Origin of the sequence: Bacillus salacetis (assembly GCF_003581585.1) — a bacterium.
In the GTDB taxonomy this organism is placed as follows: domain Bacteria; phylum Bacillota; class Bacilli; order Bacillales; family Bacillaceae_B; genus Rossellomorea; species Rossellomorea salacetis.
In genome coordinates this window covers 57,672-103,403 of record NZ_QXIR01000018.1, presented here as the reverse complement: position 1 = coordinate 103,403, position 45,732 = coordinate 57,672, and the positions used below count along the sequence as shown (strand labels likewise).

Below are 45,732 nucleotides of genomic sequence, written 5' to 3'. Positions count from 1 at the left end.
TAAGTGTTAGCAACTTTTAAGAACCAAAGTTCTTACTAGAATTAACGTTGACGTTTTGTCTTGTTTTGTTCAGTTTTCAAGGTTCAATCGTTCGCCGCTCATTTTTGGCGACTTTATTATCTTAACACCTCTTTGTTATCCAGTCAATAACTTTTTGAAAGTTTTTTGAAAGATTTTTCAGGGTGTTATTTGTGAAACTCAGTCGCTGCCAACCAAAAAATATTATTTCGTTCAGCAGCGACGTTTATTAATATAACAAGGATCCAAACCGAAGTCAACAGATTTATGATATTTTAATATAACTTTTTTGGAACTCTGTAATATCTATGGTAAAGCCCATGTCCTTTGGTTTCCACATTGACTGTTTCCAATATGTTTTTTTCAGACAGATACTCGATAAGAACACTTAAATCTACTGAATAAGGTATGACTTCTTCCTGTTCCTGAAGCTCATTAAAACTCCATTGATCTTTTTCAGCCATTATACTGATCAAGTGCTCCGAACCTATCTTCAGTCTGGAATGGATCAGGAATTCACTTGCCAGGAATAAAAGTTCCAGCCTTTTTTCAAGATTTTCCTCACTGTTGATCAGTTCCTCATAGAGTTTAAAAATTTCAGGTTCAATTTGTTTAACCTGATTCCATACGGTTACCTCAGGGTGGAAGCCATTCTCGATCACCGCCAGACGGGCAAGGTGATGAAGGGAATGGACTACATGGTTATATGCATCAAGGTAATGCCTGTTTTCAAAAAACGCCTTTCCATCCAGATACCTTCTTATGAGCTTGGAGAATTCAAGCCCGATTTTGATCTTCCTTCCATAGAATGGGAAGTCCCTCAATTCCGTTTTTAAATTACTGATGTATTCGTTCCTGTCAAAAATAATCTTTCCATTGAACAGCCATTCAACGATTTTTCTATTAGTGCCGAGCAGCATCCATTCTTTCAGCTTTTCCTCACTTACAATATGCAAGGCGGCCTTTTGCTGTTCATATGAATAATGCTTGATGTAAACAGGCGTTTCCGATTCCTTCACTATAATGAGTAAAACTATATCAAACGTGTCTGTCAGCGGGCTTGCTTTTTGGCGCTGATCAATCATCAGAACTCCCAATGTATTTGGCTGGCTGGCCCTTTCTTGATATATGGGTCGTAAAATATCTTCCATTTATGATTCCTCCACTTACTTTCATTAGGATTACTATTTCGACGGCAAGAAAAAATATCCTCCCTCTAATGCAGTCAAATTTCGACAATCTTAAATAGACGCAACTCATTCCCAAATAAATATGGTATAGTATTTTTGTAGGAGGGACAATAATGGCGAAAAAATATTCCAGTAAAATCAATAAAATCCGCACATTTGCATTAAGTCTAATTTTTATTGGCTTTATCATTATGTATGGCGGAATTTTCTTTAGAGAACATCCTATTGTTATGACCATCTTTATGCTTCTCGGGTTGCTGGCCATCATTGGAAGTACTGTAGTATACTTCTGGATCGGAATGCTGTCCACAAAAGCCGTCCAGGTGGTTTGCCCCAATTGCGGAAAACCGACCAAAGTTCTCGGTCGTGTCGATATGTGCATGTATTGCAACGAACCGTTAACATTGGACAAGGGCCTTGAAGGTAAAGATTTCAACGAAGATTATAATAAGAAGGGTGACGCCCGTTCTAAATAAACAAAAAAGAATTGCCGGACCGGCAATTCTTTTTTTTAATGTTCTTTATTCATACTGCAATTATCGCAGGTTCCGTATATCTCCATTCGGTGATTGCGAACTTTGAAACCAGTGACATGTGAAGCCAGCTGTTCGACTTCGTCCAGTCCCGGATAGTGGAAATCAACTATTTTTCCGCATTCATCGCAAATTACGTGATAGTGGTCTGTGGTCACATAATCGAAGCGGCTGGATGCGTCTCCATAGGTCAATTCTTTCACAAGCCCCACTTCCCTGAAAACCCTCAGGTTATTATAGACTGTCGCTACACTCATATTCGGGAACTTACCTTCTAATGCTTTATAGATATCATCAGCAGTTGGGTGCGCCATAGAATGTATCAAGTATTCCAAAATCGCATGACGTTGGGGAGTAATACGGACTCCGGTTTCCTTCAGCGTGTCGATCGCTTCCTTCAATTGGACATCTGACATCGTCATGCACCTCTATTCCATAAAGATTCTTACTTTATAATGTTTATAATTAGTGTACTAACGAACTGCCTGTTTTGTCAATTAATCACTTTATTTGCCTTCGTGAAGATTCAACTCTTTTTCACCAAGCTGGTTATTAATATACCTTGCTGCCACAAACAAAAAATCAGAAAGGCGGTTCAAGTAAGACAGGACAAGCGGATTGATTTCCTCATCGATGCTTACAGCTTCCCTCTCCGCCCTTCGGACCACTGTTCTTGCAGTATGCAGCGCTGCTCCGGCAGGATGGCCACCCGGCAGGATGAAATTGGATAGTGGTGTCAATGCGGAATCCCACTTATCGATGGTTGCTTCAAGCTCATCCACATCTTCTTTAGTCACTTTCCATTTGACCTCCTTTCCTGCGGGGGTTGCCAGTTCTGCCCCTACATGAAACAAAGTCGTCTGGATCTTATGAAAGACTGTTTCGAATTCATCCCGTCCCTCAAAATATTCATTCTTAATATAGCTTAACCCAAGCCCGATTAGAGAATTCGCTTCATCACACGTGCCATAGGCTTCCACTCTCCTGTCCGCCTTTGAAACACGCTGTCCGTACACCAGGGATGTGGTACCTTTATCCCCTGTTTTTGTATAGATCTTCATCACTTAATACCCTCTTTCCAAGTCAATTTCGTTAATATAATTTACTCCATTATTCATATAGCTTTTTAAGTTCTCTTCAAAAATTGCCGCAGAACGCGGTAGGTATTCCTTTGTTCTGCTTGAGAGGTGAGGAGTTATCGTGACTTTCTCCATGTTCCAATAAGGATGGACACTTTCAAGGGGTTCAGTTTCAAAGACATCAAGAAATGCGTGAGCAATTTCGTTATTTTCAAGGGCTTCTACCAGGACCGTGCTCTTGAACAAGTCCCCTCTGCCTATATTTATGAAGACTGCTGAGGTTTTCATACATTGAAAATGCTCTTTTCCCAGCAACCCCCTTGTATAGTCCGTACTGGGGAGAACAGAGATGACGTAATCAGCTTCTCCCAGTGCACCTTCAAGGTTATCCATCTGGTACATGCTATCAAAGTTCTCTGCTTTCCTGCCACTCGTATTGATTCCCAAGACATTCATCCTGAAGGCTTTGCCCAGTCTGGCTATTTCACTTCCGATTGCACCTGCGCCAAGTATAAGCAAAGCTTGTCCAGCCAGTTCCAGCCCGGGTATTTCCCTGTGCCAGATCCCCTGGTCAATATCTTTCATTATTCTTGGGAACTGTTTGGCATACTGAAGCATCAGCCCTAACACGAACTCAGCCATCGGGATAGCATGAATTCCTTTTACATTTGTAATTAAAATCTCTTTTTCCTTTAACATCTTAAGGGGCATCAATTCCAAACCTGCTGACATGACCATGACCCAGCGCAGCTGCTCTGCCTTTAAGATATGTTCTTCATTCAGGTCTTCCCCGTATGTCACAATTACTTCTGCCTCAGCCAATGATTTCCCTGCTGACTGAATCCCCTCATAGAATTGAAAGTCACAGGCCGGAAAGGCCGCAGCCCATTTCATTTTCATTTCTTCAGGCGGCTGGAATGTAAATAATATCTTCATCACTTCACCTCTGCTTCAAGGGTGCTTCTGTAAGAACATTTTATCATTTACATTTTTGATTTCCTATTGTAATGATTCTTAAAGAAAGATCCAGGATGTCCTGGATCTTCCTGTTTCAGTCAAACCCTTTTGTACCTTCCCTTTTTTCTTTGTCTTCAGATGTGCTCTCATTGCAACTTGAGAGTTTTTTATCCTCCCCGCCTGCTTTTTCGCCTTCTTCCCATAGCTGCCCCAGGAATTCACTTACATATCTGCTTCCTGGATTGCCATCCGTGTGCAAATGTCCCGCTAATTCAGACTCTGCTTTTTCTATAAGGCCAAAAAGACTGACCCCCTCCTCATTGTCATCTTCTGAATTAAGCGGCAGCAACCCCTGCAGGACTACAGCGAAGTCATCAAGGATTCCAATGGGATGATCAGTTCCTTTATGTGAACTTAGACGCTCCTGAAGAAGCTGGTTAGCCAATTTAAGTTCTTCCAGCTCGGCTTTTAAGATTTCATTCTCTTGTTTAAGATTTTCAATTTCACAAACGAACTCCTTTGTCTCTGCCGCATTCTCGGCATGAACTGTTGTATTTATTTTCATCTGGGCACCTCCTATTTTGCGATATATTATGCCGGACCGGCGATTTAGTGAATTCATCGAAATACAAAAAGAACGGCTGCACGCTGCAGCCGTTAAAGTTCCGAGACTTATTTGAGGAGGTATGCCCTACTTTAATCTATGTAAATGAAAGGAAAGTGAATGGACAAAAGCCTCCTCTTTGTAAAAATAGGCATTACTTCAGATTCTCTTTTATATACTCCAAAGCTTCCTCCACATGGCCTTTCACCTTTACTTTCCTCCACTCCTTTGCAATGTTCCCTTCTTTGTCAATGATGAATGTGGACCTTTCAATCCCCATATATTCCTTCCCGAAATTCTTCTTCAGCTTCCAGACTCCGTATTCCCCGGCGATTTTATGATCTTCATCCACAAGAAGGAGGAATGGGAGCCCATGCTTTTCAACAAACTTTTCATGCCTGTCCTTTGGGTCTGGACTCACTCCAAGTATCACTGCATCCACTTCGGCAAATTGTTGATGCTGATCCCGGAAATCGCACGCTTCTGTAGTGCATCCCGGGGTCATATCTTTCGGATAAAAATATAGCACTACATATTTCCCTTTGTAATCTGAAAGTTTCACGGTCTCCCCATTGCTTGCTTCAAGTTCAAATTGCGGTGCCTTCTTGCCTGCTTCAACTGTCATTACTTCTCCTCCTAACATTTGATTACTTTTAGCTTACCCAAAATGCCGGGAAGCCTCAACCGTTTGACTTCCATGGAGGTCTATCTCTATGGCCATCCACAAAAAATGTTTTGATGACAAAGGCGGCAGGGATTGTATATCCCAGCCATGATTCCACAAGCGCAATCCCCCTCCCGATTCCTATAGGCGTTACATCTCCGTATCCCACAGAAAAAAGCGTGACACCGCTGAAATATAAGCAGGTGAATAGATGGTCGAGGAAATCTCCTTGAATGACTTCCCCCTCTTCCACCAGCAAGTCAACCCCTTCCACCTCCAGAAGAACGTAAACAAGGCCAAAACCAATCATCAACACGAGGTAGGAGATCCCCAGCAGCAGAAAGTTTTTAATCGAAAGATGCTTTTCCCTCCATTTAGAGGGAAAGAATAATGTCCTCAAACTCATGATCATGCATATCGCAATCGCGGTTATCAAAGTATATGCCACTGTCATCATCCTTCTTCCAGAGCTTGTCTATTCATTCTTACGTAGAATTGAAGAAAAAAATGTTTAATTACCTGCAGCAAACACATTAAAGAATGAATAAACCTCCCGAAAATCAAGTGGAAAGGTCTTGATTTTCGGGAGGTTTTGTTTTGGAGATGATTCAAGTATCTATTTTACTTTTGCTCAAGCTGTTTAGATATTTTCGGGAAATGCCTGGCGTATTAATACCTTTTCAACTTATCCAGGACAGTCTTGCAGAAACTCTGCGGTTGATGTCCTTCAAATTTCTTTTCAAGACACTTTCGCCGGCGTTTCTCTTTGGTGATGTACTTGAATGCCCTTTTAAAGACACTATTGAAAGATTTTCAAAGAACCCTTAAGAATATACAAATTGAAACTCCTGTCAGAAATTCACGAATAACCTATAGTCATTTCTCTTCTGGTTTCTAGTTACCTGCCCCCCGGTATCTTTTCACACCTTCATTCCACATAATAAAGGAAAGCGTGAAAAATACTGCACCTATCAAGGGGGTTATATAAGAAAATATATACCACTCTTCCTTGCCAAGGAAATAGGCAGCCGGATATACACCTACAAAGGCAAATGGCAGTATCCAGGTTAGGACGAAACGGATGACATTATTATAAATATCGACAGGATATCTGCCGTAATTTCCGATATTGTACATCATCGGCATGATTGACGTTTTTGCATCCGACCAGAAACCGATACTTGCAAGGGCAATGAAGATGCCGGCATAGACAAGGGCTCCGCCGATCACAAACAATACAAACAGGATGGGATCCAGCCAGCTGATGGATAAGCCGAGGTTATTTCCTGCATAAAACATTATTAAAATTCCTGTAATCACACCAAAAAGGGATTCAAGTTCCATCCTCTCTAATATCACTTGAAAAAGGCTATGGATCGGCCGGGTCAAAATCCTGTCCATTTCCCCCTTCACAATGTACCGCTCATTAAAATCCCAAATATTGAAAAACGTTGAAAAGAGCGCAAAGGGAATAAGGAAAAAGCCATAAATGAAAATGATTTCATCCCGGTTCCACCCGCTCAAAAATTGAGTGTGACCGAAAACGACAAGGATGAAAACAAGGTTGACAGCCTGGAACAGAAGATCTGAAAGGATTTCAACCACAAGGTCGGCCCGGTATTGCAGTCTTGTTTTCATATATTGTGAAACATACCTGAAGAACATTGATACGTAGAACACCTCTTACCCTCCTTGGATGATCATTTGTTTTTTGGCAAGCTGCCATAAAGCACTGATCGGGATAAATAAGATCAGTACCCACACAATTTGCAGTCCGAGGGCTTCATATACTTCGGAACCTGTATACCCTTCTGTGAAAATCATGCTTGGTACATAACTGATACTCTGAAATGGCAGAAACTTCATTACGCCCTGTGCCCAGACAGGAAAGAAGCTGATAGGAAGCAGAAGGCCTGAGAACAGGTCAATCACCACACGTTTGGCGCGGATCAATCCATCATTGTTAAACAGGAAGAAGGTGGTGATGCCTGTCAGCAAGTTGATCTGTGTATTTATCATAAAACTGAATATTATAGACATTGAAAAGAAAAGCCAGGTTGAAAGGTCAGCTGACACCTCAATCGGAAACACAAGAGCAACAATAAACATCCCGGGAACGGAGAAAAATAATAATCTGAAAATCCCTTCCCCAAGACCCTGCATTGTTTTCATGCCAAGGTAGCTGTACGGCCTGATCAACTCGACAGCCACTTTCCCCTCTTTGATTTCCGCTGCTATCTCTCTATCTATATTATTAAAATAAAAGGCCCGCGCCATCCAGGCAACAGCGATATAGGTTGTCATCTGTATGACGGACAGACCCTCGATGTCCTCTTTCCCGCCGTAGATCGCCTGCCATAGAAAATAGTAAGCACCGATATTAATACTGTAAATCAGGATGCCGCTGTAATAATTCGTCCTGTATGCAAGCATCATCAAAAACCGTATCCGGATCATTTCGATATATTTAGACAATGCCGATCCCCCCCTATACCTTCACTGTTTCTCTTTCAGCTGGTTTAATATCGACTATTCCCTGCTCGTAAATATTCCGGATGATTTCTTCCGTTGTCGTTTCTTTGATTTTCATATCCCTTACTTTATAAGCTGACACTACAAGGCCGATCAGATCAGAAATCTTGTTATCGTCCGCTTCAATCATGGCTGAATACCTCATTTCCTTCTCGTCCAGCTGCCACTCTGCCCCAAGATCTGATGTAAGGTTGTTCAATCCTTTAACGGAAACTTGTTCTATAAATTGGAACTGAATTTCTTTGTGCTCTCCCCATTCAGTTTTCAAGTTTTGAAGAGCACCATCATAAATGATCCTGCCTTCATCAAGCATGACAACCCGCTCGCAAAGGGCCTCAATATCTGAAAGGTCGTGTGTTGTAAGCAGTATGGTTGTATTGTATTTTTGATTGATTTCTTTTAAGAACTGACGGATTTTCAGCTTAACGAGGACATCAAGTCCGATTGTCGGCTCATCCAGGAATAGGAGAGGCGGATTATGTACCAGCGCTGCAGCCAGCTCGCATCTCATTCTTTGCCCAAGGGAAAGTTTCCTTACAGGCTTGTCCAGGAGCGGTTCAATTTCTAGTGTTTCAATTACATGGCCCATATGCTCTTTATATTGTTCATCAGGGACCTTATATACCTTTTTTAAGAGCTGGAAGGACTCCTGGACAGCGATATCCCACCACAGCTGGGAACGCTGGCCGAACACGACTCCTATACTCTTCACAAACTTTTCTCTTTCTTTATGGGGATTCATGCCATTGACCGTCACTTCGCCCGATGTAGGCGTCAAGATGCCGGTGAGCATTTTGATACTGGTGGATTTACCCGCACCATTTTCCCCGATATAGCCGACCATTTCTCCTTGCTTTACTGTAAAACTGATATCATTAACCGCAGAAACGATTTTATAATTACGGGTGAACAAATCACGAAAAGCACCCTTCAAACCAGAACGGCTGGAGTAGGCTTTAAAGTCTTTCCGCAAATTGTGTACTTCTATAGCATTGCGCATTTATACTCCTCCTTCAATTCAAACCATGTCATAGTGTAACACAGCGCCCTGCAAACAAGTGCAGATGATGCCTGCCCTGCATGAACCCTTTATTTGCGCATTCCCCTGCATAGTACTAAAATGAGTGAGAGATTTAGTAAAGGAGGAACTATATCAAAATGAATTTCACCAACTCTGAACGTTTACATACAAAGGCATTGGATAGCATCGTTGGAGGCGTCAATAGTCCTTCACGCTCTTATAAGGCTGTCGGTGGCGGTTCACCAGTTGCCATGGAACGAGCAAAAGGTGCCTACTTCTGGGATGTGGATGGCAATCAATACATTGATTACCTTGCAGCATACGGCCCTATCATCACCGGGCATGCACATCCGCATATTACCCAAGCGATTACAAGGGCTGCCGAAAATGGCGTACTCTATGGTACACCTACTCCATACGAAGTGAAGTTTGCTGAAATGCTGAAAGAAGCGATGCCGAACATGGATAAAGTCCGCTTCGTGAATTCGGGGACTGAAGCGGTCATGACGACGATCAGGGTTGCAAGGGCTTATACAGGCCGGGATAAAATCATCAAATTTGCAGGCTGCTACCACGGCCACTCCGACCTTGTGCTTGTTGCAGCTGGTTCAGGTCCTTCCACACTCGGTACACCTGACTCAGCCGGTGTCCCAAAAAGCATTGCCAATGAGGTCATCACCGTTCCATTCAATGACATTGAGCCTTTCAAAGAAGCCATGGAAAAATGGGGAGACGAAATTGCAGGGGTGCTCGTTGAACCAATTGTCGGTAACTTCGGTATCGTGGAACCAAAGGAAGGCTTCCTTCAACAGGTGAATGATATTTCCCATGCGGCCGGATCCCTTGTCATTTACGATGAAGTTATCACAGCCTTCCGTTTCATGTATGGCGGAGCACAGGATATGCTTGGTGTGAAACCCGATTTGACAGCCTTGGGGAAAATCATCGGCGGGGGCCTTCCGATTGGGGCTTACGGCGGAAAGGCTGAAATCATGGAGAAAGTCGCACCTCTTGGACCTGCATACCAGGCAGGGACAATGGCAGGAAACCCTGCATCGATACTTTCAGGAATCGCCTGTCTCGAAGTCCTTAAAGAGGAAGGTGTGTATGACCGCCTGGATCAACTTGGGGCGAAACTGGAAGATGGCATCCTAAAAGCTGCTGAAAGGTACAATACACCTATCTCCATTAATCGGTTGAAAGGGGCCCTTACTCTTTACTTCGCTACTGAGAAGGTAGAGAATTACGAGCAGGCTGAAGCTACTGACGGGGAGATGTTTGCAAATTTCTTCAACCTCATGCTGCGTCAGGGCATCAATCTTGCACCATCAAAGTATGAAGCCTGGTTTATGACCACCGCTCATACGGAAGAAGATATCGAGAAAACCATCAAAGCGGTAAATCTTGCTTTCGAACAATTACAAAACGCATAAAAATGCAATTATATACAAGGAGGATCCCCTCCTTGTATTTCTTTTACCCTATAATGAAAGCGTTTACAGAATATCACCATCACTTTCAGCGCCTATAACCATCCATCATTTTGAATAAAAAATTGAATTCTGACAATTCATATGATAAAATGGAATTATTATTCAGAATATTTCGTTATATATTCTGTATTCTTTGCGGAGGTGTTTTTATTGAAAGAAAAGAGAATTCAATGGAGTCCAGAACTCTTTAAAGAATTTCATAACGGTGCGCATGACGCTTGTGGGATTGTAGCATCAATCGAGAAAAATAAAGTCCCGACTAAAGATAATATTGATCGCTGTATAGAAGCCCTGGTAACCATGGATCACCGTGCTGGATTCATTAACGGAGAAGGCGACGGAGCCGGGATACATATCGACATCCCCAGAGCCGTCTGGTCCGAGAAACTTGAAACCGCTTCTATCGATCCCTCTTCAGCATTATCGCCCCGATTCACCGTCGGCCACTTTTTCATAAAAGGAATCCCAGCAGTCCAAGGTGAACAAGAAATTATCGGTAAGCTCGAAGCATCTGGTTTTCACGTGCTGCTGACTGACCTCGATTCAACCAGACCTGATTCATTGGGGCCGATTGCCGCTCAGGAAAATCCCCACTTTTTGCAAGTGGCCATGCTTTCTCCAGAAAATCAGGAGAAAACCGAAACATACAGGCAATTATTTGAACTGCTCGCCGCTATTGAAGAAAACAGCGGTATACATGCCGCATCATTGAGCCCTGACCATGCTGTATATAAAGTGATGGGAGCAGGAGCCTCACTGCAGAGCTACTACAAAGACCTGACTCACCCAAAAGCTGCCTCCACCATGACATTGGGCCATAACCGCTATTCAACCAATACACTATCAAACTTTTTCAGAGTCCAGCCATTCAGTGTAATAGGCCATAATGGTGAAATCAATACCATCAGCAAACTAAGGGCAGAAGCAAAAAAGATAGATGTACCGCTTGTGGAAAATGGAAGTGATTCTCAAGATCTGAATAGAACCATTGAAACCTTGATCGGAAGGGACGGCTACTCCCTTTTTGAAGCCATGGAACTCGTGTTTCCTCCTATCATCAATGAAATCAAACAGTATCCGGGACATCTTCAGGACCTCTACACCTATTTAAGGGAGACATGGGGGCATTTCGCCCAAGGACCTGCAGGCATCGTCTCAAGATTTGGTGACGAGGCTGTCTTCAGTGTTGACTCGCTGGGGCTCCGTCCGCTGTGGATGCTTGAGATTGAAAGCGCCTATGTATTTGCTTCTGAACCGGGAATCATCCAGTCATCTGAATTCACCGCAGATCCAAAGCCTCTCTCCCCCGGCGAAAAAGTTGGATTCTCCTGGGAGAATGATAGAATCAAAAAATTTGAGTATCCTGACTTCCAAAGCGAAGTTTACCATCGCTTTGAAGACCGGATCAATTTTAAAGGCTATAAATACAGGCTTGAAACGCTAAATCTGCCGAAACATATCCTGATGAATTACCCAACAAGCATTGAAAACGGACAATATAACGCTTTCGGCTGGGAAAGGGAACAGGTTCAACTGGTAGAACAAATGGCTGAAAAAGGTGCCGAACCAATCCGTTCACTTGGACACGATTCACCTCTTGCAGCCATCAATCCCAACCGTAAAAATGTCACGGATTTCATTAAAGAAAGCGTTGCGGTTGTTACGAATCCCGCGATTGACAGAGACCGGGAAACGGAGCACTTCTCTACCAGAACGATCATAGGAAAAAGGCCGCACTACAACTTGAAAACAGAACGGCAGCTTGCTGTCGAGCTGCTCACTCCTCTTGTAATAGAAGGAAAAGCCGGCTGGCAGGTATCAGAGACATTACAGCAGCCAAGCTATGACGCACTTGTAAATCTTTTTCAGGAAGAAAATCTCTGTCACTTTATATCTATCACCTTCACAGAAGAAGAAACGATTCAGGAGGCTTTAGATAGATTGGCAGACGAAGCCCAGGCAGCTGCAGCCTCGGGTAAAAGCCTGATTGTATTGGATGACGGGAACTCCCATCATAACGGCAGGCTTTGGCTCGATCCACATCTTGCCCTTGCAGCCGTTGATCAAAGGCTTACAGATGTATCCTTAAGAAGGGATTGTTCATTGCTTCTCCGGTCAGCGGCTATCCGCTCCCTCCATGACGTGATAGTGGCATACGGTTTTGGCGCTGATGTCATCAGCCCATACTATATGTTCTTGACGGTCCTCGAAGAAGAGACCAGTGAGCCAGTCCTTAATTTATATGCTTCCCTGCAGAAAGGCCTGGAAAAAGTCATATCGACTATAGGGATCCATGAACTCAGGGGATATGGAAGGCTCTTCTCTGCCATCGGCTTGAGCAGCGAGGTTGCAGAGAGATTGAACATTGTTAATTTCTTCGGTTCCAAGAGCCTTGCATTCAATTATGATGAAATGAAAAAAGATGCAATCCAAAGAGCCGCTGATTATTTCGATGAAAAACAAAGAATCGCAAAAAGCTTCCACCTGTTTCCACGCATTTGGAAAGCAATCGGGGATGTAGCCCGGACAGGTGATTACTCCGGCTATAGAGAAAAAATCACCGAACAGGAAGAAACAAAGCCTGTCACAATCAGGCATCTGACTTCGCTTAAGAAATCAGACAAACCTGTTGATCCAGCTAAAGTGGATATAAGCGTCGGGGACCACAGTCTTCCTTTTGCAATCGCATCGATGTCTTTCGGATCTCAGAACGAAATTGCCTTCAGGGCCTATGCAGAAGCGGCAGACCGCCTGAACATGGTCAGCTTGAATGGAGAAGGCGGAGAAATTAAAGATATGATTGGTAAATACCCTAAAACACGCGGCCAGCAAATTGCATCCGGCCGATTCGGGGTCAATGCAGAGCTACTGAATTCTTCCAATCTGCTTGAAATTAAGATTGGCCAAGGAGCAAAGCCAGGTGAAGGCGGACACCTTCCCGGATCCAAGGTAACAGCAAAAATTGCGCAGGCTCGTAATGCCACCATTGGATCGGATTTGATTTCGCCATCGAATAACCATGACATTTATTCAATTGAAGATTTAGCACAGATGATCCATGAATTAAAGACGGCAAATGATCAAGCAAAAGTCGCGGTAAAAGTGCCGGTTGTGCCAAATATCGGAACTATTGCGGTCGGGATTGCCAAGGCGGGCGCTGACATTGTTACACTGAGCGGTTTCGACGGCGGTACCGGGGCAGCAAGGATTCATGCCCTCCAGCATGTGGGGCTCCCCGTCGAAATAGGAGTGAAGGCGGCCCATAACGCCCTGCTTGAAGCAGGTTTAAGGGATACAGTGGAGATATGGGCGGACGGAGGGATCAAAAGCATGCAGGATGTCATGAAGGTCATGCTTCTTGGTGCCAATAGAATCGGATTTGGTACACTCTCCATGATTGCGATTGGCTGCACGACATGCAGAGGCTGCCACCTCGACACCTGCCATGTAGGTATCGCCACTCAGATCGAATCTGAAGCCCAGGCCAAGGACCACGGCCTCCGCCGCTTTGTACCAAGACAATTGGACCTTGCTGTATCCGGCCTGACAAACCTCTTCACTGCTTTTGGAGAAGAATTGAAAGCCTTGGCTGCTTCCCTGGGAATCCAGCGACTTCAAGATGCAGTCGGGCGTTCGGATTTACTGGAACAGGCCAGCGGCAAGGAATTTATGAACTTGGCCACCCTTTTGCAGCCGCTGGAAATCGGACAATTCCAAAAAGAAGCCGCCGCCTCGCTTGAGCAGCCGAAAGTATTGCAGGCTGTAGCAGGAGAATATCTTGACAGCAGCGTTGAGGAACTGCACCTTTCACGGGAATTCTCGGGAGTGATTTCCAATCAGCGTGTGCTGGGAAGCCGTGCTTCCGGATACCGGGTTCGTTCTAAATTGCAAGACCTCCAGTCTGAATTGAAACCTGTCCAGCTTGCTTATAAAGATTGCTCCATTCCAGGTAACGGCCTTGGGGCATATAACGTTGAAGGCATCAATATTTCCGTAAGCGGAGGCGCTCAGGACGGCCTTGGCAAATCCAGTTACGGAGGAAGCATCATCGTTACAAAAGGGAAGACGAAAGACAATCTCTTTTTTAATGGTTCTGCCGGTAAAGGTTTTGGCTATGGTGCTCAGCATGGCCTCTTGATGGTACAAGGAAATGCTGATGCACGGGCCGGAATCAGGCTGTCAGGTGCTGATATGATCATCGGCGGTCTTGTCACAAAACCTATCCCGTCAAAGGAATATGGCAATATCGGGGCAAATGCCAATATCAAGGGATTCGCCTTTGAGTATATGACAAATGGCCGCGGAATTGTTCTCGGTGACCCCGGCCCATGGATTTGTGCTGGAATGACCGGCGGTGTCGTCTACCTTCGCCATCAGCCTGAAATGGGACTGACCCAAGAGGCATTGAAAAGAAGGATCGCCAAGGGAGCCAAAGTACAGCTGCAGCCATTGAATGAACAAGGGCGACAAGATGTAACTGAGCTTTTGGCAAACTACATCCAGGTGCTTGAGAATGAGCAGCCTCAAGAAGCAGAAAACTTGAGAAACCTCCTGGAATCTCCTGATGAGCATTTCCTTCAGGTCATTCCATCGAAAGAGCAGGCAGACCCATCGGTTTCAACCGAGTAATCAGAGAATCGCATGCACAGAAACAGCAGCATAAGTAACCCGCACACTCCTTTTTCATTGATGGGACTGCGCTTGCTGCAGGTCATCATGCTTTCTGATGCCGCTTAATTATTGCTATGAGAAAAGGCTGATGTTGGATTGTAATCCGGATCAGCCTTTTTTGTTTAGGCTCTTTTCGTAAACTTTGTTGCTATTTAATTTATTTTTCAAATAATATTCTGGTAATTTACCGAAAAAACCCCTGTAAACAAGAAGGAAAAGAGCTACTCTCCCTTTTTCGAGTGAAAGACCTTGGAATACAGGGGAGAAATCCGGCTCTTGGGATTTTCCCAAAAGCAACAATGAGTGCGAAAACAGCCTTTGTTTATGACAGAGGAAATTCCCTATTCCCTTTTTCCAACCTAATCAGTAAAATAAGGTCTATGCAAAAGGAAATTGTTTAACCTTTTTCCTTTGTGTTAAATCTACAATATAGTCTATTTGTATTTTAACCACCATGAATGATACAAAATAAGTACTATGGAAAGGATATTTATAAAATGAAGTTAGGTGCCCGTATTTTCAAGACCGGGATCGCAATTGTACTCGCCCTGCTTGCAGCAGACATGCTTAACTTTCCAAATCCGGTTTTCGCCGGGATTGCGGCAGTATTTGCCGTCCAGCCAACCATTTACCGCTCTTATCTTACTATCATTGAGCAAATCCAAGGCAATCTGGTTGGAGCCATTCTTGCTGTTGTACTTGTTTTATTATTTGGCCATAACATATTGGTCGTCGGGCTGGCAGCAATCATTGCTTTGATCATTATCTTAAAACTCAAGATCGAGAATACCATCGGACTTGCTCTTGTGACGCTCATTGCCATAATGGAAGCGCCGCAGGAAGATTTTATACAGTTTTCATTGATCAGGTTCTCCACAATCATGACTGGGGTATTTGCTTCTTTTGTAGTCAACTTGATCTTTATCCCTCCGAAATATGAGACAAAGCTGTATCACAAGATTGAAGATGTTACCGAGGAAATTTTGAAGTGGATCCGCCTGAGCAACAGGCATTCGTCTGATTTTCATCTGTTAAAGAAAGATTTTGAGAAAATCAGGGAAAGATTGACCAAAAGTGAGCAGCTCTATTTATTATACAAAGAAGAGCGCAATTACTTAAAAACAAGCGACATTGCAAAAAGCAGGAAACTGGTCATATACAGGCAAATGATCTCCTCTGCCAGAAGAAGTTTCGAAATCCTCAAGCGCCTTAACCGGTATGAAAATGAAATTAATCAGCTTCCGGAAAACTTAAGAAGCTCCATTACAGAGCAGTTGGACTGCCTTTTGACTTTTCATGAACAGCAGCTTCTTCGCTTTATCGGCAAAATGCATACAGTAACGGAGAAGGAGTATACCAATACCGTTTGTTTAAACAGAAAAGAAATGATGAATCTGTTTATGGATGAAATCAATAAATCGTATAATGAAAATGATATCAACACCTTTCATATCCTTCATATTTTCTCTGCGATTTTTGAATATGATGAACAGCTAGAGCACCTTGATACATTGATTACCAGCTTCCAATCCTATCATAAGGAAGAAAATGAAATAACGGTCAAAGATACGGAAGATTGACAGAAAAAAGATGCCTCGGCGGGCATCTTTTTTTAATTCTTCATTTTTGGATCAAGTGCATCCCTTAGACCATCACCCATGAGATTGAATCCCAACACGGTCAGCATGATGGCCAGACCTGGGAATATCATGGTCCATGGAGCATCGAGCATGTATCTGCGGGCGTCTGAAAGCATTTTTCCCCACTCGGGATCAGGCGGCTGAGCTCCAAGTCCCAAGAACCCAAGTGCTGCCGCTTCCAGGATTGCTGTCGCAATGGCCAGCGTCCCCTGAACGATGATTGGCGCCATACTGTTGGGCAGTACATGACTGAAAAGAATCCTTTTGTCACTCATCCCGATCGCCTTTGCAGCCATAACATACTCTTCCTGTTTAACACTTAATACCCGTGACCTGATTAACCGTCCAAAATTCGGTATATTGATAATCGCAATGGCAATCAAGGCATTTCGCAGCGAGGGACCCAATGCTGCAACTACTGCAATCGCGAGCAGGATGCTTGGAAAAGCCAGCAGGATATCAAAGAACCTGGAAATGATGGTATCCACCCATCTTCCATAATAGCCGGCGACGATCCCTAACAAGCTTCCTACGATTGCTGAACCGATAACCGCAAAGAATCCTACCGTTAGTGAAATCCTTGCACCATGGATAATCCTGGATAGAATGTCCCTCCCAAAGTCATCCGTCCCAAGCCAATAATCTGCAGAAGGCGCTTGGAGCCGGGCATCCAGATTCTGTTCATTGATGCCCTGTGGAGCTATAAGAGGACCCGCAACAGCAAGGATGATAAAGAATAGCACGATCCCCGAGCCAACCAATGCAGTCTTGTTGCGACGAAAACTTTTCCATGCTTCTTTCCATGGAGAGATGGTTTCTTCTGAAGCTTTTTGTTTTATTTCACCTGTGTTTGGTGCCAGTTCTGCCATGATGGACACCTCTCTTTAATTGTATTTGATTCGAGGATCGACTGCTGCGTACAGAAGATCGACAATAAGGTTGATTGTTACAAAAATAGCTGCCACTACCAGGATCCCGGATTGGATTACAGGGTAATCACGGTACCCTATGGCATCAAATATATATCTTCCGATTCCCGGCCAACCGAAAATGGTTTCCGTCAGAATGGCTCCTCCGAGCAAAAGGCCCATTTGCAGTCCGATGACCGTCAGTACTGGTATTACTGCATTTTTTAATGAATGCTTATAAACAACAAGGAACATCTTCAGCCCTTTTGCCCTTGCTGTCCTGATATAATCTGATTTCATAACTTCGAGCATGCTTGAACGTGTCATCCTTGCAATGATGGCCATAGGAATGGTTGCAAGTGCAAGTCCCGGAAGGATCAAATGCCTGAGGACAGCTCCGAACTTCTGGAAATCACCTTGAATCAGAGTATCGAGTAAATAGAGATTCGTTATCGCATCCACTGGATTTCTTATGTTCTCCCTTCCAGTAGTCGGAAGGATTTCAAGTTGGATTCCAAACACCCATTGCCCCATCAATCCAAGCCAGAAGATTGGAACAGACACTCCGACCAATGCAAGGATCATAGCCGTATAATCAAACCAGGAATTTTGAAACCAAGCGCTTATGATTCCTGCATTGACACCTATGACCACCGCGATGATCATGGCCACTAAAGCCAATTCAAAGGTAGCTGCAAGATAAGGCCAAATCTCACTTGAAACAGCTGATTTCGTTCTGATGGATTCCCCAAGGTCACCTTGGAAAAGCCCTGCTAAATAGTGAAAATACTGAACATACCATGGATTGTCCAATCCAAGCTGATCTCTTAGCGCCGCCACGGCCTCTTTTGTTGCCTGCTGACCGAGAATGGTTTGAGCCGGGTCACCAGGAATTGCCCTGATTATCATAAAAACGATAAAAGTCATTCCGAATAAGACCGGGATAAGCTGCAGTAATCTGCGAATCGTATATTGAAACATTATTGGTCACCTCTTTTAGTAAGGCATAAAATCTTGCTGCCGCATTCTTGAATCGGAGGTAAGCCTTGGTTTTGATTGCCCTGGCTCCCCCGTAAACTCATAAAATATGTACAAAAGGGAGAAATCCGAGAAATCCCCCCTTTGTTCTTTCTTTATTCGATTTCTACGCCGCTCAACAAGTCAGAGCCAGTTGGATGCGGTTTGAAATTCTTGATCTTAGAGCTTCCTGCCAATAGCGGTGTTGAGTGAGCCAAAGGCACCCAAGGAGCATCTTCATGAATGATTTCCTGAGCCTGCTTATAAAGCTCGGAACGCTTATCTTCATCGACTTCCGACTGAGCTTCGATCAGAACTTCATGAAGCTCATCGCTGCTGTAATAAGAGTAGTTGTTGCTTCCGATATTATCCTTATCAAGTAGAGTGTAAAGGAAGTTATCCGCATCTCCGTTATCACCTGTCCAGCCTAGAAGGAATGCATCAGCTTCACCTTTGCTGGCTTTGTCCAGGTATGTTGCCCACTCAAATGATACGATTTCCGCTTTTACCCCGATTTTAGCAAAGTCTGCCTGTATTGCCTCAGCTACTTTTTGGCCATCCGGCATATATGGGCGTGGAACCGGCATTGCCCAAAGCTCCATTTCAAATCCATCAGGGTAGCCTGCTTCTGCAAGCAATTCTTTTGCTTTATCAAGATCGAATTCGTATGGTTCAATATCATCGTTATATCCATTGATTACTGAAGGCATCGGGTTCTTAGCCGGTTCTGCTTTCCCTTCGAAGAACGCATCGATGATTGCCTGTTTGTTTACTGCGTGATTAAGGGCCTGGCGCACTTTAGGATTGTTAAATGGTTCTCTTGTAGACGTCAATCCCAGATAGCCAACGTTTAACGATGGGCGTTCGAATAATTGCAGGTTCTCATCCGAAGTGATTTTTTCTGCATCACTAGGATTGATCCCGTCTGCCAAGTCGATTTCACCTGAAATCAGGGCATTCAAACGCGCTGAGTTCTCAGGGATGGACTTGAAGATGACCTGGTCAAGTTTCGGCAGGTCTTCTTGCCAGTAGTCTTCATTTTTTTCAAGGACGATTTTGTCATTTTCTTTCCATTCAACGAATTTAAATGGTCCGGTACCGGCATCCGTAGGCTGTTTTGCAAACTTATCGCCAAGGGATTCAACCGCTTCCGGACTTGCCATGGAGAACGGGCTCATTGCAAGGTTCTTCAAGAAAGGTGCTTGAGGACGCTTCAATGTGATTTCTACTGTTCCTTCATCGACGGCCTTCACTTCCTTGATTACATGGCCTTCGTCAGCTTTAAATCCGCCAAACATGGATCCATAGTAAGGAAATTCATCTGCAGAACCATTCATCCAGCGTTCAAAGTTGAATACCACAGCATCTGCGTTGAAGTCTGTTCCGTCCTGGAACTTGACTCCGTCCTGCAGTGTGAATGTATATGTCAATCCATCTTCAGAAACATCCCATTCTTTAGCAAGGCCAGCTTGAACTTCTGTATCCTGCTCTCCGAACTTAACAAGTGTTTCAAATATGTTCTTTGTGACTTTGAAAGACTCACCATCTGTTACAGTGATTGGATCGAGCCCTACCGAGTCACCTCCGCGTCCAAAAATCAATGTTTTTGAAGCAGAGTCGTCACCTCCTGACCCCTCGTCAGAACCACAGCCATAAAGCGCGGTGGAAACTGCCATCAGAAGCACTAAAAGTACTGCCCAGCTCCTTCTCTTCAAATAAATCCCCTCCAATAATTTTTATATATGCTTACGTCACTTGCTGTCTTCATAGAGATGGCAAGCAACATAATGCCCTGGTAAATGTTCCTTGAATTCAGGCGTCTTGCTTCTGCACACGTCCATTGCATGTGGACATCTCGTGTGGAAAGCACAGCCTGACGGCGGATTCGAAGGACTCGGGATATCACCCTGCAGAAGGATTGTATCCCTTTCGAAAGCCGGATCCGGAATCGGAACCGCTGATAATAAAGCCTGGGTATATGGGTGGAGCGGTTCAACATACAGATTTTCACTTTCACTCAGCTCTACCATCTTCCCCAGATACATGACGCCCACCCTATCACTTATATGCCTAACGACACCTAAGTCATGAGCGATAAATATATAGGTCAGATCAAACTCTTCCTGAAGCTCTTTCATCAAGTTAAGGACCTGTGCTTGAATAGACACATCCAGCGCAGAGACGGGTTCATCGGCTATGATCAGCTTAGGCTGGGTCATCAGCGCCCTGGCTATGCCGATCCTCTGTCTCTGCCCGCCGCTGAACTGGTGGGGATAGCGTTTTGCATGATAGCTGCTCAAACCCACAATCTCCAAAAGCTCATGGACCTTCTTCTTTCTTTCCTTCGCGGATCCCATCCCATGCACAATCAAAGGTTCTTCCAGAATTCTTTCAACTGTATGCCTGGGATTAAGCGAAGCATATGGATCCTGGAAGACCATCTGGATATCCCTGCGGATTTTCCTCATGTCTGCCTTTGAAAGACTCGTAAGCTCTTTATCTTCAAAAGTGACCTTTCCTTCAGAAGGGTCTATTAATCTCATCAGCATTCTGCCGGTGGTTGACTTCCCGCAGCCGCTTTCTCCGACAATTCCAAGGGTTTCCCCTTTTCTCACCTGAAATGACACGCCGTCAACAGCCTTAACATGATTGACCGGCCGCCCCATAATCCCTCCTGTGATCGGAAAGTGCTTCTTGAGCCCTTCAACCTTTAACAGCGGTTCTGTCATTCGCCATCTCCTCCTTGCTGTCATATAAAAAGCAGCGGCTTGTATGGCCGGGTGCTGTTTCATAGAGTTCAGGTGTTTCGCTTATACAGCGGTCAAAAGCGAACTCACATCTGGCTGCAAACCGGCATCCGTGCTTGATCGATCCTGGTTTCGGAACACTTCCCGGAATGGAATATAGCTTCTGCTTCTTATACCGCATGTCAGGGACGGATTGTATAAGCCCCTTTGTATAAGGATGCTTAGGGTCATTGAAAATGTCCTCCACCGTTCCTTCTTCAACCACTTTTCCTGAATACATCACGATCAGCCTCTCACAAGTCTCCGCAACGACGCCAAGATCGTGAGTGATCAGGATTACGGCTGTATTCATTTCTTTATTGAGCTGTTTCATCAATTTAAGGATCTGGGCCTGGATCGTCACATCCAGAGCCGTTGTAGGTTCGTCGGCAATCAATACTTTCGGGTCGCAGGCCATCGCCATGGCAATCATGACCCTTTGCCTCATCCCGCCTGAAAGCTGATGAGGATATTCATTCAGCAGTTCGTCTGCTCTTGGCAGCCCGACCAGCTGCATGATCCTGACTGCATCTTTCCTTGCTTCTGCTTTACTGTTTTTTTTATGTATTCTGATGGCTTCCGTGAGCTGGTTGCCAATCGTAAAGACCGGGTTCAGGGAAGTCATCGGCTCCTGAAAAATCATAGCTATATCATTTCCGCGTATTTCTCTCATTCGTTTTTCAGTTGCCTTTGTCAGATCTTCATCTTTGAACAGGATTTTACCGCCTGTTATTTTTCCAGGAGGACTTGGCACCAGTCCCATAATTGATAAAGACGTAACGCTTTTTCCACAGCCGGACTCACCGACAATCCCCAAAATTTCTCCTTCATTCACATGAAAGTTAACCTGGTCCACTGCAGGTACTTCTCCGTCATCTGTAAAAAAAGTGGTCTGGAGCTCTTCCACTTTTAAAATAGGAGTATTTGCTGTCATCTCTATAACCCCCCTAAGAAAGACTATTTAAAATTTTATAACATTTCTGAAATGTCTTGTAATTTATTATACATTGCCTCTCGAAAGAATCAATAGCCTTTGAACAATTAGTAGATAGAAAGCCGCTCTATAGTCATTTACTCCTACGTAGAATCTTTTGTTTCAGGAGCTTTCAGGAGTGAAAAGTTCTCCTGTTGATGGAATAGGATATTAAATATAAGATTTCCGACAAAAAAAGCGTTATTTCGCTCTTTATTTCATAGAAAAAGAGCTGGATCGATTTTGATCCAGCTCCGTAATTTCTAATTATACTTCATTAAAATAATATATCTGTATTTCTTTGGTATTTCTAACATGATCAAAATTTAGTGCAAATGTATGATGACCGTTCCCGGATCATTGGTCAAGCTGTTGTACTTGAAACAGCTTATAATAATGGCCCTGTTTTTCCATCAGCTCGGAATGGCTTCCAATTTCAGCTATTTCGCCATATTCAATGTGAATGATGCGGTCCGCGTGGGTGATGGTGGACAACCTGTGCGCTACAATGAAAGTAGTCCGATCCTTGGCCAATTTCTCCATCGCTTCCTGAATGAGGTGCTCACTTTCAAGATCGAGGGCGGATGTCGCTTCATCCAGAATTAAGATCGGCGGATTTTTCAAAAATACCCTCGCAATTGCAACCCTTTGCTTCTGGCCTCCGGAGAGCTTCACACCCCGCTCGCCGACTTTGGTATCGTACCCTTGCGGCAGACTCATGATAAAGTCGTGCGCATTGGCTGCCTTGGCAGCAGAAACGACCTCTTCATCAGAAGCATCCGGCTTACCAAACAGGATATTTTCCTTGACCGACTCACTGAACAGAATATTATCCTGGAGAACCATACCAATATTGTTCCTCAAGCTTCTGACCTGATATTCCTTGATGTTTCTGCCATCCAGTGTGATTTTTCCACGGGTGACATCATAGAACCGGGGAATCAGGCTGACAAGCGAGGATTTTCCTCCGCCGCTCATACCGACAAGCGCTACGGTCTCTCCTGCCGGGATCTTTAAGTTGATGTCACGGAGAACTTCTTCATCTTCGGCATTATACTGAAAGTGCACTCCATCAAAGACAAGTTCACCTTTAACATTTCTGCATTCTACAGCCCCCGGCTCATCATCGATATCATATTTCTCATCCATGAATTCGAAGACCCTGTCCATGGAAGCAATGGACTGAGTAAGCGTTGTGGAAGAGTTGACAAGCCTTCTCAGAGGATTATAGAGTCTGTCTACATAAGCTATGAACGCTGCCATTACCCCTATGGTCAGGTTATCATTGATTACTTGCAGCCCTGCATAGCCGATGACTATCAGCGGAGCGATATCCGTTATCGTATTAACGACGGCAAACGCCTTTGCATTCCAGCTGGTCTGTACTAGTGCCTTATCCAGGAAGTGGCTGTTGTGCCCCCTGAATTGCTTTTGTTCATGGCCTTCCATAGCGAAGCTTTTGATTACGGACATCCCTTGCACTCTTTCATGAAGGTAACTTTGGACTTCTGCAAGTGCCTGGGAGCGGTCCCTGGTCAGTTTTCGCAGGTTGCCGAAAAAATACTTCACAGAAATCGCATAAAACGGGAAGGCGATCAACGATACAAGCGTAAGACCCACATCATATGTAAACATAATCGCAAGAGCAATAATGATGGTCGCCACGTCCAGCCAGAGATTCATCAACCCCGTAATGACAAAGTTCTTTGTCTGTTCCACATCGTTGATTACTCTTGAAATGACTTCTCCCGCCCTGGTGTTTGAATAATATTTGAAGCTCAGCTTCTGTGTATGGCTGAATAATTTATCCCTTAAATCATATAAAATCTTACTGCCTGTCCATTGAGCGAAATACTGTCTGTAATATTCCACGGGCGGGCGGACAATAACGAAAATAAAAATCATGACACCCATTATCCATAGGAGCTTTTCCGTCTTTTCCCCGCCGGAAAGTGTGTTGCTTCCCACAATATCATCTATAACATACTGAATCAGTATAGGGATCAGCAAAGGGATTGCAAATTTTATGATACCAATTAAAAGTGTACCGATTATCTGCAGTTTATAAGGTTTAACAAACTGCATAAAACGTTTAATACTGTCCATCCATTCATCCTCCTCTCGGTATTTTTCCCTGTGAAAACAATAAAAAACCTGTTGATTACAACAGGTTTACTGAAGCATTCACATTTACTCGGAACATATACTCCTGTTTACTTCCTGTGATAAAGATATCTTTCATACCATACATCAATAAAATCTGGAGCAAAAGGCCCTTTCCGCTGCCTGATCCAGCGAACAAGCTTGTCTACATTTCTCTTTAATATATGATCAATGACATCCGGATACCCCATTTGTTTTCTATGCTGTTCGTATTCGTCCTCATCAAGAAGAGTATAGGTCATATCCGGAAACACTTTGATATCGAGGTCATAATCTATATACTTAAGTGCTTCATGGTCATAAACAAAAGGTGAACTTAAATTGCAATAATAATAAATCCCATCTTCACGAATCATGCAAATGATATTAAACCAAAGTTCCGCATGAAAATAACAGATGGCCGGCTCACGGGTAATCCATGTCCTTCCATCAGATTCCGTCACCATCGTACGGTCGTTTCCCCCGATCACAAGATTTCTGGTTCCTTTTAAAACTGTCAATTCATTCCAAACACGATGGATGTTGCCATCATGCTTATAACTATGTATTTGTATTGGTTGCCCTTCGCTGGGAACCGCCATCAGTCTCCCCTGCCTTCCTGCAGAATATTCCGCTAATCTGTTAGGTCTATTCTATTATTATAACGTTTTGAGAAAAATTTTAAAACAAAAGAGCCATTGTTTTTGGCAATGGCTCTTTTATTGAAGATAAAATGCAAGGTGTTTTCTGCTGTTGGCGCACGGCATTCCCTGCGTGGGCGGTGTATGAAAAAAGCGAGGCAAATGCCCGGCAGTGGTTAATCAGGGTCCGTATGAAAAGATGGGTATCACCAAGAGCAGGAGCGTTGTGGTGAAGAACTGCATCAAAACGGCTTAACCGTCCCTGTTCATTAAGGGCCGGTCCATCACTGACTATAGAATCTTAAAATGGCCGCCCTGGCATGATGGCTTACCGCCGGAAGGGAGGGGAGGATTACTCCTGATGGTGCCGCCCAAGCAGGCGGCCGTATAAATCATACTTATGATCAAAACACCTGTCCAGACTGAAAAGCAGGGAACGAAATCATAATTGATTCCGTCCCCTTGTAAATATTTGTTGATTCTCTCATTGAATTGTGAGTTCAATTAATTTTCCCTAAACCAGCACTTTCTCTTCAGAATACATCTGTATGACCTCAGTGGTCTGTTCCTGAAAGACTTTCTGGATCTCCTTCAACTCTTCTTTCATTATGGTGATTTCCCTGGTGATTGATTCGAGCTTCGACTGCTGCTGCAGTTCAGTCAGTTCCTTCTCAATCTCCTGGCAGCGCTCTATTTCAGCTTGAAGAAAAAGAAGTTTATCCATCGTTACTAACTGATCGGTAATAAGCTTGTTAAATTGAGACATACCAAAACACCAGCTTTCCTTTTTAATGGCTGTTAATATATTGATACTCTGATTTGAAAGAACGAAAAAGGGCTGCTCTCTTTTCAAGGGGCAATCCAGTATTAGGGGTTTCCCAGAAAGCAACAGTTCTTACGAAACAGTCTTTCTAATAAGTTCCCTGCAAGTATGTAATTTCCCTTTGACTAGTTATGTCGCTTGAAGGGTTTGTTTGTCGGTGAATTTTCATAAACCTTCTTGTGGAGATTCCCCTATGTACTCATATTCAAAACCGGTGCTGTATGCCTTGTCGATTCCAGTGTAATCTTGTCTGGCCATAGAACCGCTTTAAACGTTTTTTCCTCCAAACTCAAGAATAGAAAAAGGCACCCTGTTACCAGCAGGGTGCCTTTTCATTAAAGATCAAAATTAGCGTTGGTTTTGACCTTTTTGAGCTTGAGATTGAGCGTTTTGTTTTCTTACTTCTTGAGCGTTTGTCTCAGAAGCAAATTCAGCTCCATATTGACCAGCTTGGCCGTTTTGAGATTGAGCGTTTTGTTGTTTAACTTCTTGTGCGTTAGTACCAGATTGAGTTCGTTTTGCCATTGTAATCACCTCCACGAATGTTAATTTAACCAACGTGGAGAATTACTATTCCAAAAAAATTATAAAAAATTTTTGGTCTGAAGAATTTTCATCCTTCTTATTCTCTATATTTTATACTAATAAAGAGCGGCCGCCATCTACGATGATGGTCTGTCCGCGAATCATTGAAGCGTCTTCTGAAACAAGGAACATAGCCGCATTCACCAGATCCTCGATTTCCACCATCCTGCCTGCAGGCGTTTTGGTACGAGCGTCCTCCAGCAGCTCCTCCCTGTTAGGGAAATGAGTCAATGCATCTGTGTCAATGGCTCCTCCTGAAACAGCATTGACTACGATATTTTCTTTTGAAAGTTCCACTGCCAGATACCTAGTCAGCGCCTCCACTGCCGCTTTGGAGACACCGACAGTAGTGTAGTTATCCAAATAACGGATGGAACCCAAAGAACTGATGCTGACGATCTTTCCACCTGACTCCTTGTCCATCAATTTTGCGGCTTCCTGTGCACAGAAAAGAAGCGCTTTACTGTTGATGTTCATCGTCCAATCCCAGTGGGATTCCTCCAGCTCCATCGCAGGCCTCAGCACACCTGATGCAGCATTGTTGATGAAAACATCCAGCCTTCCGAATTCTTCTTTGATTGTATGGAACATTCCTTTGATTTTTTCTACATCCCCGACGTTCGCCCTTACAATCAACGCCTTCCTTCCCAGCTTTTCAATCTCTTCAGCAGTTTCAAGTGCAGCCTTTTTACTCCTTGCATAGTTTACAACAATGTCATAGCCTGCCTGAGCCAGCCTTAAAGCCAAAGCTTTTCCGACACCCCTGCTGCTTCCTGTCACTAATGCTACCTTATTTGTCATTTCAAATTGCCCCTTTCCTAATCATTTTCATTTTAGCTTTTAAAAGCATATTCAACAACGTTTACAGAGAAACTAAAAGCAATCATGTTAAGGAGGAAGATTAATTATGTACGTTGGAAGAGACATGACCGAACTCTCCATGATGCCTAAAACAGAGTGGAACAAAAGCGAACTTGCTTTTTTCCATCATTCCCTGCAGCAGATGGTTCCTTACTTGAATTCCGAGGGGCAGACAATCCACCGGGAAATCATAGAAGAAATCGAAAATCGAGGCGGGTTGAAACGAAGCGAAGCGGATGCTTCACACGGCACGAAGGTTACTTATGATTGATTAAACGAAGCTGCCTTGGAATCAATCCTTCAGGCAGCTTTCTTTGTAGCTTTTCCATATTTTCTGGTGGGACACAGGAAATGCAAATTGAACAAGCTCTTCCTCTTCAACAGCCCTCAATTCTTCTGAAATCATGCTGATGTCCTTAACACTGCCGGTGAACACATCAATATTCCAGACGAGGTGGGAAAATACATGCTCTATCTTCGTCAATAATCCGTTATCGATTTTTGCCTCTACATTATATTCCAAACGCAGAAACTCTTCCAGCTGCTTTCTGTGGGAACCGAATGAATCAAGTTCAACATTGGGAAATTCCCAAAGATTCGCGAGAAGTCCTTTTGACGGCCGTTTATGAATTAAATAATTTCCATTATCAGTCTTTAGGACCACAGCTCCCATTTGCAGCCTTTTAACACTCTTTTTCTTTGTCTTAACCGGAAGGGTGTCCTGTTCCCCTTGATGGAATGCCGCACAGTGCTCCCTTACCGGGCACAGCAGGCATTTCGGCGAGGTGGGAGTACATATCAATGCTCCCAGTTCCATCAACGCCTGGTTGAAATAGGAAGGATTATCATGCGAGATAAGTTCCCGGACCGCCGCTTCAAATATTTTTCTGGAAGAAGGCTTGGCTATATCATCCCAAATCAGCAGGATCCTTGACAGTACCCTCATAACATTTCCATCCACAGCAGGTTCTGGTCTTCCGTAGGCAATACTCAAAATTGCCCCTGCAGTATAGGGACCTACCCCCTTAAGCTTTGCTATATCAACGGGTTCTGACGGGACTATGCCGCCATATGTGTCCCGGACCTCCTTGACTGCCGATTGCAGATTGCGGGCACGCGAATAATATCCCAGCCCCTCCCACGCTTTCAAGACTTCTTCCTCATCTGCTGAGGCAAGCGCTTCAATTGTGGGAAATTTATTGATAAAATGAAGGAAATACGGGATGACTGTATCCACTCTTGTCTGCTGAAGCATGATTTCCGATACCCAGACCTTATATGGATCACTATCTTCCCTCCAGGGGAGCTGCCTCTGTTCAGCAGTGAACCAATCAAGCAGATCCTTCCTGAAGGCTTCTATGTCAATTTTTCCTATATGTGCTAAAGAATTACTTTCCACTTTTGTACCTCCATGATGTTAAACCTTCACTTATTGAGGGAATATACTATTAATGAAGTCTGCCTTTATGTTATCAGCACTGCTTTAATCCAAAACAATCCATTTTATCAAGCCCCCCTGAAATGCAGGCATCCAGCGTACCAAATACGAGATGCTTCCGGGACTTTCTCAGTTTCTTAAGCGCATGGTAATGAGATTCCGTCGGCAGGGTGATGACCTCCAAAAAGACAGTGGTGCTGCCCGGAGGGGACATCCATTGGACATCCATCGCCTCATAAGACTTCAGGCTTTGAAGGATGTCCTTCATCAGCTGTTGATACTGCTCAATGAAAGGTTCTTTGATTTCGTACTGAATATACATTTGAAATGAATGGTTCATTGAAATTATCTCCTTTTATACAATATCACTTACGGCTGTGAAAACAAGACCTATATGATTGGAATCAACTCTTCCAACACTTTTGCCTAACACCCTATAAAGGAGGATTAACCTTGGATACTGGGACTCATATCGTTATGGGGTTCGCCATCGGCGGCCTGGCTACACTTGATCCAGTGGTGGCTGAAAGCGCCGCGACCTCACAAAGCGTTTTGATAGGTGCTATTATCGGTTCACAGATACCCGATATCGACACTGTACTGAAATTAAGAAACAATGCTGTCTATATCCGTAATCACCGCGGAATCACTCACTCCATACCCGCGGTTTTGATATGGCCGCTTCTCATATTGGCCGTCCTTTATCCATTCTATCCAGAGGCTAACCTGCTGCACTTATGGATTTGGACATTTCTCGCCGTTTTCCTCCATGTATTTGTCGACATTTTCAACGCCTATGGCACTCAGGCAATAAGGCCTTTCTCGTCGAAATGGGTCGCTTTGGGGGTCATTAACACCTTCGATCCGATTATTTTCGGCATTCATATTATCGGGCTGATTCTCTGGGGATTCGGCTTTGAACCCGGTCCAACCTTCCTATTCATGTATTTGATCATCACTTTGTATTACTTCCTGCGGTTTTTCGTGCAAAATGCTGTTAAATCTGCGGTAAGGAAAAAGATTCCCGATGCAGAAAAAATCATTGTCTCTTCCACTTTGCGCTTCTACCAATGGAGGCTGGCAATCGTAACAAAGGAATTCTTTTATGTTGCACGGGCTTACGGAAGTTCCATTACTTTCTTTGAAAAATATAAAAGGATTCCCGTACCGGATAACCCTGTCATCAATGCGGCCAAGAAAGACAAAAACCTGTCTGCCTTCTTATCATTTTCACCTGTATATAGATGGGAAATAGAAGAATTCGAAGAGGATGGGTATGAAGTAAGGTTCATTGATTTAAGATACCGCAGCAACGGGCATTACCCCTTTGTCGCGGTCGTTAAGCTTGACAATGATTTAGAAATAGAAAGTTCTTATACCGGCTGGATTTACAGTGAAGAAAAGCTGAGGAAGAAACTTGAGATCATTCCCGATTAAAGAATAATGATTTTAATAAAAAGGTGCCGAATAGCCGGCACCTTTTTCAATGACTGAGGTCATTTTCATCTTCAAGCATATGACTGTATTTCTGATTCCTTGCCGCAAACTCATGGAGCCTTCCTCCATAACTATCTATCCATTGTTTCACCAGGCGGCCGGTCATTTCTTTTCCAAGATATTCACCCCTGGCTTTTGCATATGTTGTTTCAAAATCCTCCCATAGCAGCTCAACCCATGTTCTTGCCCTTGCATACGAAAGATTTCCATTCTTTTCCAAAAGTTCTTTTGTTAAATCTTCATGAAATGTATCCATCTGATAACCCTCCATTCCCAATATTTTAAATGATAACAGTTAAGATTAAACTCCATACTATAGGTACGCAGTCAGCAGATCCAACAGCAGGTTTGCTGATTGCGGGGTGACCATCATTTTTTCCAGGGAGGAATACGATGCGCAATAAAGAAAGAGGATTCCCTAACCAGAATAATAACAAATTTGAAGGTGAACCGCGGGCAAAGCCTGAGTATGCTTCCAAAAGGGCTGATGGAACCATCAACACTCACCCACAGGAACGCATGGCCGCATCGAACCAGCGTGAAAGTGATTCTGTTTAAGTTCTCGAGCTAAGCCATTTATTAAGGAGGCGGTTGTTTTGGGTATGGGAAAAAAGAACAACTCTAATCATTTTGATAAAAACTATGTGAGTCCTTTCAACCAGGCATTCTATAATGCCAAACATGCACACTCACAGGCTAACGGGCATACCATTCAGACTCAGGACTTGATCATACTGGAACGACAGACCCGGAAAAGATCGTAATATAAGAAATGGAAACAAGGTGACCTCGTTCTCCTTGTTTCCATTTTTGTCATTTCTTCTGATTCAGCATCGAAATCGGCAGCGCTTCCTCCTTGCCCGTTCCGCCAAGACGGTAACCCCAGGCAAAGACGCCATTCAAGTAATCGATTTTGAAGTATACACCGGGATCGCCTTCAATCCCATAAATTTCACCCGGCTTGAACTCTTTAGGATTCAAAAGATAGGCTTGTGCCATTATGGCTTTTCTTTCTAAAACAGCAAACTCATTTACCATACCAAGCTGTTCTGCCTTTCTGGCCTTCTCCCTCAATTGGGCAATCTCTTGTTTCAATTCATATTCATTTAATTCACTATATCTTGTTTCTTTCTCCACACTGCTCACTCCATTCACCCTTATTATAGAAAAAATGATAGGATAAATAAAGTTTGGTTTATTCCGGCTCACAGAGGAAAAAATAAGAAAAGCACTTACTTGATGAAGGCATTCTTAAATGGATGGGATTTTTCCCAGGCTATTTTTGCAAACTTTGCCGTTAATGCGAAATTCCTGTTACAGGAATTTTTTAAAGCAGCAATTTAGGCGAAGAGAAACCACAGGAGTGGTTATTCGGAAATCATGAAAACAACATAGCAGCAAAAGCTGCGATAGAGGAGGATTACATATGAAAACAGCTGTAATTTCAGGAGGGGGCTCCGGCCTTGGCAGGGAGCTTGCAAAAGTGTACAGCAATGAAGGATATCATATCCTTCTCCTTGGCAGGACAAAAGAGAAACTTCAGTCAGTAAAAGAGGAGATTGCAGTGGATGGCAGTACAGCTTCCTGCATTACTTTGGACATCGCTTGCCCGGAAGACGTACAGAAAATTAGTAAGGAGATAAACGATAAGCATGATGTTCAGCTTCTCATAAATAATGCAGGAGTAGGAATCTTTGGTCCGTTTTTGGACATGCCCTTTGAAGAGATGGATAAAATGCTTTCAGTCAATTTTTCAGGAACTGTGTATTTAACGAAGGCTTTACTGCCAGCCATGGTGGAGAAGGATTCCGGCTCGATCCTCAATATCATCTCCACAGCGGGACTCCGCGGAAAGAAACATGAATCCTATTATGCTGCCAGCAAATTCGCCTTGAGAGGATTCGCAGAAAGCCTGCAGAAGGAGTTTGAGGAAACCGGCATCCAGATCATCAATGCATACATGGGCGGCATGAATACACCCTTCTGGGACGAATCAGAACATGTACAAGATCCCAGCAGGCTGCGTTCCCCGCGCGAAGTGGCTGAGATAATATATGAAGAAAGCAAAATATCAGCCGAGATTATTATCGAGTCAAAATAGTACATTAAAGCGCTAAAAGGGACAGTCCCTCTTAGCGCTTTAACATCGGATTTCAGGGCTCTCGCATGAGATATAGGAATCACGAAGAGCGCAGCGATTCGATGATGACTAATCGAAATCTGCTAGGTCAACGAATAGAGATGGTGACAGCTATTCTTCCGTTTTCAGCCTGTCTATGGCTTCTTCAATTTCTTCCATAGAAAAACCTTTGCGGAATAAGTTCTGCTTCATCTTCATTTGATAATCATAACCAGTATATTTTGACTTTAACCGGTTATGCGCCTTTCTTGCATGAAGAAGGACCGCTTCGAGCTTTTCATCTTCTGATTTTTCATTGTCAGTCTCTTGCCATGCCAGATTAATGACAGAAAAGGGATATCCCTTCCGCGCAAGATTCTGTTCAACTTTCTGCTTTGCCACAATGAGTGAATCCTTTTTATACTTCTTAAACAGTTTATTGGTTAAACCCATCGCCTTTTCCAATTGAATTTCCTGAGTGAATGGCGTAAGTGCAGATTCAATCAACTGCTTGTCCACCCCTTTTTCAATCAGCTCCCTTTCAACAGCTCCAGGCCCTTTATCAGATGTATTGATCTGCGTATTCACATATGCTTTGGCAAACTCATGATCATTCAAGTAGTTGTACTCCTTCAGTTTATGGATTGCCTCCCCTGCCACAGCATCACCAAGTTCTTTTTTCTTCAGGTAATCGGACACTTCCTTTTCTGTCCTCATTCGGTAGGACAGATAATGAATGGCAAGGTTGAAAGCTCTTCGGACATCGTCTTCATAGCCTATTTCCGCAATTGCCATTTCGTCGATTTCTTTGCCCTTGCCAAGCTGAAACCTGGCCAGGATCTCTTCATCGATGCTGAAGGAGTATTCGCCGTCAATAAAGATATTATATCTTTCTTCATTCTTCACTTGTTTGGTTATCTTTGTGATGATTCCCATGTTTAACACCTCCTCATTAATGTAACACATCGAAAATGTTTTTTATTATCAAGAGGGGTAAAATATATAGAAAAGGATGTAAGCTCCCTGTACAGCAGCACAAGGGATCAGCAGGCAGGCTCTTATAAAATAGGGAAAACATGAATAACTCAAAGGCCGGTGATGACGCATCTGAAGGAGAGAACCGAAAACCAGCCGGCCGCTAAGGTGCCGGAGCTGGACAATTGCAATTCAAATTTCATTTTTTCACTGTAGTATAGAAAAGGAGGTATCAGGATGAAAGCAGTCATATCAGGCGGAACAGGATTTGTAGGGAGTGCATTGACTGAAGAACTCCTTGGCAATGGGTATGAAGTATCCATCTTAACAAGAAACCCCGACAAACATGAAAGCAGACAGAACGTTTCTTATGTCAAGTGGCTATCCGATGGAGCCCTTCCTGAAAGAGAGGTGGAAGGCAGCGACATCTTTATCAACCTTGCCGGAGAATCGATCAACAGCGGCCGCTGGACGGATGATAGAAAGCAGAGAATTCTGAAGAGCCGTATTGATGCAACCCAGGAAATGATCAGGATTCTAAAAAACGTAGAAAAGAAACCTTCTGTTTTCATCAATGCCAGCGCTATCGGAATTTATGAAGCCTCAGAAACAATCACACATACTGAAAATTCGCTGGATTCAAGTAAAGATTTTCTCGCTGAAACCGTGAAAAGGTGGGAGTCCGAGGCAGGCAAAGCAAAAGATTTTGGTGTTCGGACAGCTTATACCCGTTTTGGGATCATCCTGGGGAAAGATGAGGGCGCACTCCCAAAAATGGCCCTTCCTTATAAACTTTTCGTGGGGGGCACCGTAGGGTCCGGCAGACAGTGGATGTCCTGGGTGCACCTCCATGATGTAGCAAAAGCAATCCGCTTTGTCATCGAAAACAAGCAAATAGATGGACCTGTCAATGTAACAGCCCCATCCCCAGTCACGATGAAGGAACTGGGGAAAACGCTGGCAGATGTATTGAACCGCCCTCACTGGATGCCGGCACCTGCCTTCGCCATCAAAGCAGCTCTTGGGGATATGAGCACATTGATACTGGAAGGGCAGAAGGTGGTACCTTCTGTGTTATCGGAAAATGGATATTCCTTCAAATATCCTGAATTGAAAGAAGCACTTACTGAGATTTACCGGGGATAAGTATGATTTCTCCCGTTATAGGAAAAAATGGGATTATACTCATTTGAGAAAGGATGATCCCTTTGGAGAAAAAACGTCAAGAAAGAACAAAATCAGCACTATCTTCCATGCAGGAAGTGACGTATTCCCGTGAATTCAAACGTGCTGACAGAGCAGGCGGCTATACACAGAAAAAAAGATAATCCACTTTATACATCAGTTTCTGTATCAAAAAATACCTCTTTTAAAAACATATACAGAGCTAATACTAAAGGAGCGGAAACAAAGTTTCCGCTCCTTTATCTCTTTATCTGAAAGGGGACGGTTGTTATGGGCAGATCACATGGACATAAAACACGTGATAAAAATAAAAACAAACTTCCACAGGTTCCAAAAAACTTGAAGTCTGATGGTATCGATGAAGAATTCTCCAGAGAACTTGCCGATCAAGAGGATATGGAAGCACAAGGACGCGCCAATGCAGCTAACCAGCGTCAAGCCGCTGCCAACCGTAATAAACGATAACTAAACACGATAAGATGGTCCTGGGTATATAGGGCCATCTTATCCACATTTTCCTCCAAATTATGTTAATTAGTTGTTGATAATAATCCACAACATATTGTGGATTATGTGAATAACTATCTGAAAATTAGTAATATTAGCATTTTCACTGTGAATAACCCTGTTTATAAACACTTCACCGCATTAACGCAGCCGGGGACAGTCCCCGGCTGCGTTAATGCGGTGATAAGTAAAAGGGCTGCCAATTCAGCAGCCCTTCTCTTACAACTATTTGTTCTTCAATACAAGCTTTGCCACACTTTCCACATGCGCCGTTTGCGGGAACATATCAACCGGCTGGATATATTCCACTTCATAGGATTTGCTTAATGTTTTCAGATCCTTTGCAAGTGTGGAAGGGTTACAGGAAACGTAAATGAATTTCTTTGGTTTCACTTTCAGGATTGTGTTTAAGAAGCTTTGCTCACACCCCGTACGCGGCGGATCCACAACAACAACATCCGGTTTCCATCCTTCGCCTTTCCATTTCGGCAGCCATTCTTCGGCAGTGCCCACCTCATAAACGGCGTTTGGCATCCCGAATTTCCTGCTGTTCTTTCGTGCGTTTTCAATTCCCTCTCTCACGACATCCATACCGCGGATTTCCCTTGTTCCATCTGAAAGCCACATTCCGATTGTACCGACACCACAATAGGCATCAACAAGTTTTTCATGTCCAGTCAAAGCAGCTGCCTCTCTCACTTCATTATAAAGCTTGACCGTCTGGGTAGGATTCAGTTGGAAAAACGCCCGGGCAGAAAGCTCATAGGAGAACTTATCAAGCCGCTCTACTATCGATTCTGTGCCATAAAGATGAATGGTTTCATTTCCGAAAATGAGTGAAGTCGCTTTTGGATTAATATTTTGAGCGGCCGACTTAACTTCCGGAAGGCGTTTTTGAATTTCTGAAACGATCATATCCTTGCGCGGCAGCTCTTTCCCGACTGTAACCAGGACGACTTGAATCTCCCCTGTTGTCACTCCCACTCTTGTCACAATCGTTTTGACAATTCCTTTTTTGGTTCTTTCATTGTAAATCGGCACGTTGAAATCACTCAAAATTTGCTTAACTTCATTCGTCACTTTATTGGTGGAGGGGTGCTGAACAATGCATTCAGGGATATCGACAAGCTTATGGGAGTTCAGGCTGTATAAACCGGAAATGATTTTTCCGTCCCGGAAACCGAGCTGGAACTGGCTTTTATTACGGTAATACCACGGCTCGACCATACCGATCATTGGTTTGACTTCAAGCTTTTCCAGATTGAATTTTGTATGGCGCTCAAGTGCCTGGATGAGGATGTCCCTTTTCTCGACCAGCTGCTGTTCATAGCTTAAATGCTGCAGCTGGCAGCCTCCGCATTGCTCATAGACCGGGCAAGGCGGCTTCGTCCTGTGTTCCGATCTTTTTCTTACTTTTTTCACACGGCCTTCAGCAAATTTCGGATGGACCTTGACCGCTTCAACGACAACCTCTTCTCCCGGCAGCGCCCCAGGGACAAATACAACCTGCCTTTTAAAATAACCGACGCCTTCCCCGTTGATCCCCAGCCTTTTAATGGTCAGCGGGAATTGCTGCTTTTCTTTAATCTTCATTGTTTTATCATTATTCACTGTTTCACTTCCTATTTTCAATACTTCTCCACAAATATAACGAAGCGTAGCTTAGATATGGGCTCCAAGCCTCACTCATTTCATCGATTTCTGCCAGGGTCGGCTTTCTGTCCATCCCGTACAGCTTCTTCAGAGCATTTTGAATGCCGATATCTGTTTTCGGAAAAAGGTTCTGCCTTCCAAGGGCGAACATCAAATAATTTTCGGCTGTCCACGGGCCTATCCCTCTTAGCTTCACCAACTCTTTCAAAATTTCATCATCCGGCTTCTTTTCAAGCTCCTGAAGGTTTAAACGACCTTCAGCAATCTCCTTAGAAACGCCGATCACGTATTCCGCTTTCCGCTGGCTGAACTGCATCTCCCTGAGTTCATCTACATCCAGTATGGCGGTTTCTCCTGGTGCCGGATAAAACCAAACCCCATCTTTCTCCCTCCCAAACTTATGGACAAACCTTTGGGTAAGTGTATGGGCAAAAGCCAGATTCAGCTGCTGGTGGATGATACTTTTCATCAACGTTGAATATGGATTGAATTCCAGGACTACAGGGGTCCCTGAATGTTCGGTAAAAATATCTTTAAGATCTGTATCTAAAAAATGCTGGTGAATTTCCTGGAGCGTGCCTTCCCATTGAAAAACCTTTTTCAAATAATCCAGTCTGGCATTGCCGCGATCTTCTTTCTCCATCTGGACCAAAAAAGACGGGTCATCCGTCGTGCCGGTTGCCGTAACTTCCAAGATTTCATCTTCTTCCCCATAAAAAGGAACCTTCACAGTCCGGCTGGAAATGTCCACAGAATTCAATGGATCCAAAGACAGCCTGTCCAAAACCAGATCAAAATTATAAGGAGGTAAAACCGAAACCCTCAGTTCTCTCATAATACCCCTCACTTTTTAAACATTTATGCGTATTATACCATTTCTGCCTCTCCGGCATAAATGATAGCCATTTTCCGGCAGTGCGCTGTACTTCACAGAAAAGGCTCTTTTCGCATATATTGTTGCTTTCGGAAATATCCCAGGTGCCCGATTTTCCGCCTGTCGGGGTTTTTACGGCGATTAACAGGATATTATTCGAAATTCATTTGAATAGCAACAAAGTTTACGAAAAGAGCCAAGAAAAAAGACGAAACATTAAATGCTTCGCCGCAAGGGTATCAAGGAGTTAGCAAAGGGCTTTCCGCACCTTTGCCCATTTCATAGTAATCCAGGCTTTTAAATGTATATCCCTGCTTTTTTAAATCCTGTATGACTTTTTGCAAAGCCTCCGCATTATCCTTTGACACTGTATGAAGGAGCAAAACGGCACCAGGGTGGATCTGCCTCATAATGTTGTCATAAGAGTATTTCCAACCCTTCTGGCTATCTGTATGCCAGTCGACAAATGCCAATGACCACATCACGTGAGTGTAACCAGCTTCCTTTGCAACTTTCATTGTCCGCTCACTGAATACACCCCTTGGCGGACGCAGATAAGACATGTTCTTTTGCTTGGTGATTTCTGCTGTCTTCTCTTTAACAAGATCCAGTTCTTTGCGAAGTTTCTCATCAGTCACGGTTGTAAGGTCTGGATGGCTCCAGGAGTGATTTCCCACAATGTGGCCTTCATCAACCATCCTTTTCACCAGGTCAGGTGCACTGTTTAAATAATGACCTGTCACAAAGAATGCTGCCGGAACCTTTTCCTCCTTTAAAACATTCAAGATTTTTTCCGTATAACCATTTTCATACCCGTTATCAAAGGTCATGTATAATACTTTTTTGCCGGGAGAATCTTTATAAAAAGCCCCGTATTTCTCAAGCAATTCATCATACGCTTTTCCTGCTTCCGCCTGCTTCCCGCCGCTTCCCTTCTTGAAGCCCCAGCCTATGCTTTTGTTTGAAACTGCAGAAGCACTATTTCCTGCAAGAAACCCGAAAACCAAGAATCCCGTAATCATAACTATCATCAGTTTCTTCATGAAATCACCCTTCTCTATATGATCTACTACATTTATTTTTTCAGAAGGTCTGTGTAATCATGCCTTCTAATTGATGGAAATAAAATGTTATCTAAGAAAGGGAAATCTAATATGGGGTTCACTTGTTCTGTTGGCCCAGCTTTTGACGCGGCCGGATTCATTTCTGGAGAACCACCTGTGCATTTATTGGTCCCCTTTGATGTGGTCGATTTCCTTGTGGAAACCAATCGGTGCATTCATTGGTCCCTTTTGACGCGGCCGATTTCCTTCTGAAGATCAATCGATGCATTCATTGGTCCCTTTTGACGCGGCCGATTTCCTTCTGAAGACTAATCGGTGCATTCATTGGTCGCTTTTGACGCGGTTGATTCCCTTCTGGAAACCAATCGGTGCATTCATTGGTCCCTTTTGATACGGTCGATTTCCTTCTGAAGACTAATCGGTGCATTCATTGGTCCCTTTTGATGCGGCCGATTTCCTTCTGAAGACTAATCGGTGCATTCATTGGTCGCTTTTGACGCGGTTGATTCCCTTCTGGAAACCAATCGGTGCATTCATTGGTCCCTTTTGATACGGTCGATTTCCTTCTGAAGACTAATCGGTGCATTCATTGGTCCCTTTTGACGCGGCCGATTCATTTCTGGAGAACCACCGGAATGCTCAAAGACCCGTTGTGAGGAGGTGGATTCTCATTTTAACCATTTAACGTTATTCTTTCCGGCTGCAAGGTCTACAAGTGATCATGCGGCCGGAAACATTTTGAGTTTTTCACTTATGATGTCCACCGCATCAAAGGCTGCACATGGATTTCCATTTTGTTCTCAGAAATCAAAAAACCGCTGCCAAAAGGCAGCGGCCAAACTAAAAGCTAAAACGCTTATTTAATTGAAGACCTTCTCTTTGAATTGCGCAAGCTTTTCAAGAGATGATTTATCGACATCCTTATGAAGGCTGTTCCCATTGGAATCCATGGTCACAACTGCTGTAAAGCCTTCTACTTCCAAGTGCCACATCGCTTCTGGAATTCCGAATTCCATGAAGTTGACGCCTTCCACTGATTTAATGCAGTCTGCATAGTATTGTGCAGCTCCGCCGATAGCGTTTAAGTAGACTCCTCCATGTTCACCAAGGGCTTCCAAGGTTTTGGGACCCATTCCGCCTTTTCCGATAACGGCGCGGATACCGAATTTTTTCATGATATCGCCCTGATATGGTTCTTCACGAATTGAGGTCGTCGGCCCCGCTGCTTTAACATGCCACCTGCCATCCTCATCCTTCATCATTACAGGTCCGCAATGGTAAATGATTTGTCCATCAAGATCAACCGGTGACTCGTGATCGGAGAGATGCTTATGAATCGCGTCTCTTCCTGTGTACATCCTTCCGTCAATGCGGACAACATCTCCGACCTTGAGGCTGCGGATTTTCTCTTCGGTAATTGGTGCGTTAAGTGTAATAACCTCGGCATCAATATCCCCTTCAGCGGCTGCAGCCGTTTCTTGTTGTGCAGAACTTGCTGAAAGATCCACAAGCTCGCCTTCCTGATACAGCCACTCTTGAACTGCCCCAGTCGCCGCATCAAGCTTAAAGCCCAACCTTCTGAATGCCCAGCAGTTGTAGGCTACTGATACGAAGAAACTCGCTGGAATACGGTTCATGACTCCTACCTTACAGCCCAGAAGAGTTGTCTCTCCGCCGAATCCCATCGTCCCGATGCCCAGTTCATTGGCATGTTCCATAACATATTCCTCTAACTTGCGAAGATCCTCGTGGCTGTTGACATCGTCTACGGAACGGAATAGCTGCTGCTTTGCCAAGTCATAACCAGACGAGCGGTCACCACCGATTCCAACCCCGATGAATCCAGCTGAGCAGCCCTGCCCCTGAGCCTGGTAGACTGAATGCATGATACATTTTCGGATACCGTCAAGGTCGCGTCCAGCACGGCCAAGCCCTTCCAGTTCACATGGCAGACTATATTGGATATTTTTATTTTCACAACCGCCACCTTTAAGGATCAGGCGGGCATCAATATAATCTTCTTCCCACTGTTCAAATTTAATGACCGGCGTACCCAGCCCGAGATTATCGCCGCTGTTTTCACCTGTGAGGGAATCGACTGAATTTGGACGCAGTTTCCCATCCTTTGTTGCCTGCTGCATGGCAGTATAGATGGCCTCTTGGATTTCTAATTGATTTACCCCGACAGGAGTCTTGATCTTAAATGTTGGCAGTCCTGTATCCTGACAGATCGGCGAAACATTATCATCAGCCATTTTGATGTTATTGGAAATCGTCGCCAGACTCATCGCAGAACGGGTTCCAGCACTTTCTCTCTCTTTCGCCGTTTTAATCGCTCTCCGGACATCTTTAGGTAAGTTCGTCGAAGTTTCAACAATAAGCTGGTACATGCTTTCCTGCAAGTTTTTCATATTCATGAGTTTCCCCTTCTCCCACTGATATTTCTATGTCTATTTGTGTATAATAAAATTTTGAATTTTTCACAATTCATTATACTCCTATACTTAGAAGAAAAAAAGACCAGACTGTAAACGATTACAGTCCAGGGCTGAAAATTTTTCTGAAATGGATTCTATCAGCTTCTATCTGGAAGGCTTCATAACCATTTCTTTTATAGAAGTTAATTGCATCTGACCATTCTTGATTTGTTTCCAAGACCATGCTTGCTGCATTTCTTTTTCGCGCTTCTTGTTCTAAGAACAACAGCATCTGCTTCCCTAATCCCAAGCTCCGATATCTGGCCGACACCGACATTCTGACAACGCGGTATTCCGTTGGTGATTCGCTCAAAAGACCCCCGGTTGCAATCAAATCCCCCTGGTATTTCCCTACATAGAATAAATTCTCACCCTTATAATAGGTCATAATATCATCCAGATCGGGATTCAACCCGTCAATGATGACTCCAAAACGCTCCTTGAACCCCTGCAGGACGATTCCCTTCGCCGCTTCTGCGTCCTCTGCCGCAATGATAGAAATATTCATCAACCGTCTCTCCCGTATGTATTAATATGAAACCCTGACATCACAGGAAGAAAAGAATTCGTTCCCCATTCCCTGCTTTGGCGCTGTTTTAAAATGAAGCCGGGATTATAATGTACTCTTACTATTCAAAGACAGATTCCCCTGCGCCCGGGGGAAATCCGGATTTTCAAATGTTTCCGAAAGCAAAAGCAGTCCACTATACGGACAACCTAAAAAAAGAGCCCCTAAAGGCCCTTATTTTTTGAACTGATCAACCTTCATTTCTAAATCGTCTATCATTTGAATCAATCTGTCAATGTCTTCTAATTCTGTTGTTTCAGGGTCAATTGATTCAATGACTTCAAGAAACATGTTCAGTCTTTGTTTCAAATATAACACCTGGTCATCTCTGTTGCTTGCAGCTTTACCCAATGTGTTCGCTCCTTTGATTGAAATTTCCTCTATCATCGTACCGAATTCTGCTGTAAATAACAAGCTTGCATGCCGCCTAAGACCTCCAAAGTAAAGAAAAAAACTGATCCCAATTTTTATATTGAGATCAGTGTTTTCTTTTCCTATCTTGGTTTGTCAGCCGTAATGAATCCGAAAGATACATGATCCTGAACCGGGATCCATGCGCCTATCCCTTGGGAGGTAACGTTTTTGACAACTATGGAACGTTTTGATCCTTTCATGACCAGATACACTTCTCCGTATGTTACTTTTCCTTTTTCGTTTACGGCAGGTGCATATCCATATAAATAGCCCAGACGCTTCGGCGAAATATTGTACACATGATCTTTTTTTGTTCCTGCTCCTACTATTGTTTGGAAGGAAAGAGGGAGTTCAGTGTTTTCCATTGCTTTTAAGAGCATCATTTTTTGAACGTCATCTGAATGGGGCACTTTTGCTGTCAGCCCGCCTTTAATTGTCTTCTGTGATTCCTGTACATAGTGGATTTGATAATTTTGGTTGCCGCCCCGGTTATCGAAGTAATTGGTATTGATTTTTTGATACTCCCAGTTCGGTGCTGTTTCAGTCGACTCATAATTCAGCGGCCATTCCCCCATATAGATCGTCGCTCTTAATCCAATTGCAAATGGGGATTTATTCATGTTCGACTCATTGAACATACGGATTAGGTTGGGATTTTCAATTTTGACGTTGGATGTTTCAATCAGCTCAGCAGTCAAGTCGCTTGGCTGAAGATAAGGCAGATCCTGTGTCGGATTAGGATACGTATTCTCCTTGGCGATATTCAATACTGAAGATGGAATGTTCACTTTAGGTTCAGATGGCTTTTCTTCAGTCTTACCTTCATCTTTCTTCTGAATCTTTTCCTGTTTCGGCTCCTGCTTTTTTTCTTCCTGCTTTTCCGCCGAAACTGACGGCATTATCATAAATGAAATTAAGAACATCATAAGTACGATGCGTAAGAGTTTCATGCAGTAAGCTCCTTTCTTGCTTATGTTTGTCTCCCATAGTTTTTCCGTTGTCATCGTAGTTATCCTTTCTTTTTCAAAAAATTATCCTATTATAAATTGAATATTTGCAAAATTCATTTAATAACTATAATCATTCTTAACCCGCCGGTCCATCCGGTGAACAGATTTTAATTCCCTGAAACAAGGAGAAAGCTCATTGGCTTTCTCCTTATTTTTGTATAATTTCATCTGGTTCCGTAAAAGCTTGATTAAAACAATCTCCTATAACACAGATTAATATCATAAATATAAGGAGGTTAAAAAAATGTCCGAAACATTAAAAGACAAAATAGTAGAGTTGTTCACCAATCATAAAATCGGGACACTGGCAACAATAAGGAACAACCAGCCATACTCACGTTTCATGATGTTTTATAACGAAGGACTGACTTTATTCACTGCCACTAACCAGCATGCCCACAAGGCAGAGGATATTGCCCAGAACCCTAAAGTCCATATCCTGCTTGGATTCGACCGGGATAACAATCATGAGCACTATGTGGAAATTGAAGCTGCTGCTGAACTGGAAAATTCCCAGGAATTGAAGAACAAGTTTTGGAATGACCATCTTAAGCCGTGGATCACTTCTCCCGACGACCCGGAATATATGCTGCTCAGGCTTACACCCAAAACCATCCTTTACTTTGAAAGAGCAGGAAAAGAACCACAGGAACTGAGCCTTTAGAATATTTACATTCATACATTAAAAGCGCTAAAAGGGCTGTGCCTCTTAGCGCTTTTGATGTGTTACGTCATCTTAATTCAAATGTTTCTTCGATTTCCATACTCCCGCTGACCGATTGCACCATAGAACAGTTCTTCCTTGTCAGCTCCATCGCCTTACGAATTTTTTCTTCGTTCAAATTCGTACCTTTAATAGTAAAATGCAAAGCGATTTTTTCAATTCTGTTCGCTTTTTCTTCATTCCGTGTAACATCCGCTGAGATGGAGATATCCTCAAAGTTGATTCTCTGCTTCTCAAGGATTTTCCTGAGAACTCCCCCGCTGCATACTGCAATGGAAGATACCATCAGCTGATAAGGCCGAAATCCATATTCCTCGTTCCCCGATACATTTAATTCTCCATATGAAAGATCAGTTACAAATCCGCCTTCTTTCATTTTAAATTCCATAGTCATCACTCCTTCTCATTGCCTGTCAAAAAGTTTACTCCATAATCTTTTATCTTGCCAATGTTTTGAAATGACGATACCATCATAGGGGAAATAATACATCGGGAGATAGATATATGGATAAACAAATGAAGTTCCGCTTTTGGGTGCTGATCAGTATTGTAGCGATTTCCGGGTTTTCGCAAGGCATGCTGCTGCCTCTGATTGCTGTAATTTTCGAAGGAGACGGACTTTCCTCCTCACATAACGGGCTGAACGCTGCCGGCCTTTATATTGGAATATTGTTGATCTCACCGTTTATGGAAGAACCACTTAGAAAATTCGGCTATAAACCGATCATTATTGGAGGGGGCTTGCTGGTAATTCTGTCACTCACCCTTTTTCCGCTATGGAAATCATTCTGGTTCTGGTTTGTTCTGAGGATGATGATCGGGATAGGCGATCACGCCCTCCATTTTGGGACACAGACATGGATCACTTCCTTCTCTCCGGAAAATAGAAGGGGAAGGAATATCTCTTTGTATGGACTATTTTTTGGTGTAGGTTTTGCGGTAGGCCCATTGATGACACCATTGATTAAAATCAATGAATCCCTCCCTTTCATCGTTTCTTCATTACTTTGTCTGGCAGCCTGGGTCTTCCTTTTCATCTTAAAAAATGAATTTCCTGAGCAGACAATGGAAGTAAGCTCATTCCGCAATACGATGTCCAGATTCAAGGAGGCAACGAAATATGGCTGGGTCGCTTTCCTTCCTCCTCTGGGGTATGGTTTCCTGGAAGCCTCACTGAATGGAAGCTTCCCGGTTTATGGTCTCAGGAATGGCATTGATGTCACAAGCGTGTCCATCCTCCTCACATCGTTTGCAATTGGCGGGATTGTTTTTCAGCTGCCGCTTGGTATCTTGAGTGATAAATATGGAAGAAGGAAAATTCTCCTCACCATTCTATTACTTGGTTTTATCAGTTTTACTGCTGCCGGATTCCTGGAAGCTTTCATTCCCGCATTGACTGTCGTGCTCTTCATTTCCGGCATGGTGGTAGGTTCTACATTCTCACTTGGAATCAGCTATATGACTGACTTAATGCCAAACAGGTACCTTCCTACAGGCAACTTGCTGTGCGGAGTCGCCTTCAGCATTGGAAGCCTTGCTGGTCCTTATACGGGCGGAATCTTCATTGAGCTGTTTGAAAATGTCAGTTTCTTTATGATAATCAGCTTCACTCTTTTAGTCATTTTCTTGGCAATCATGTTTTACGGAAAAGAAAAGGGGCCTCATCCATCACCTCAACATGAGTAAAGGCACATCTTCCTTCCCAAAACATAAGCTGTATGGTAGAATTAAACACAATCAAATACGAACAATTCTGTCTTTGCCAGCAATACAGCTGTCACCCATAAAAAGGTGGCAGCTTTCGTCGTTTTAATGGGGAAATGAAGCTGATTATTGTTATCAATTAAAAAGGCTGTTTTCGCATATATTGTTGCTTTCGGAAAAATCCCAGGTGCCGGATTTTTCCCCTGTATACAAAGGTTTTACTCCCAAAAAAGAACGAGCAGCTCTTTTCTTTCCTTCTCACCGGGGTTTTTATGACGATATATCAGGATAGTAGTTGAAATTTATATTGAATAGCAACAAAGGTTACGAAAAGAGCCACTAAAAAAGCGGAAAGACCGCGCAGCTGCATCCGGACTTGGTACTG

Annotated in this window: 50 protein-coding genes; 15 read left to right on the top strand and 35 right to left on the bottom strand. The window is 43.5% G+C overall.

Annotated features, from left to right (window positions below; translation table 11 throughout):
• Nucleotides 1-293: 293 nt before the first annotated feature.
• On the bottom strand, nt 294-1,169 hold the full coding sequence (locus D3H55_RS13865) for a nucleotidyltransferase-like protein (RefSeq protein ID WP_119547606.1): 876 nt from the start codon (nt 1,167-1,169) through the stop codon (nt 294-296).
• 152 nt (nt 1,170-1,321) lie between these two features.
• On the opposite strand from D3H55_RS13865, the gene D3H55_RS13860 reads away from it, so the two are divergent.
• Nucleotides 1,322-1,684 (top strand): YgzB family protein, encoded by a 363-nt coding sequence (locus D3H55_RS13860; RefSeq protein ID WP_119547604.1) that lies wholly within the window; start codon nt 1,322-1,324, stop codon nt 1,682-1,684.
• A 35-nt stretch (nt 1,685-1,719) separates the two neighbouring features.
• Here the strand turns inward: D3H55_RS13860 and perR are convergent, their stop codons facing one another.
• From perR to D3H55_RS13830, 6 genes are all read right to left on the bottom strand, one after another.
• A complete protein-coding gene (gene perR, locus D3H55_RS13855; RefSeq protein WP_136035709.1) occupies nt 1,720-2,157 on the bottom strand; it encodes a peroxide-responsive transcriptional repressor PerR in 438 nt (145 codons plus the stop codon).
• A gap of 90 nt (nt 2,158-2,247) precedes the next feature.
• Entirely contained in the window at nt 2,248-2,802 is a 555-nt protein-coding gene (locus D3H55_RS13850; RefSeq protein ID WP_119547626.1) for a cob(I)yrinic acid a,c-diamide adenosyltransferase, read from the bottom strand.
• 3 nt (nt 2,803-2,805) lie between these two features.
• Nucleotides 2,806-3,756: a D-2-hydroxyacid dehydrogenase gene (locus D3H55_RS13845; protein ID WP_119547600.1), complete on the bottom strand. Its 951-nt coding sequence runs from the start codon at nt 3,754-3,756 to the stop codon at nt 2,806-2,808.
• 115 nt (nt 3,757-3,871) lie between these two features.
• The gene (locus tag D3H55_RS13840; RefSeq protein ID WP_119547598.1) at nt 3,872-4,342 is read right to left on the bottom strand and encodes a hypothetical protein; all 471 of its coding nucleotides are present in this window, start codon (nt 4,340-4,342) and stop codon (nt 3,872-3,874) included.
• A 193-nt stretch (nt 4,343-4,535) separates the two neighbouring features.
• Nucleotides 4,536-5,006 (bottom strand): thioredoxin-dependent thiol peroxidase, encoded by a 471-nt coding sequence (gene bcp / locus D3H55_RS13835; protein WP_119547596.1) that lies wholly within the window; start codon nt 5,004-5,006, stop codon nt 4,536-4,538.
• Nucleotides 5,007-5,061: 55 nt separating this feature from the next.
• Nucleotides 5,062-5,499 carry an ion channel gene (locus D3H55_RS13830; protein WP_119547594.1) on the bottom strand — a complete coding sequence of 146 codons (438 nt, stop codon included), beginning with the start codon at nt 5,497-5,499 and terminating at the stop codon, nt 5,062-5,064.
• Between the two features lie 143 nt (nt 5,500-5,642).
• On the opposite strand from D3H55_RS13830, the gene D3H55_RS13825 reads away from it, so the two are divergent.
• Entirely contained in the window at nt 5,643-5,873 is a 231-nt protein-coding gene (locus D3H55_RS13825) for a hypothetical protein (RefSeq protein ID WP_119547592.1), read from the top strand.
• A 66-nt stretch (nt 5,874-5,939) separates the two neighbouring features.
• Here the strand turns inward: D3H55_RS13825 and D3H55_RS13820 are convergent, their stop codons facing one another.
• From D3H55_RS13820 to D3H55_RS13810, 3 genes are read right to left on the bottom strand one after another with little or no spacing between them, the layout of a single operon-like run.
• Complete coding sequence (locus D3H55_RS13820; protein ID WP_119547590.1) at nt 5,940-6,725, bottom strand: ABC transporter permease; 786 nt, start codon at nt 6,723-6,725, stop codon at nt 5,940-5,942.
• A gap of 3 nt (nt 6,726-6,728) precedes the next feature.
• Nucleotides 6,729-7,520, bottom strand: coding sequence for an ABC transporter permease (locus D3H55_RS13815; protein ID WP_119547589.1), 792 nt, complete (start codon nt 7,518-7,520; stop codon nt 6,729-6,731).
• A 13-nt stretch (nt 7,521-7,533) separates the two neighbouring features.
• Nucleotides 7,534-8,577, bottom strand: a complete 1,044-nt coding sequence (locus tag D3H55_RS13810) for an ABC transporter ATP-binding protein (protein ID WP_119547587.1) — start codon at nt 8,575-8,577, stop codon at nt 7,534-7,536.
• Nucleotides 8,578-8,735: 158 nt separating this feature from the next.
• On the opposite strand from D3H55_RS13810, the gene D3H55_RS13805 reads away from it, so the two are divergent.
• Both D3H55_RS13805 and D3H55_RS13800 read left to right on the top strand, forming a co-directional pair.
• Nucleotides 8,736-10,031: a glutamate-1-semialdehyde 2,1-aminomutase gene (locus D3H55_RS13805; protein WP_119547585.1), complete on the top strand. Its 1,296-nt coding sequence runs from the start codon at nt 8,736-8,738 to the stop codon at nt 10,029-10,031.
• 141 nt (nt 10,032-10,172) lie between these two features.
• Nucleotides 10,173-14,720 (top strand): glutamate synthase-related protein, encoded by a 4,548-nt coding sequence (locus tag D3H55_RS13800; protein ID WP_420808753.1) that lies wholly within the window; start codon nt 10,173-10,175, stop codon nt 14,718-14,720.
• Nucleotides 14,721-14,870: 150 nt separating this feature from the next.
• On the opposite strand, the gene D3H55_RS24320 is transcribed toward D3H55_RS13800, so the two are convergent.
• Entirely contained in the window at nt 14,871-15,053 is a 183-nt protein-coding gene (locus D3H55_RS24320) for a hypothetical protein (RefSeq protein ID WP_168413089.1), read from the bottom strand.
• A gap of 167 nt (nt 15,054-15,220) precedes the next feature.
• Here D3H55_RS24320 and D3H55_RS13795 point away from each other — a divergent pair, with 167 nt between their 5' ends.
• Nucleotides 15,221-16,342 (top strand): FUSC family protein, encoded by a 1,122-nt coding sequence (locus D3H55_RS13795; RefSeq protein WP_338067945.1) that lies wholly within the window; start codon nt 15,221-15,223, stop codon nt 16,340-16,342.
• Between the two features lie 32 nt (nt 16,343-16,374).
• On the opposite strand, the gene nikC is transcribed toward D3H55_RS13795, so the two are convergent.
• The 10 genes from nikC to fabL form a co-directional block, all read right to left on the bottom strand.
• A complete protein-coding gene (nikC, locus tag D3H55_RS13790) occupies nt 16,375-17,271 on the bottom strand; it encodes a nickel transporter permease (protein WP_119547581.1) in 897 nt (298 codons plus the stop codon).
• 15 nt (nt 17,272-17,286) lie between these two features.
• Nucleotides 17,287-18,291: an ABC transporter permease gene (locus D3H55_RS13785; RefSeq protein WP_119547579.1), complete on the bottom strand. Its 1,005-nt coding sequence runs from the start codon at nt 18,289-18,291 to the stop codon at nt 17,287-17,289.
• A 152-nt stretch (nt 18,292-18,443) separates the two neighbouring features.
• Complete coding sequence (locus D3H55_RS13780; protein ID WP_240628580.1) at nt 18,444-20,042, bottom strand: ABC transporter substrate-binding protein; 1,599 nt, start codon at nt 20,040-20,042, stop codon at nt 18,444-18,446.
• A 36-nt stretch (nt 20,043-20,078) separates the two neighbouring features.
• Nucleotides 20,079-21,056, bottom strand: coding sequence for an ABC transporter ATP-binding protein (locus D3H55_RS13775; RefSeq protein ID WP_119547577.1), 978 nt, complete (start codon nt 21,054-21,056; stop codon nt 20,079-20,081).
• Entirely contained in the window at nt 21,031-22,047 is a 1,017-nt protein-coding gene (locus D3H55_RS13770) for an ABC transporter ATP-binding protein (protein WP_119547575.1), read from the bottom strand. The genes D3H55_RS13775 and D3H55_RS13770 overlap by 26 nt, the downstream gene beginning before the upstream one ends.
• 396 nt (nt 22,048-22,443) lie before the next feature.
• Nucleotides 22,444-24,192 carry an ABC transporter ATP-binding protein gene (locus tag D3H55_RS13765; protein WP_119547573.1) on the bottom strand — a complete coding sequence of 583 codons (1,749 nt, stop codon included), beginning with the start codon at nt 24,190-24,192 and terminating at the stop codon, nt 22,444-22,446.
• A gap of 107 nt (nt 24,193-24,299) precedes the next feature.
• On the bottom strand, nt 24,300-24,830 hold the full coding sequence (gene ntdP, locus D3H55_RS13760) for a nucleoside tri-diphosphate phosphatase (protein ID WP_119547571.1): 531 nt from the start codon (nt 24,828-24,830) through the stop codon (nt 24,300-24,302).
• 553 nt (nt 24,831-25,383) lie between these two features.
• Nucleotides 25,384-25,635, bottom strand: coding sequence for a YgaB family protein (locus tag D3H55_RS13755; RefSeq protein ID WP_119547569.1), 252 nt, complete (start codon nt 25,633-25,635; stop codon nt 25,384-25,386).
• 405 nt (nt 25,636-26,040) lie between these two features.
• Nucleotides 26,041-26,217 (bottom strand): gamma-type small acid-soluble spore protein, encoded by a 177-nt coding sequence (locus D3H55_RS13750; protein ID WP_119547567.1) that lies wholly within the window; start codon nt 26,215-26,217, stop codon nt 26,041-26,043.
• A 111-nt stretch (nt 26,218-26,328) separates the two neighbouring features.
• A complete protein-coding gene (fabL, locus tag D3H55_RS13745; RefSeq protein ID WP_119547565.1) occupies nt 26,329-27,078 on the bottom strand; it encodes an enoyl-[acyl-carrier-protein] reductase FabL in 750 nt (249 codons plus the stop codon).
• A 106-nt stretch (nt 27,079-27,184) separates the two neighbouring features.
• Between fabL and yfhS the strand changes: the two genes are divergently transcribed.
• The gene (gene yfhS, locus D3H55_RS13740) at nt 27,185-27,409 is read left to right on the top strand and encodes a mother cell protein YfhS (protein ID WP_119547563.1); all 225 of its coding nucleotides are present in this window, start codon (nt 27,185-27,187) and stop codon (nt 27,407-27,409) included.
• Between the two features lie 21 nt (nt 27,410-27,430).
• On the opposite strand, the gene mutY is transcribed toward yfhS, so the two are convergent.
• Together mutY and D3H55_RS13730 are read right to left on the bottom strand one after the other, a co-directional pair.
• Complete coding sequence (mutY, locus tag D3H55_RS13735) at nt 27,431-28,537, bottom strand: A/G-specific adenine glycosylase (protein ID WP_119547560.1); 1,107 nt, start codon at nt 28,535-28,537, stop codon at nt 27,431-27,433.
• Nucleotides 28,538-28,610: 73 nt separating this feature from the next.
• Nucleotides 28,611-28,916: a hypothetical protein gene (locus tag D3H55_RS13730; protein ID WP_119547558.1), complete on the bottom strand. Its 306-nt coding sequence runs from the start codon at nt 28,914-28,916 to the stop codon at nt 28,611-28,613.
• Nucleotides 28,917-29,029: 113 nt separating this feature from the next.
• Here D3H55_RS13730 and D3H55_RS13725 point away from each other — a divergent pair, with 113 nt between their 5' ends.
• Entirely contained in the window at nt 29,030-30,013 is a 984-nt protein-coding gene (locus D3H55_RS13725; RefSeq protein ID WP_119547556.1) for a metal-dependent hydrolase, read from the top strand.
• A 46-nt stretch (nt 30,014-30,059) separates the two neighbouring features.
• Here D3H55_RS13725 and D3H55_RS13720 read toward each other — a convergent pair whose 3' ends face one another.
• On the bottom strand, nt 30,060-30,329 hold the full coding sequence (locus tag D3H55_RS13720) for a YfhJ family protein (RefSeq protein ID WP_168413088.1): 270 nt from the start codon (nt 30,327-30,329) through the stop codon (nt 30,060-30,062).
• Between the two features lie 137 nt (nt 30,330-30,466).
• On the opposite strand from D3H55_RS13720, the gene D3H55_RS13715 reads away from it, so the two are divergent.
• Together D3H55_RS13715 and D3H55_RS13710 are read left to right on the top strand one after the other, a co-directional pair.
• The gene (locus D3H55_RS13715; protein WP_044022547.1) at nt 30,467-30,631 is read left to right on the top strand and encodes a small, acid-soluble spore protein K; all 165 of its coding nucleotides are present in this window, start codon (nt 30,467-30,469) and stop codon (nt 30,629-30,631) included.
• Between the two features lie 44 nt (nt 30,632-30,675).
• Nucleotides 30,676-30,837, top strand: coding sequence for a YpzG family protein (locus D3H55_RS13710; RefSeq protein ID WP_119547620.1), 162 nt, complete (start codon nt 30,676-30,678; stop codon nt 30,835-30,837).
• A gap of 49 nt (nt 30,838-30,886) precedes the next feature.
• Here the strand turns inward: D3H55_RS13710 and D3H55_RS13705 are convergent, their stop codons facing one another.
• A complete protein-coding gene (locus tag D3H55_RS13705) occupies nt 30,887-31,210 on the bottom strand; it encodes a YfhH family protein (protein WP_119547552.1) in 324 nt (107 codons plus the stop codon).
• A gap of 289 nt (nt 31,211-31,499) precedes the next feature.
• Between D3H55_RS13705 and D3H55_RS13700 the strand changes: the two genes are divergently transcribed.
• A complete protein-coding gene (locus tag D3H55_RS13700) occupies nt 31,500-32,174 on the top strand; it encodes an SDR family NAD(P)-dependent oxidoreductase (protein ID WP_119547550.1) in 675 nt (224 codons plus the stop codon).
• A gap of 150 nt (nt 32,175-32,324) precedes the next feature.
• On the opposite strand, the gene recX is transcribed toward D3H55_RS13700, so the two are convergent.
• The gene (gene recX, locus D3H55_RS13695) at nt 32,325-33,128 is read right to left on the bottom strand and encodes a recombination regulator RecX (protein WP_119547548.1); all 804 of its coding nucleotides are present in this window, start codon (nt 33,126-33,128) and stop codon (nt 32,325-32,327) included.
• Nucleotides 33,129-33,404: 276 nt separating this feature from the next.
• On the opposite strand from recX, the gene D3H55_RS13690 reads away from it, so the two are divergent.
• The 3 genes from D3H55_RS13690 to D3H55_RS13680 all read left to right on the top strand — a co-directional run bounded on the left by D3H55_RS13690 (nt 33,405) and on the right by D3H55_RS13680 (nt 34,817).
• Nucleotides 33,405-34,313: a TIGR01777 family oxidoreductase gene (locus tag D3H55_RS13690; protein WP_119547546.1), complete on the top strand. Its 909-nt coding sequence runs from the start codon at nt 33,405-33,407 to the stop codon at nt 34,311-34,313.
• Between the two features lie 53 nt (nt 34,314-34,366).
• The gene (locus tag D3H55_RS13685) at nt 34,367-34,495 is read left to right on the top strand and encodes a YfhE family protein (protein ID WP_119547544.1); all 129 of its coding nucleotides are present in this window, start codon (nt 34,367-34,369) and stop codon (nt 34,493-34,495) included.
• Between the two features lie 127 nt (nt 34,496-34,622).
• A complete protein-coding gene (locus tag D3H55_RS13680) occupies nt 34,623-34,817 on the top strand; it encodes a YfhD family protein (RefSeq protein ID WP_119547542.1) in 195 nt (64 codons plus the stop codon).
• Between the two features lie 267 nt (nt 34,818-35,084).
• Here D3H55_RS13680 and rlmD read toward each other — a convergent pair whose 3' ends face one another.
• The 8 genes from rlmD to D3H55_RS13645 all read right to left on the bottom strand — a co-directional run bounded on the left by rlmD (nt 35,085) and on the right by D3H55_RS13645 (nt 42,859).
• Complete coding sequence (gene rlmD, locus D3H55_RS13675; protein WP_119547618.1) at nt 35,085-36,452, bottom strand: 23S rRNA (uracil(1939)-C(5))-methyltransferase RlmD; 1,368 nt, start codon at nt 36,450-36,452, stop codon at nt 35,085-35,087.
• Between the two features lie 22 nt (nt 36,453-36,474).
• Nucleotides 36,475-37,347: a DNA-3-methyladenine glycosylase family protein gene (locus tag D3H55_RS13670; RefSeq protein ID WP_119547540.1), complete on the bottom strand. Its 873-nt coding sequence runs from the start codon at nt 37,345-37,347 to the stop codon at nt 36,475-36,477.
• A gap of 278 nt (nt 37,348-37,625) precedes the next feature.
• Nucleotides 37,626-38,429, bottom strand: a complete 804-nt coding sequence (gene pdaA, locus D3H55_RS13665) for a delta-lactam-biosynthetic de-N-acetylase (protein ID WP_119547538.1) — start codon at nt 38,427-38,429, stop codon at nt 37,626-37,628.
• 289 nt (nt 38,430-38,718) lie between these two features.
• Nucleotides 38,719-38,877, bottom strand: coding sequence for a hypothetical protein (locus D3H55_RS24315; protein ID WP_168413087.1), 159 nt, complete (start codon nt 38,875-38,877; stop codon nt 38,719-38,721).
• Between the two features lie 433 nt (nt 38,878-39,310).
• Nucleotides 39,311-40,867: a fumarate hydratase gene (locus D3H55_RS13660; protein ID WP_119547536.1), complete on the bottom strand. Its 1,557-nt coding sequence runs from the start codon at nt 40,865-40,867 to the stop codon at nt 39,311-39,313.
• A gap of 118 nt (nt 40,868-40,985) precedes the next feature.
• On the bottom strand, nt 40,986-41,435 hold the full coding sequence (locus tag D3H55_RS13655; protein ID WP_119547534.1) for a GNAT family N-acetyltransferase: 450 nt from the start codon (nt 41,433-41,435) through the stop codon (nt 40,986-40,988).
• Between the two features lie 234 nt (nt 41,436-41,669).
• A complete protein-coding gene (locus D3H55_RS13650) occupies nt 41,670-41,846 on the bottom strand; it encodes an SE1561 family protein (protein WP_276310242.1) in 177 nt (58 codons plus the stop codon).
• Nucleotides 41,847-41,989: 143 nt separating this feature from the next.
• Complete coding sequence (locus D3H55_RS13645; protein WP_119547616.1) at nt 41,990-42,859, bottom strand: YfkD famly protein; 870 nt, start codon at nt 42,857-42,859, stop codon at nt 41,990-41,992.
• A 304-nt stretch (nt 42,860-43,163) separates the two neighbouring features.
• On the opposite strand from D3H55_RS13645, the gene D3H55_RS13640 reads away from it, so the two are divergent.
• A complete protein-coding gene (locus D3H55_RS13640; protein WP_119547530.1) occupies nt 43,164-43,583 on the top strand; it encodes a pyridoxamine 5'-phosphate oxidase family protein in 420 nt (139 codons plus the stop codon).
• A 67-nt stretch (nt 43,584-43,650) separates the two neighbouring features.
• Here D3H55_RS13640 and D3H55_RS13635 read toward each other — a convergent pair whose 3' ends face one another.
• Entirely contained in the window at nt 43,651-44,031 is a 381-nt protein-coding gene (locus tag D3H55_RS13635; protein WP_119547528.1) for an OsmC family protein, read from the bottom strand.
• 116 nt (nt 44,032-44,147) lie between these two features.
• Between D3H55_RS13635 and D3H55_RS13630 the strand changes: the two genes are divergently transcribed.
• Nucleotides 44,148-45,329, top strand: a complete 1,182-nt coding sequence (locus tag D3H55_RS13630; RefSeq protein WP_119547526.1) for an MFS transporter — start codon at nt 44,148-44,150, stop codon at nt 45,327-45,329.
• Nucleotides 45,330-45,732 lie beyond the last annotated feature (403 nt).

Bases quoted from the DNA above. Each gene is read 5' to 3' on its own strand.
- D3H55_RS13865 (WP_119547606.1), bottom strand. From the start codon at position 1,169: ATGGAAGATATTTTACGACCCATATATCAAGAAAGGGCCAGCCAGCCA.
- D3H55_RS13860 (WP_119547604.1), top strand. From the start codon at position 1,322: ATGGCGAAAAAATATTCCAGTAAAATCAATAAAATCCGCACATTTGCA.
- perR (WP_136035709.1), bottom strand. From the start codon at position 2,157: ATGTCAGATGTCCAATTGAAGGAAGCGATCGACACGCTGAAGGAAACC.
- D3H55_RS13850 (WP_119547626.1), bottom strand. From the start codon at position 2,802: ATGAAGATCTATACAAAAACAGGGGATAAAGGTACCACATCCCTGGTG.
- D3H55_RS13845 (WP_119547600.1), bottom strand. From the start codon at position 3,756: ATGAAGATATTATTTACATTCCAGCCGCCTGAAGAAATGAAAATGAAA.
- D3H55_RS13840 (WP_119547598.1), bottom strand. From the start codon at position 4,342: ATGAAAATAAATACAACAGTTCATGCCGAGAATGCGGCAGAGACAAAG.
- bcp (WP_119547596.1), bottom strand. From the start codon at position 5,006: ATGACAGTTGAAGCAGGCAAGAAGGCACCGCAATTTGAACTTGAAGCA.
- D3H55_RS13830 (WP_119547594.1), bottom strand. From the start codon at position 5,499: ATGACAGTGGCATATACTTTGATAACCGCGATTGCGATATGCATGATC.
- D3H55_RS13810 (WP_119547587.1), bottom strand. From the start codon at position 8,577: ATGCGCAATGCTATAGAAGTACACAATTTGCGGAAAGACTTTAAAGCC.
- D3H55_RS13805 (WP_119547585.1), top strand. From the start codon at position 8,736: ATGAATTTCACCAACTCTGAACGTTTACATACAAAGGCATTGGATAGC.
- D3H55_RS13800 (WP_420808753.1), top strand. From the start codon at position 10,173: ATGATAAAATGGAATTATTATTCAGAATATTTCGTTATATATTCTGTA.
- D3H55_RS13795 (WP_338067945.1), top strand. From the start codon at position 15,221: ATGATACAAAATAAGTACTATGGAAAGGATATTTATAAAATGAAGTTA.
- nikC (WP_119547581.1), bottom strand. From the start codon at position 17,271: ATGGCAGAACTGGCACCAAACACAGGTGAAATAAAACAAAAAGCTTCA.
- D3H55_RS13785 (WP_119547579.1), bottom strand. From the start codon at position 18,291: ATGTTTCAATATACGATTCGCAGATTACTGCAGCTTATCCCGGTCTTA.
- D3H55_RS13775 (WP_119547577.1), bottom strand. From the start codon at position 21,056: ATGACAGAACCGCTGTTAAAGGTTGAAGGGCTCAAGAAGCACTTTCCG.
- D3H55_RS13770 (WP_119547575.1), bottom strand. From the start codon at position 22,047: ATGACAGCAAATACTCCTATTTTAAAAGTGGAAGAGCTCCAGACCACT.
- D3H55_RS13765 (WP_119547573.1), bottom strand. From the start codon at position 24,192: ATGGACAGTATTAAACGTTTTATGCAGTTTGTTAAACCTTATAAACTG.
- ntdP (WP_119547571.1), bottom strand. From the start codon at position 24,830: ATGGCGGTTCCCAGCGAAGGGCAACCAATACAAATACATAGTTATAAG.
- D3H55_RS13755 (WP_119547569.1), bottom strand. From the start codon at position 25,635: ATGTCTCAATTTAACAAGCTTATTACCGATCAGTTAGTAACGATGGAT.
- D3H55_RS13750 (WP_119547567.1), bottom strand. From the start codon at position 26,217: ATGGCAAAACGAACTCAATCTGGTACTAACGCACAAGAAGTTAAACAA.
- fabL (WP_119547565.1), bottom strand. From the start codon at position 27,078: ATGACAAATAAGGTAGCATTAGTGACAGGAAGCAGCAGGGGTGTCGGA.
- yfhS (WP_119547563.1), top strand. From the start codon at position 27,185: ATGTACGTTGGAAGAGACATGACCGAACTCTCCATGATGCCTAAAACA.
- D3H55_RS13730 (WP_119547558.1), bottom strand. From the start codon at position 28,916: ATGAACCATTCATTTCAAATGTATATTCAGTACGAAATCAAAGAACCT.
- D3H55_RS13720 (WP_168413088.1), bottom strand. From the start codon at position 30,329: ATGGATACATTTCATGAAGATTTAACAAAAGAACTTTTGGAAAAGAAT.
- D3H55_RS13715 (WP_044022547.1), top strand. From the start codon at position 30,467: ATGCGCAATAAAGAAAGAGGATTCCCTAACCAGAATAATAACAAATTT.
- D3H55_RS13710 (WP_119547620.1), top strand. From the start codon at position 30,676: ATGGGAAAAAAGAACAACTCTAATCATTTTGATAAAAACTATGTGAGT.
- D3H55_RS13700 (WP_119547550.1), top strand. From the start codon at position 31,500: ATGAAAACAGCTGTAATTTCAGGAGGGGGCTCCGGCCTTGGCAGGGAG.
- recX (WP_119547548.1), bottom strand. From the start codon at position 33,128: ATGGGAATCATCACAAAGATAACCAAACAAGTGAAGAATGAAGAAAGA.
- D3H55_RS13690 (WP_119547546.1), top strand. From the start codon at position 33,405: ATGAAAGCAGTCATATCAGGCGGAACAGGATTTGTAGGGAGTGCATTG.
- D3H55_RS13685 (WP_119547544.1), top strand. From the start codon at position 34,367: ATGATCCCTTTGGAGAAAAAACGTCAAGAAAGAACAAAATCAGCACTA.
- D3H55_RS13680 (WP_119547542.1), top strand. From the start codon at position 34,623: ATGGGCAGATCACATGGACATAAAACACGTGATAAAAATAAAAACAAA.
- rlmD (WP_119547618.1), bottom strand. From the start codon at position 36,452: ATGAAGATTAAAGAAAAGCAGCAATTCCCGCTGACCATTAAAAGGCTG.
- D3H55_RS13670 (WP_119547540.1), bottom strand. From the start codon at position 37,347: ATGAGAGAACTGAGGGTTTCGGTTTTACCTCCTTATAATTTTGATCTG.
- pdaA (WP_119547538.1), bottom strand. From the start codon at position 38,429: ATGAAGAAACTGATGATAGTTATGATTACGGGATTCTTGGTTTTCGGG.
- D3H55_RS24315 (WP_168413087.1), bottom strand. From the start codon at position 38,877: ATGCACCGATTAGTCTTCAGAAGGAAATCGACCGTATCAAAAGGGACC.
- D3H55_RS13660 (WP_119547536.1), bottom strand. From the start codon at position 40,867: ATGAATATGAAAAACTTGCAGGAAAGCATGTACCAGCTTATTGTTGAA.
- D3H55_RS13655 (WP_119547534.1), bottom strand. From the start codon at position 41,435: ATGAATATTTCTATCATTGCGGCAGAGGACGCAGAAGCGGCGAAGGGA.
- D3H55_RS13645 (WP_119547616.1), bottom strand. From the start codon at position 42,859: ATGAAACTCTTACGCATCGTACTTATGATGTTCTTAATTTCATTTATG.
- D3H55_RS13640 (WP_119547530.1), top strand. From the start codon at position 43,164: ATGTCCGAAACATTAAAAGACAAAATAGTAGAGTTGTTCACCAATCAT.
- D3H55_RS13635 (WP_119547528.1), bottom strand. From the start codon at position 44,031: ATGGAATTTAAAATGAAAGAAGGCGGATTTGTAACTGATCTTTCATAT.
- D3H55_RS13630 (WP_119547526.1), top strand. From the start codon at position 44,148: ATGGATAAACAAATGAAGTTCCGCTTTTGGGTGCTGATCAGTATTGTA.